Raw genomic sequence first — 51,414 nt, 5'->3', positions numbered from 1 at the left:
GCCATATTCAAGATGAGAGCTCGTACGAAAGTACGGGCTTTTTTCTTTTATATTCTCCAGCGGGGGATGAGAATCCCCGACCGGGGTTCGACAAAACCCGTAGGCCCGTGCAAGCGTAGCGCCGCCGGGCGAAACGTTGTCAGCAGTCTGGGCCCGTATTGCGATACGGGCTGTCACGATTAATTGTTCAGTTTCCCTGCGCTTTGCTCTCTCACGACAGAAGTCGTCTGCCCCGGATTCGCAGCCGGTTCATCCTTTCGCTCTCCCAGCCAGTAATCGGCATTTTTAATTCCCAGTCGAACCGGATCAAACTGTGGATCCAGTCCCTGTGCATTCTGGGTTTCATAATCCTTAAGGCTGACAAAGGCTTTTTTATGTAAAAGTACAATGGCAATAATGTTAAGCCATGCCATCATCCCAACCCCAATATCCCCCAGTCCCCATGCCAGATCCGCGGTGCGGACGGTCCCGTACACGGTGGAAGCCATCAGACATAATTTGAGCAGGAATGTCAGCCAGGGACGGTGAATTTTACGGTTGATGTAGGCGATATTGGTTTCGGCGATATAGTAGTACGCAATAATGGTGGTAAAGGCGAAGAAGAACAGCGCAATGGCAACAAAGTAATTACCAAAGCCCGGCATCATACTTTCCATCGCCGTCTGAACATAGCCAGGACCTGCGGCCACGCCTGCAATCCCCGTATAGAGTGCAGCGCCATCGACGCCCTGAACATTATACAGCCCGGTGATCAGCAGCATAAACCCGGTCGCGGAGCAGACAAACAGCGTATCGATATAAACTGAGAAGGCCTGCACCAGCCCCTGTTTCACCGGATGGCTCACCGCTGCCGCAGATGAAGCATGCGGTCCGGTCCCCTGTGCCGCTTCGTTGGAATAGACGCCGCGCTTAACGCCCCACATAATCGCCTGACCCAGAATCGCGCCAAAGCCCGCTTCAAAGCCAAAAGCACTTTTCCAGATCAGCAGAATAACACCAGGAAGCTCGGTAATATTAATCGCGATAATAACGCAAGCCACAATAATATAGCCGAGTGCCATAAACGGAACGACCATACTGCTAAAACTGGCGATCCTTTTCACACCACCGAAAATAATAAAGCTTAACAGTACGGCAAGTAATGCCGCCGTGACATTGGGATCAAGCCCAAAAGCTATCTCCAGGCTGGCGCCAATCGAGTTTGCTTGAACCCCTGGCATTAATAAACCGCAGGAGAAAATGGTGACGACTGCAAATAACCATGCATACCATTTGACCCCTAATCCTTTTTCGATATAAAAGGCAGGACCGCCACGATATTCACCGTTGATTTTTTCTTTATAAACCTGGCCCAACGTAGATTCCACAAACGCTGAGCTGGCACCCAAAAATGCCACCATCCACATCCAGAAAAGTGCGCCCGGTCCACCGAAGGTGATTGCGGTGGCGACACCAGCAATGTTTCCGGTCCCTACTCGCCCTGCCAGCGTCATCGTCAGTGCCTGGAAAGACGATACCCCTGCATCGGTAGGACGCCCCTGGAACATCAAGGTAATCATATGTTTTATATGACGTAACTGCAAAAAACGACTACGTAATGAGAAATAGAGACCGACACCCAGACATAAGAATATTAACGCCGGGCTCCAGATAACACCGTTAATTGCACCAACCAGTTCGTTCATGTATGACCCTCAACGTGATGTTCCAGGGAAACGGTTCCCCATGGGATTTTCTTGTTAGAATGTTATTTGAATCAGTACGAAACATAGATAATTACCCTCAATACACCAACTTAATTTTTACAACTTAGTAACATTATGTGACAACATTCACGTTTAAATTTGAACGAACAATTAGCGCGATCATGATATTCATGGGTATTTTGTGGATATTATAAATACGCATCACATTTCGCCAGGCGTGATAAAAACCCACCGCTGAAATGAATACCGAAATGATGAATTCCGCACGACAGGCGATCTATTAAAAGATAACCAGGCGCGAGTAGAGCACAGGAATAAAAGAAGCTTCCCGGCAGGATGCCGGGAAGGGATTACTGAAGAAGGGTAAAACGGTAATGTTTTACCTTCAGTCGGAATAGACTTGCAACGTCCGCTGACACAGTGCCGAACGCACGCAATCCTCTTTCGTGAAGCGTACCACCCCAATCATCTCATCTTCCTCAAAACGTGACATCGCGTCGCTCAGTCCGGATTTCACGCCGGATGGCAGGTCACACTGGGTAATGTCGCCGTTAACGATGACCGTCACGTTCTCCCCGAGGCGCGTTAAGAACATCTTCATTTGCGCAGCGGTCACGTTCTGAGCCTCGTCAAGAATGACGACCGCATTTTCAAATGTACGTCCGCGCATATAGGCGAACGGCGCGATTTCCACCTTGCCAATCTCTGGTCGCAGGCAGTACTGCATAAAGGATGCACCCAAACGCTTCACCAGCACGTCATAGACGGGTCTGAAGTACGGGGCAAACTTCTCCGAAATATCGCCGGGCAGGAAGCCGAGATCTTCATCCGCTTGCAGTACCGGACGGGTAACAATAATACGCTCCACGTCCTTATGGATCAGCGCTTCCGCCGCTTTGGCTGCACTGATCCAGGTTTTCCCGCATCCGGCTTCACCGGTTGCAAAGATGAGCTGTTTACTCTCGATAGCATTCAGGTAGTGCGCCTGAGCCTCATTGCGCGCCACAATTGGAGAATGATCACGGCTGTCTCGGGCCATGCCAATTGCTTCTACGCCACTCATCTGCACAAGCGAGGTGACCGATTCTTCTTCACGCTGTTTATGGCTACGTGAGTCCCGTCTCAGCACACGTTTTGCCTCGCGACGAGCTTTGATCACTGCTTTTTGTCTTCCCATGGATAGCACCTTGAGTTGTTGGTATTCATCACACGTGCCAGCGTCGGCACGATTATGCGCACGAACATCAGAGGGTTGGCTTCCTTGTAAGCCATTGCTTGCTTTATCAGATGACGATACAGAACGGCTACGCGCACCAGTCTGCACGTCGGTCGAATCAGATTCTTGAGGAGAGGGGGAGAATTTAGTGGTGAGGAAATCGCTGCCGGAGTCTGAGCCTCCGCGCCGGGTGCTGCGGTTGTTATGTTTACCTTGTCCAGTACAGGACGCAACCATTCGCGATCTCCATAGTGATTCAGCATCACTGCCGGGAACTACCGCTGTCTTATCTTAAGTACATCAGGAGTTATCATAAATGCAACATTTATTTTACCTGATTGCAACTTTTCAGACTGCTCCTGCAGCGGATTCAGTCTTATATAGAAATATTACAGAAATATAACAATATGTTTGTCATAGGAAAAAATAATGTCCCCGCGAACTCTCGCAGGGACAATTATCAGGCTTCAATCAGATCTTGCGCGAGATACGCGTTCCGGTCGCGCACGCCAGGCAGGGCAAAGAAGTAGCCGCCGCCGATGGGTTTTACATACTCTTCCAGCGCTTCGCCGTTTAAGCGCTTCTGCACGGTCAGGAAGCCCTTTTCAAGGTCATGCTGATAGCAGACGAACAGCAGCCCCATATCGAGCTGGCCTGCGTTGGTCACGCCGAGGGAGTAGCTGTAGCCACGACGCATCATCAGGCTGGACTGCGTCTCTTTTGTGCGCGGATTGGCGAGGCGAATATGGCTGTCCAGCGCAATCACATCGCCATTGGGATCGCGGGCATAGTCGGGCACATCATGCTCATGCGTCATACCGAGCGGCGCCCCGCTCTGCTTGTCGCGGCCGAAAATGGTCTGCTGCTCTTTCAGCGGCGTGCGGTCCCAGAACTCCACATGGAACTGGATAATGCGCACCGCCTGGTAGCTGCCGCCGACGGCCCACGCCGGTTCGCCCTGATCCGCCGTCACCCACACCACCTCTTTCATGAGCGCAGCATTGCTGCTGTCCGGGTTGGCCGTGCCGTCCTTAAAGCCCAGCAGGTTAACCGGCGTCTCTTTCCCTTTACTGCGCGCAGCGTGGTCAGAGATAAACCCTTCCCGCTTCCAGCGCACGCTGAGCAGATCCGGGGTGTGCTTGATGATATCGCGCAGGGCGTGGATCACCGTGTCCTGGGTATTGGCGCAAATCTGCAGGAGCAGGTCGCCATGACACAACCCCGCGTCGAGGGAATCGTTTGGAAAACGCGTCATTTTTTGCAGCGCTTTCGGCTTCTGCTTTGTCAGGCCGTAGCGGCCATCAAACAGCGACTCTCCGACCGACACGGTAATGGTCAGGTTATCGGGCGCGATAAACGCCCCGAGAATACCGGAGTCCATTGGCGGCAGGCGCGGATTAGGCGTGTCCGGCGCCGGTCCACCTGCGGTCAGAAACGCAATGCGTGCCGTCAGCAGGCGGAACAGACGTTCCAGATCGGCTTTATCGCTGGCCAGCGAATCAAAGGCCACCAGCATCATGGAGGCCTGCTGCGGCGTCAGAATGCCCGACTGATGATCGCCGTAAAAAGGCTGCGTCTCCATGCGGGCATTGGGGGACAGCGTGCCGGGTGCGCTTTGCGGTTTCGCCGCATGCGCCACCGGGCAGCCGCCTGCAAGGGCAAGCGCGCCACCCAGCGCCCCTACCCCTTTTAACAACCGACGACGGGAAGGTTCTACCTCGTCGAACTTACCATTCTTGTTCATCGTGCTTAGTCCAGACCCAGTACGCCGCGCAGCAGAGAGAGATCTTCCGCCAGGGCGGTAATCGGGCCTTTCAGCGCATTACGGTCGGCGTCGGTCAGCTTATCGTACGTTTCAAATCCGTCTTTGGTGCGGTATTTCGCCAGAATGGTGTCGACTTTTTTGAAGTTGGCATCCACTTTTGCCAGCAGTTCGCTGTTCTCTTTCTGCAGCTGAGGACGCAGCAGATCGACAATTTTCTGCGCACCGTCGACGTTGGCCTGGAAGTCCCAGAGGTCGGTGTGGCTGTAGCGATCTTCTTCACCGCTGATTTTGCTTGCGGCCACTTCTTCAATCAGACCCGCCGCGCCGCCCACCACTTTTGAAGGCGGGAAGGCCAGCTCGCTGATGCGCTTTTGCAGTTCCAGCACGTCGCCGTTCAGCTGTTCGGCGTATTTTTCCATCCCTTTGGTAGTGTTGTCGCCAAACAGGGCTTTCTCCAGACGGTGGAAGCCGGTGAATTTCGGATCGGCGGCCTTCTGCTCGAAATCATCTTCGCGGGCGTCAATGCTGCCATCAAGGTCTGAGAACAGCTCGGCAATCGGCTCGATGCGCTCGTAGTGCTGACGAGCTGGTGCATAAAGGGATTTGGCTTTTTCGATATCACCGGCTTTCACCGCATCGGTAAAGGCTTTCGTGCCCGCCACCAGATCTGCCGTCTCTTTGGTAACGTATGCTTTATAAGCGGTAATCGCGTCACCCAGGCTCAGCACTGCAGCGCCTTTCGCCGCATCCGCCGTCGCTTCACCTTTAACGATCAGCTTACCCTTAGGATTGGTCAGCAGACCGCAGGTCATTTCATACTCGCCCGGCTGCAGGTTGGCAGTCATCTTCTGGCTAAAGCCAGGGGCGATATTTTCACGCTCTTCGACGACCAGTACCCCTTTCAGGATCTCCCACTCCAGCGCCTTCTGGCTGTGGTTCTGAATAATGAACTGGGTTTTACCGCTGTTCACCGTGAGGGTCATCGGCTCGCACTGCTTGTCATTGACGGTCACTTTGACCTGAGGAACATCGGCTCCCCAGGCGGAAAATGCGGAAGCGAACAGCGCGGCAATGCCTGCGCATAACGCACTACGACGGAACTGAATTGCCATGACTCTTCCCTTTAAAAGTATGTTGTAACTAAATCAACTATTACGGCGCGACGCGCGTCGCCTGTGTGCCGGTACGCGGCGGCATCGCAAACAACACCAGCGCCGGCACCAGATAAATAAAGTACATCGCCACTTCGCTCACGCTCGGTGTCTCCTGGTAACCGAAGATACCTTCGAGCAGAGTGCCGGTCAGAGAGTGTGTGGAGAGGACATTGCTGAGATCAAACGCCACGTCCTGGAAGTGGTTCCACAGGCCCGCTTCATGAAAGGCGCGGATCGCCCCAGCCGCCAGCCCCGCGGCGACCAGCAGAATAAACAGGCTGGTCCATTTGAAGAACGCCCCCAGGTTAAGGCGAATACCGCCCCAGTAGAGCAGGAAACCCAGCACAACGGCCGTTGCCAGCCCCAGCACTGCCCCCAGCGGCGGCCAGATGCCTACGTCCTGCTGGAAGGCGGCCAGCAGGAAGAAGACCGATTCCAGCCCTTCACGCGCCACCGCAAAAAAGACCATCATGATCAGCGCCCAGCCGTGATGGTTGCCTTTTTGCAGGGCGTTATCCACCGCCTGCTCCAGCTGGACTTTCACATTGCGGGAGACCTTACGCATCCAGAACACCATCCAGGTCAGGATCACCACCGCAATGACGGCGACAATCCCCTCAAACAGCTCTTGCTCTTTCTGCGGGAACTCGCCGGTGGTTTCGTTGATCAGGATACCCAGGCCCAGACAGAGCGCCGCGGCGAGGAACACGCCAATCCACATGACGCCAATCCAGCGTCCGCGCTGGGTTCGCTTCAGATAACTGGCGATAAGGCTGACAATCAGAGCCGCTTCGAGCCCTTCACGTAACATAATGAGAAATGGAACAAACATGCCGACACCTTAAATGTTTATCGCGGTCAACTGATGCAAAGAAAGGTAAATTCTTGTGATAGTGATTATCATTACGTCGAGAAGAAAAACAAGCGAAATGTGGGATGTTTTGATGACGAGTTGTAAACGCGAAGCCTGATAATAGTTGTCAACGTAATCATTACGTTTATAAGTTATAACGAAAATGCCCGTTTACGGTTAATCAGCGCTGTGGCTAAATATCTGCCTCGAAAACCAAGTGAAAATAAACCATGTTTAAGATTATCCATTTCCTGCTGGCGCTGGTGATTATTCTTGCGCTCGCCTGGCTGGTGAGTTTCGACCGCCGAAAAATTCGCATTCGTTATGTTTTACAGCTGATTGTTATTGAAATTGCCCTGGCGTTCTTTTTCCTGCACGCCGAAAGTGGGTTATTCCTGATTAAATACGTTTCCGGCTTCTTTGAATCCCTGCTCAAATTTGCTGGCGAAGGCACCAATTTTGTCTTTGGCGGAATGGGTGAAAAAGGGCTGGCGTTCATTTTCCTTGGCGTGCTTTGCCCGATTATTTTTATTTCCGCATTGATTGGTATTCTCCAGCACTGGCGGATCCTGCCGATTTTTATTCGGGTTATCGGGACGCTGCTGTCAAAACTGAACGGTATGGGCAAGCTGGAATCGTTTAACGCGGTGAGCTCGCTGATCCTCGGCCAGTCGGAAAACTTCATTGCCTACAAAGGCGTGCTGGGGGATCTCTCCTCGCGCCGTCTGTTCACCATGGCTGCGACCGCCATGTCGACCGTTTCCCTGTCGATTGTCGGCGCATATATGACCATGCTTGACGCCAAATTTGTCGTTGCGGCGCTGATCCTGAACATGTTCAGCACCTTCATTATTCTCTCCGTCATTAATCCGGTGCGTCCGGAAGCGGAGCCGGATATCAAGCTGGAAAAACTGCATGAATCCCAGAGCTTCTTCGAAATGCTCGGGGAGTATATTCTGGCCGGTTTTAAGGTAGCGATGATTATTCTGGCGATGCTGATTGGCTTTATCGCGCTTATTAGCGCCGTTAACGCCCTCTTCTCCAGCGTATTCGGCATGAGCTTCCAGCAGATTTTGGGTTATGTGTTTTATCCGCTGGCGTGGCTCATCGGTATTCCGCTGAGTGATGCGCTCAACGCCGGCAGTATTATGGCAACCAAGCTGGTGGCAAATGAATTTGTGGCGATGATTGAGCTGCAAAAAATTGCCCATCAGATGTCACCGCGCGGGTTGGGCATTTTATCCGTCTTCCTGGTGTCGTTCGCTAACTTCGCGTCTATTGGTATCGTCGCAGGCGCCATCAAGGGCCTGAACGAGCGGCAGGGGAACGTGGTTTCGCGGTTTGGTCTGCGCCTGGTGTACGGCGCGACGCTGGTGAGCCTGCTGTCGGCGAGCTTTGCGGGATTAGTGTTGTAAGTTTTGTGCGGTTTGTGCCCGGTGGCGGCTACGCCTTACCGGGCCTACAAAACTATCCCGCCATTTTGCTTAAAACTGCACGCACACCGGCTGATCGACCCGCATCACCGACTCCTGCGCGAAGCGAGATTTATAAATCCCGCGCAACGCTTCGATATTCTTCTCGCTCTGCGCGTCTTTACCGTGGATCAGCATCAACGCTTTGCTCGGCTCGCGCGCCACTTTCCCGTCATTCCCCAGCCACTGGCCACGTGCATCAAACACCGTTAAGCCGTCCCGAAAGCGCGGCGTCACGTCCTGGTCAACAAACTGCTGCCACTCGTTGCCGGTGATCTGCGCTCCGGCCGGACGATTCAGTCCGAAATAAAGCGTGGTTTGCTGCATCTGGTTATCTGCTTTGCAGGTCTCCATTGCCGAGTGTTGCGCGGGTGCGTTGCAGCCTGCGAGCATCAATAATGCCGCCGCCATAAGCCCTGTTTTGATGGTCATTGTTCGCTATCCTCATTGTTATAAGTGCAGCGATATCAACGTAATTTACGCATTTTGGCAAGAAAAAAGCCGGGTCGCGCTAGCGCTTACCCGGCTTACAGGAGGGAATAGGTTTTTTTACTCAGCCTGAAGCTTCGTCGGTGGTGCAGTGTGGTAGTGCGCGTCCGCTTCCGCAAAGCGTTTCTGCATGGAGGCAGACGGTGCTTTACCCAGCAGGCTGAACACCACAATACCGATGCTGCCGAAGATGAAGCCCGGGATGATTTCGTACAGACCCAGCCACGCGAACTGCTTCCAGACGATAACGGTCACCGCTCCGATGATCATCCCCGCCAGCGCGCCGTTGCGGGTCATACGTGACCACAGAACGGAGAACAGAACCACCGGACCAAACGCCGCACCAAAGCCCGCCCACGCATAGCTCACAAGACCCAGAACGCGGTTATCAGGATTGGCCGCCAGCGCGATGGCAATCAGCGCCACTAATAGCACCATAAAGCGCCCGACCCATACCAGCTCTTTCTGGCTCGCACCTTTACGCAGGAAAGCTTTGTAGAGATCTTCGGTAATCGCACTGGAGCAGACCAGCAGCTGGCAGCTCAGAGTCGACATCACCGCCGCCAGAATTGCGGAGAGCAGAATACCGGCAATCCACGGGTTGAACAGAATGCCCGCCAGTTCGATGAACACACGCTCGGCATTCTGGTTTACTGCACCTGCCTGCGCCGGGTTATTGTTGAAGTAAGCGATGCCGAAGAAGCCAACCGCACAGGCACCCGCCAGACAGAGGATCATCCACGTCATACTGATACGACGGGCATGAACAATCGTGTGGTGAGAGTCAGCGGCCATAAAGCGCGCCAGAATGTGCGGCTGACCAAAGTAGCCCAGACCCCAGCCCATCAGAGAGACGATGGCCACGAAGTTCAGCCCTTTCAGCATGTCGACGTTTTCAATGCTCTTCTGCTTGATCACTTCCAGCGATTCACCGAAGCCGCCAACGGTGAAAATCACAATCACCGGGGTCAGGATCAGGGCGAAGATCATCAGGCTCGCCTGCACGGTGTCGGTCCAGCTTACCGCCAGGAATCCGCCCACGAAGGTATAGAGAATGGTCGCCGCGGCACCTGCCCACAGCGCGGTTTCATAGCTCATGCCGAAGGTGCTCTCAAACAGACGCGCGCCCGCCACGATGCCGGAAGCACAGTAGATGGTGAAGAACAGCAGAATCACCACCGCGGAGATAATGCGCAGAATGCGGCTGTTATCTTCAAAACGTCCGGTGAAGTAATCCGGCAGCGTCAGGGCATTGTTGTTCGCTTCGGTATGCACGCGCAGACGGCCTGCTACCAGCTTCCAGTTGATCCACGCCCCAAGGGTCAGGCCGATGGCAATCCAGCTTTCAGAGATACCGGAGATGAAAATCGCGCCCGGTAACCCCATCAGCAGCCAGCCGCTCATATCGGATGCGCCCGCAGACAGCGCGGTCACCATCGGGCCTAAACTGCGGCCGCCGAGAATGTAGTCGTCAAAGTTCTTTGTTGAACGCCATGCCAAAAACCCTATCAGGATCATGCCAAAAATATAAACGAGAAATGTCACCAGCATCGGTGTGCTAATAGCCATTCAAATTCTCCAAAATGTCGAGCGACAACCGTCCGGGTTGCCTTGTTATGTCATCACCGGAACGTAGTGATGTGTGTATGTGTTTCCATTGGGCGCGCTATCCTGCCGTATGCGCATCCCGCTGACAAACGATTTAACACTGCATTTACATCAAATTCATCCCCGGTTTGATACGAGTTTCCTATAGGTTGCACTCGCTCACACTTATACGGGTTGCACCTTTTAAAAGTGTTAAGTACCGCATAAAAACAGGCTTCTCATGCAGAAGCCAGCGCTTTTTTCCAGCTAACCAATCATTAACAATCCATTCATTTTCTGGGTTGCAAACCAGGTCACATTTAACACGGTTGCACAAAGTTGCAACATGGTGGATATTTCATGCCATCTACAAAACGCGATTACAGAACAACAGGAGTTTTGGCATGGGGATGACCACCATGGGGGTTAAGCTGGATGACGCTACCCGCGAACGGATTAAAACCGCAGCGACCCGCATTGACCGCACACCGCACTGGTTAATCAAGCAGGCGATTTTTAACTATCTGGAAAGACTGGAGAGCGACGAAGGCCTGCCAGAACTGCCTGCCCTGCTGGCGGGTGCCGCCAATGAAAGCGAGGATGCACCCGCCGCTGGTGACGAAAGCCACCAGCCGTTCCTCGAATTCGCCGAGCAGATCCTGCCGCAGTCCGTCAGCCGTGCCGCCATTACCGGCGCTTACCGTCGTGCCGAAACCGACGCCGTGCCGATGCTGCTGGAGCAGGCCCGCCTGCCGGAAGCCATTGCCGCCCAGGCGCACAGCCTGGCGTATCAGCTGGCCGACAAGCTGCGCAACCAAAAAACCGCCACCGGCCGCGCCGGGATGGTGCAGGGTCTGCTGCAGGAGTTTTCCCTCTCTTCACAGGAAGGCGTGGCGCTGATGTGTCTGGCGGAAGCGCTGCTGCGTATTCCGGATAAAGCCACCCGCGACGCGTTGATCCGCGACAAGATCAGCAACGGCAACTGGCATTCGCACATTGGCCGCAGCCCGTCCCTGTTCGTTAACGCCGCCACCTGGGGCCTGCTGTTTACCGGCAAACTGGTCTCAACCCATAACGAAGCCAACCTGTCACGCTCTTTGAACCGCATCATCGGTAAGAGCGGCGAGCCGCTGATCCGCAAAGGCGTGGACATGGCGATGCGCCTGATGGGCGAGCAGTTCGTGACCGGCGAAACCATTGCCGAAGCGCTGGCGAACGCCCGCAAGCTGGAAGACAAAGGTTTCCGCTACTCGTATGACATGCTCGGTGAAGCGGCCCTGACTGCCGCCGACGCGCAGGCCTACATGGTCTCTTATCAGCAGGCGATCCACGCCATCGGTAAAGCCTCTAACGGCCGCGGTATTTATGAAGGTCCGGGTATCTCTATCAAACTGTCCGCCCTGCACCCGCGCTACAGCCGCGCGCAGTACGACCGCGTGATGGAGGAGCTTTACCCGCGCCTGAAGTCCCTGACCCTGCTGGCGCGCCAGTATGACATCGGCATCAATATCGACGCCGAAGAGGCCGACCGTCTGGAGATCTCCCTCGATCTGCTGGAAAAACTGTGCTTCGAGCCAGAGCTGGCGGGCTGGAACGGCATTGGCTTCGTTATCCAGGCGTACCAGAAACGCTGCCCGTTCGTCATTGATTATCTGATTGACCTGGCAAGCCGCAGCCGTCGCCGCCTGATGATCCGCCTGGTGAAAGGCGCCTACTGGGACAGCGAAATCAAACGCGCCCAGATGGAAGGTCTGGAAGGCTATCCGGTCTATACCCGTAAGGTCTACACCGACGTCTCTTACCTCGCCTGTGCGAAAAAACTGCTCGGCGTGCCGAACCTGATCTACCCGCAGTTTGCTACTCATAACGCCCACACCCTGGCGGCAATCTACAGCCTGGCGGGTCAAAACTATTATCCTGGCCAGTACGAGTTCCAGTGCCTGCACGGCATGGGTGAACCGCTGTACGAGCAGGTGACCGGTAAGGTAGCGGATGGCAAGCTGAACCGCCCATGCCGCATTTATGCGCCGGTAGGTACGCACGAAACGCTGCTGGCGTACCTGGTGCGTCGTCTGCTGGAAAACGGCGCGAATACCTCCTTCGTAAACCGCATCGCCGACACCACGCTGCCGCTCGACGAGCTGGTGGCCGATCCGGTGCAGGCCGTTGAGAAGATGGCGGCCCAGGAAGGTCAGATTGGTCTGCCGCATCCGAAGATTGCCCTGCCGCGCGAGCTGTATGGCGCAGGCCGCGTCAACTCTGCGGGTCTGGACCTGGCGAACGAACATCGTCTGGCGTCCCTCTCCTCTGCCCTGCTCAACAGCGCGCTGCAGAAATGGCAGGCGAAACCGATCCTTGAGCAGTCCGTCGAGGACGGTGAGATGCAGCCGGTTATCAACCCGGCAGAGCCAAAAGATATCGTCGGCTATGTACGCGAAGCCACCGAAGCGGAAGTGGATCAGGCGCTGGACAGTGCGGTCAACAACGCGCCAATCTGGTTTGCCACCCCGCCGCAGGAGCGTGCCGCCATTCTGGAGCGTGCTGCCGTGCTGATGGAAGATCAGATGCAGTCGCTTATCGGCATTCTGGTGCGTGAAGCGGGTAAAACCTTCAGCAACGCTATCGCCGAAGTGCGTGAGGCCGTGGACTTCCTGCACTACTACGCGGGTCAGGTGCGCGATGATTTCGATAACGAAACCCACCGTCCGCTCGGACCGGTCGTGTGTATCAGCCCGTGGAACTTCCCGCTGGCTATTTTTACCGGCCAGATTGCCGCCGCCCTTGCCGCAGGTAACAGCGTGCTGGCCAAACCGGCAGAGCAGACCCCGCTGATTGCCGCGCAGGGCATCAACATTCTTCTGGAAGCCGGCGTACCTGCGGGCGTGGTCCAGCTGCTGCCAGGCCGCGGCGAAACGGTCGGCGCTAAACTGACCTCCGATAACCGCGTACGCGGCGTGATGTTTACCGGCTCGACCGAAGTTGCCTCTCTGCTACAGCGCAACATTGCTACCCGTCTGGATGCGCAGGGTCGTCCTACCCCGCTCATCGCGGAAACCGGCGGCATGAACGCCATGATCGTTGACTCCTCTGCCCTCACCGAACAGGTGGTGGTCGACGTGCTGGCCTCCGCGTTCGACAGCGCCGGTCAACGCTGCTCCGCCCTGCGCGTACTGTGCCTGCAGGATGACGTGGCCGACCACACGCTGAAGATGCTGCGCGGCGCGATGGCCGAATGCCGTATGGGCAACCCGGGGCGTCTCACCACCGACATCGGCCCGGTGATTGACGCGGAAGCTAAAGCCAATATCGAAAACCACATCCAGACCATGCGCGCCAAAGGCCGTCCGGTGTTCCAGGCGGTGCGTGAGAACAGCGAAGATGCCCGCGAGTGGCAGACCGGCACCTTCGTGCCGCCAACGCTGATTGAGCTGGCAAGCTTCGACGAGCTGAAAAAAGAGGTCTTCGGTCCGGTGCTGCACGTGGTGCGTTACAACCGTAACAACCTTAATGAACTGATCGATCAGATCAACGCCTCCGGCTATGGCCTGACGCTAGGCGTACACACCCGTATCGACGAAACCATCGCGCAGGTGACCGGCAGTGCCAAAGTGGGCAACCTGTACGTTAACCGCAACATGGTCGGCGCGGTCGTGGGCGTACAGCCGTTCGGCGGTGAAGGTTTGTCCGGCACCGGTCCGAAAGCGGGCGGTCCGCTTTACCTGTACCGTCTGCTGGCGAACCGTCCAGAGAACGCGCTGGGCGTGACGCTGGCACGTCAGGACGCAGACTATCCGGTCGACGCGCAGCTGAAAACCGTGCTGACGCAGCCGCTTGAAGCGCTGATCGCCTGGGCGGAAAAACGACCTGAACTGCGTGCCATTGCGCAGCAGTACGGCGAGCTGGCGCAGGCTGGCACGCAGCGTCTGCTTCCGGGTCCAACCGGCGAGCGCAACACCTGGACGCTGATGCCGCGCGAGCACGTACTCTGCGTAGCGGATAACGAGCAGGATGCGCTGGTACAGCTGGCTGCCGCGATGGCAACCGGATGTGGAGTGCTGTGGCCGGAAGATGCGCTGCATCGCGACCTGGCAAAACAGCTGCCAAAAGCCGTTTCAGCCCGCATTCGCTTTGCGAAGGCCGATGCGCTGCTGACGCAGCCGTTTGACGCCGTGATTTATCACGGTGATTCCGACCAGCTGCGCGAACTGTGCGAACAGGTGGCGGCCCGCAGCGGGGCGATTGTTTCGGTACAGGGCTTTGCGCGTGGGGAAACCAACCTGCTGCTGGAGCGTCTGTACGTGGAGCGTTCACTCAGCGTCAACACCGCGGCGGCGGGCGGTAACGCCAGCCTGATGACCATCGGTTAATCGTGTAAACTCTCCCCGGTGGCGCTACGCTTACCGGGGCTACTAAGAATCGTAGGCCGGATATGCATAGCGCATCCGGCTTTTTTTTACACGGAGGGGATGATGAAAAGAGTATTTCTCGCAGGTGCCGCACTGCTGTTGAGCACCAGCGCGCTGGCCAACGAGTGCGACAACGCCACCACCCAGCTTGAACTGAACACCTGTAGCGCGCAGCAGTACCAGGCGGCGGATAAGAAGCTCAACGCGACGTATCAGGCCACTATCAAACGTGCGGCAGCCCCCCAGCGTGACCTGCTAAAAAAAGCGCAGCAGGCGTGGATTACCCTGCGGGATGCAGACTGCACGTTTATAGGTTCGGGTACGGAAGGTGGAAGCATTCAGCCAATGATTGTCAATCAGTGTCTGGCAGAGAAAACCGCGGAGCGAGAAGCGTTTCTGGCCTCGCTGATGCAATGTGAAGAGGGCGATTTAAGCTGCCCTCTCCCGCCGGGAAACTAACGCACGCGGATCCCTTCGATAATCATCCGCTGTACGTTTTCCAGGGTGCTGTGGAAAAACGCTTCATCCTGGAGCGTTTTCCCGGTCACCGCCTCGACCTGGGCCGCAAAGTCAGCGTAATGCTGGGTGGCGGCCCAAATCATAAAGATCAAATGCTGCGGATCGACCGGCGCCAGCTTGCCGCTGGCGACCCAGCCGGCAATAATCGCCGACTTATCGTCCACCAGCTGCTTTAAATCCCCCGTCAGCTCAGCCTGCAATAGCGGCGCGCCCTGCAGCATCTCAAGACAAAACAGGCGCGACGCCTGCGGGTAATCGCGTGACACCTCCAGCTTCAGGCGGATGTACTCTTTGATCGCCACCAGCGGGGCCAACTCTGCGCGGAACGCTTTCAGGGGCGCCAGCCAGATATCGAGGATCTGCTGCATCACCGCCACATAGAGCGCCTCTTTCGACGGGTAGTAGTAGAGCAGATTGGTTTTGGAAACCCCGGACTGCTCCGCTACCTGCTCCAGCCGCGTGCCGTGAATGCCAAACTGTGAAAACGTCTCCAGCGCCGCGCTGAGAATAGCCTGCTTCTTGGCGCTGACTGCCTGTGACCGTTTACCTGGTGTTTTCACTGCGCCTTGTGTCATTCCCGCTCTCCTTATTCTGCGTTGCCCTCAGCATAGCAAAACCCCCGTCTCGCCACGACATTCTGCACTCCCATCGCGCATGAATGCCTGTTTTCTGTGCAATGTTTTTGACCAGTTAGTCCACTTTTGACCGCATCAATACGCCAACCTTCGATTAACACATTAATAACAAAGTCATTTTCAAAACTGGCACTCCCTTTGCAAAAACGCCAGTACCTGCAACGTAGTGAAGAGAGGTTCGTGATGAAAATTGGCGTATTTGTACCTATCGGCAACAACGGCTGGCTTATCTCGACCACTGCCCCGCAATACATGCCGACCTTTGAGCTGAATAAAGCCATCGTGCAAAAAGCGGAGCACTACCATTTCGACTTTGCACTTTCGATGATCAAGCTGCGCGGCTTTGGCGGCAAAACCGAATTCTGGGATCACAACCTGGAGTCCTTCACCCTGATGGCAGGACTGGCCGCGGTCACCTCGCGGATTCAGATCTACGCTACCGCCGCCACGCTCACCCTGCCACCGGCGATCGTCGCGCGCATGGCCTCAACCATCGACTCGATCTCCGGAGGACGCTTTGGCGTGAACCTGGTGACCGGCTGGCAAAAGCCGGAGTACGAGCAGATGGGGCTCTGGCCGGGTGACGATTACTTCTCGCGTCGCTACGACTACCTGACCGAATACGTGCAGGTCCTGCGCGATCTCTGGGGCACCGGCAAAAGCGATTTCAAAGGTGACTTCTTCACCATGAACGACTGCCGCGTCAGCCCGCAACCGTCGGTGCCGATGAAAGTGATCTGCGCCGGGCAGAGCGACGCGGGGATGGAATTCTCCGCCAAATACGCCGACTTTAACTTCTGCTTCGGGAAAGGCGTTAACACCCCTGCCGCTTTCGCCCCCACCGCGGCGCGCATGAAAGAGGCTGCCGACAAAACCGGGCGCGACGTGGGCTCCTACGTGCTGTTTATGGTGATTGCCGACGAAACCGACGAGGCCGCACGCGCGAAATGGGAGTGTTACAAGGACGGTGCTGACGAGGAGGCCCTGAGCTGGCTTACCGAGCAGAGCCAGAAAGATACCCGTTCCGGCGCAGACACCAACGTCCGCCAGATGGCTGACCCCACCTCCGCCGTCAATATCAATATGGGCACGCTGGTTGGATCCTATGCCAGCGTTGCCAGAATGCTCGACGAAGTCGCCGCCGTACCCGGCGCAGAGGGCGTTCTGCTGACCTTCGATGATTTCCTCACCGGTGTGGAAACCTTCGGCGAGCGCATCCAGCCGCTGATGCAATGCCGCGCCCACATTCCTGCCGTCACGAAGGAGGTTGCGTAATGACGACCTTAAACGCTCGCCCGGAAGCCATCACCTTTGCGCCGCAGCAGAGCGCGCTGATCGTGGTGGACATGCAAAACGCCTACGCCAGTAAAGGGGGTTATCTGGATCTGGCGGGGTTCGACGTCTCCGCCACGCAGCCGGTCATTGCGAACATCAACACCGCCGTCAGCGCCGCACGGGAAGCCGGCATGCTCATCGTCTGGTTCCAGAACGGCTGGGACGACCAGTACGTGGAGGCCGGTGGCCCCGGCTCGCCCAACTTCCACAAGTCCAACGCCCTGAAAACGATGCGCAAAAACCCTGAACTGCAGGGCAAGCTGCTGGCAAAAGGCGGCTGGGATTATCAGCTGGTGGACGAGCTGGTCCCGCAGGCAGGTGATATTGTCTTGCCCAAACCGCGCTACAGCGGCTTTTTCAACACCCCGCTCGACAGCCTGCTGCGCAGCCGGGGCATTCGTCACCTGGTCTTTACCGGCATCGCCACCAACGTTTGTGTGGAGTCGACCCTGCGCGACGGCTTTTTCCTTGAGTATTTTGGCGTGGTGCTGGAAGACGCGACCCATCAGGCCGGGCCGGAATTCGCGCAGAAAGCGGCCCTGTTCAATATCGAAACCTTTTTTGGCTGGGTGAGTAACGTCGCAGCGTTCTGCGATGCCCTGAATCCGCCGCTCGCCCGTATCGCCTGAGGAGAACGACGATGCCGAAATCCGTGATTATTCCGCCGGGCACCAGCACACCGATTGCCCCGTTTGTCCCCGGAACGCTCGCCGACGGCGTGGTGTATGTCTCCGGTACGCTGCCGTTTGATAAAGACAACAACGTGGTGTTTATCAACGACCCAAAGGCACAAACCCGCCACGTGCTGGAGACGATCAAAAGCGTGATCGAAACGGCGGGTGGCACGATGGAGGATGTGACCTTCAACAGCATCTTTATCACCGACTGGAAAAACTACGCCGCGATTAACGAGATCTACGCCGAGTTCTTCCCCGGCGATAAGCCGGCCCGGTTCTGTATACAGTGCGGGCTGGTGAAGCCTGACGCGCTGGTTGAAATTGCCACCGTTGCGCACATTGCGAAGTGAGGCAGCCATGAAACTCTCCGTCTCACCGCCCCCGTATGAGGGGGCACCCGTGGTAGTCCTCATTGCCGGTCTCGGCGGCAGCGGCAGCTACTGGCTGCCCCAGCTGGCCGCGCTGGAGCCGGAGTATCAGGTGGTGTGCTATGACCAGCGGGGGACGGGTAATAACCGCGATACCCTGCCGGAAGGCTATAGCCTGGCGCAAATGGCGGACGAACTGGCCATAGCGCTGGCTGAAGCCGGAATTGCCCGCTACTGCGTGGTAGGGCATGCGCTGGGCGCGCTGATCGGGCTACAGCTGGCCCTCGACAGACCTGATGCGCTCACCGCGCTGGTGTGCGTCAACGGCTGGCTAACCCTCAACGCCCATACCCGACGCTGTTTTCAGATCCGCGAGCGTTTGCTGCATTCCGGCGGCGCGCAGGCGTGGGTAGAGGCGCAGCCGCTGTTTCTCTACCCGGCAGACTGGATGGCTGCTCGTGCGCCCCGCCTGGAGGCCGAAGAAGCGCTGGCGCTGGCCCATTTCCAGGGCAAAAGCAACCTGCTGCACAGGCTCAGCGCCCTGAAGAAAGCGGATTTCAGCCGCCACGCCGCGCGTATTCATTGTCCGGTACACCTCATCTGTTCCGCCGACGACATGCTGGTACCCTCAGTCTGCTCGACTGAGCTACAGGCGGCTCTCCCACGCAGCCACAGCGTGGTCATGCGCCAGGGCGGGCATGCCTGCAACGTCACCGAACCGAACGCCTTTAACACCCTGCTGCTGAACGGGCTTGCCAGCCTGCTGCACAGTCCTGAACCCGCTTTATAAGGAGCTTTAATGAGCGAAGCCATTAATCCTGCGGCGCGCGAAACGCTATTCACCGGCGCCCGTACCCACAACGGCTGGCAGAATCTGCCCGTCAGCGACGAGACGCTGCGCGAAATCTACGACCTGATGAAATGGGGCCCAACCTCCGCCAACTGCTCCCCGGCGCGAATCGTGTTTGTGCGCAGCGCAGAGGGAAAAGAGAAGCTGCGCCTGGCGCTCTCCAGCGGCAATCTGGAAAAAACGCTCACCGCGCCGGTCACGGCGATTGTTGCCTGGGACAGCGAGTTTTATGAGCGCCTGCCGGAACTGTTCCCGCACGGCGATGCCAGAAGCTGGTTTACCACCAGCCCGGCGCTCGCCGAAGAGACGGCATTTCGCAACAGCTCAATGCAGGCTGCTTACCTGATTTTCGCCTGTCGCGCCCTCGGGCTGGACACCGGCCCGATGTCAGGCTTTGACCGACAAAAGGTCGACGAGGCCTTTTTCACCGGCACGCTGCTTAAAAGCAATCTGCTGATCAACATTGGCTATGGTGATACGAACAAACTTTACGGACGCCTGCCGCGTCTGGCGTTCGAAGATGCCTGCGGGCTGGCGTAAGGAGCAATCATGACGACACCGGATAAACAAACCTTTCGCGACGCCATGGCCTGCGTCGGCGCGGCAGTCAACATCATCACCACCGACGGCCCGGCGGGAATCGCGGGATTCACTGCCAGCGCGGTGTGCAGCGTCACGGATTCGCCTCCCACCCTGCTGGTATGCCTGAACCGCGGCGCGTCCGTCTGGCCGACGTTTAGCGAAAACCGCACGCTGTGCGTGAACACCCTGAGCGCCGGACAAGAGCCGCTATCCAACCTGTTTGGCGGCAAAACGCCAATGGAGACGCGCTTTGCCGCCGCCCGCTGGCAAACGGGCGATACGGGGTGTCCGCGTCTGGAGGATGCGCTGGCCTCGTTTGACTGCCGCATCAGCCAGGTGGTGAGCGTCGGTACGCACGACATTCTGTTTTGCGACATTGTTTCGATTGTTCGCCACCCCGCGCCGCAAGGGCTGGTGTGGTTTGACCGCGGCTACCACGCGCTTATGCGACCCGCCTGCTAAGGCGCTTTAAGGAGACAGACCATGTTCGGATTTCCCCACTGGCAGTTGAAATCGACCTCCACAGAAGCAGGCGTGGTCGCGCCGGATGAACGACTCCCGCTCGGACAAACGATGGTGATGGGCGTCCAGCATGCAGTCGCGATGTTTGGTGCGACCGTACTCATGCCGATGCTGATGGGGCTTGATCCCAACCTGTCGATTCTGATGTCGGGTATCGGCACCCTGCTGTTCTTTTTTGTCACCGGTGGGCGCGTGCCCAGCTATCTGGGCTCCAGCGCCGCGTTTGTCGGGGTGGTTATCGCCACAACCGGATTTAACGGCCAGGGGATCAACCCTAACCTGAGCGTGGCGCTCGGCGGCATCATCGCCTGCGGCCTGGTCTATACCCTGATTGGTCTGGTGGTGATGAAGATTGGCACGCGCTGGATCGAACGCATGATGCCTCCCGTGGTGACCGGTGCCGTCGTCATGGCGATTGGCCTGAACCTGGCGCCGATCGCGGTGAAAAGCGTCTCCGGCTCGCCGTTTGAAAGCTGGATGGCGGTGATCACCGTGCTGTGTATCGGCCTGGTGGCGGTGTTTACGCGCGGGATGATCCAGCGTCTGCTGATTCTGGTCGGGCTGATTGTCGCCTGCCTGGTTTACGCTCTGCTGGCGAACGTTTTCGGTCTCGGCAAGCCGGTCGATTTTACCCTGCTCCATCAGGCTGCCTGGTTTGGCCTGCCGCAGGTCACTTCCCCCACCTTTAACACCCAGGCAATGATGCTTATCGCACCGGTGGCGGTGATCCTGGTGGCGGAGAACTTAGGTCACCTGAAGGCGGTCGCGGGAATGACCGGCCGCAGTATGGACCCGTACATGGGCCGGGCATTTGTCGGTGACGGTCTGGCAACCATGATCTCAGGCTCCGTGGGCGGCAGCGGCGTCACCACCTATGCCGAAAATATTGGTGTGATGGCGGTGACCAAAGTCTACTCGACGCTGGTCTTCGTCGCGGCAGCGACGATGGCGATACTGCTTGGTTTCTCTCCGAAGTTCGGCGCGCTGATCCACACCATTCCGTCGCCGGTCATCGGCGGGGCATCGATTGTGGTATTTGGGCTGATCGCCGTGGCCGGGGCGCGTATCTGGGTGCAGCATCGGGTCGATCTGAGCCAGAACAGCAACCTGATTATGGTGGCGGTCACGCTGGTGCTGGGCGCGGGCGATTTCGCGCTAACGCTGGGCGGATTTACAATTGGTGGGATCGGCACGGCAACGTTCGGGGCAATTCTGCTTAACGCCCTGCTGAGCCGCCGGAAAGGGGATGAAGCGCAGGCTGAAGCCATCACCCCCTCAACCTGAAATGAGTGCTGCTTTCTTGCCGGGTGACGCTACGCTTACCCTGCCTACAATGAGCATGTAGGCCCGCGCAAGCGTAGCGCCGCCGGGCAAAACGGGCAGAGTGCACGTTGTTAGCTATCTGCCCCTTGTTCAGCCCCCACCCCGGTAATCGCCTTGCGTCGTTTTTTTAGCTTCAGCTCGCTCACCAGCACCCCGGCGACAATAAATGCCGCACCGACCAGGGCCAGCAGCGGCAAACGCTCTCCGGCGAGGCGACCAAAAATCCCCGCCCATACCGGTTCACCGGTGTAGATCACCGTTGCCCGCGTCGGGGAGACGCTGCGCTGCGCCCAGTTCATGGTGACCTGAATAATGGCGCTGAAGATGCCCAGCCCCAACGCGACCACGATCAGACCGGTAGACATCGGCGGCACGGACTCTCCGGCCGGTACCATCGTCGCAAACGCTACCAGCGAGGCCGTGGCAAGCTGGACCACCGTCACACGCTTGACGTCCACCTTGCCCGCCCAGGCGCTAATCAGAATAATTTCCGCCGCAATGGCAATCGCCCCGACGAGGGTAATGATCTCGCCCGGTCCCAGTGCCAGCAGGTTATTTTCCGGCCCGGCCAGCAAAATCAGGCCGATAAACGCCAGCACGATACCGATGCAGGACATCATCCCCGGCAGCCGTCCCAGGCAAAGCCACTGCAGGAGCGGTACCAGCGGTACATACATGGCGGTGATAAATGCCGATTTGCTGCTGGAGATAGTCTGTAATCCCCATGTCTGCAGGCTGTAACCCATTGCAATCGCCACCCCGATCGCCACCCCGGCCTTCAGCTCTTTAAGGGTTAATCCGCGCAGGGATTTTAGCGATACGAGCGCCACGGCTATCGCCGCCGTCGCAAAGCGCAAACCAACAAAAAAGAACGGATCGCTCAGCGTTACCGCGTACTGGACGGCCAGAAACGTCCCGCCCCAGAACATGGTGATGAGAATAAGGATGGCTTCCTGCGGTTTTACGGAGAATTTAAAGCGTGAGACAGACATGCGACACCAGCAAATGAGAACAATTCTGTAGTGTGCGTCGCCTTTGGTTACAGTTCAATGTTGCAGAAATAAAAAAACCGCCGGGAACGCCCGGCGGCAGGGTTCAGCCTGGCGCGTTACTTATTGCTGCCGTGGCTGTTTTTACCCCCTTTCTTGCCAGCCTCTGATGCGCGCTGAGGGTCATTTTTGAAGTTGCCCCCGCTATGCTGGCCACCTTTACGACCTGCTTCTGATGCTCTTTCACGGTCTTCAGCGAAATTACCTGAACCACCACGATGGTTTGCCATCTCTAACCTCCAGAGTGTGAAACATTAGACATCATATTGCATTCAGTAAAAGAGGATTCTTTCACCTCGCGGCATGAGGACAGTGCCTTTATCTGTGCCGCGTGAAACTAAGCTTAGTGGACTAAGGCTGTCCGGCAAGCCGCTGGTAATATCCTGCAACAGGATCTCAGTCTTTCGGGTGAGATAACGCGGCGGAGATTCATAACTCTTTCTTATCATTTCAAAAAACGGAGGCGAGAAAGTTGTTTCATTTTGCTACAGCACACTTCCCCAATCATATTGTTATAAATCAAAGAAATGGTGTTCATTTTTGCAGTCTGGCCATGATGGCATATCTTTAAATGAACGCAGCGATCCGCTGTCAGAAAACACAAACGAGGAGTGATGCAAAATGGCAAAAGTTCTGGTGCTCTATTATTCCATGTATGGACACATTGAAACCATGGCTCACGCAGTCGCAGAAGGTGCAAACAGGGTGGACGGCGTTGAGGTTGTGGTGAAGCGCGTACCGGAAACCATGCAGGCGGAAGCCTTCGCCAAAGCCGGGGGGAAAACACAGAATGCCCCGGTCGCCACGCCTCAGGAGCTGGCAGATTACGATGCGATTATTTTCGGGACGCCAACCCGTTTCGGCAATATGTCCGGCCAGATGCGCACCTTCCTCGATCAGACGGGCGGGCTATGGGCCTCAGGCGCTTTATACGGCAAACTCGCCAGCGTCTTCAGCTCTACCGGCACCGGTGGCGGTCAGGAGCAGACGATTACCTCAACCTGGACTACCCTTGCTCATCATGGGATGGTGATTGTGCCGATTGGCTACGGCGCGCAGGAACTCTTTGATGTTTCTCAGGTACGTGGCGGTACTCCCTACGGTGCAACCACCATTGCCGGCGGCGATGGTTCCCGACAGCCGAGCGACGAAGAGCTCGCCATCGCCCGTTATCAGGGTGAGCATGTCGCGGGCCTCGCCAAAAAACTGAACGGCTAACTCAACAGGAGGACAAGCATGCCAACTCAGGAATCAAAAGCCCACCGCGTGGGTGAATGGGCAAGTTTACGCAATACCTCTCCGGAGATTGCCGAAGCCATTTTTGAAGTCGCGAAATATGACGAGAAACTGGCAGAGCAGATTTGGGAAGAAGGTAGCGACGAAGTGCTGGTTCGCGCCTTCGAAAAGACGGACAAAGACTCGCTCTTCTGGGGCGAACAGACCATCGAACGTAAAAATGTCTAAGCGTTTCCCCCCCGCCTTTGCGGGGGGGGTATCCTCTATTTTGCCGCGCTGTTCATCACCGCATTAAACTTATCAACCGGGCAGAAGCCGTTAGCATCCACCGGGCAGCCTTTCAGCTCCAGCGTCACACGCTGCGCGGGGGATTCCAGCGACAGCACGCTGGCGTTTCGCAGTTGCTCTGAGCTCTGGTAGACATACTCAATTTTCATCAGTTCCTGGTTAGCGTTTTTGTCATGCCAGCGCTGGAAGACTATTTTGCCGCCAATTGGCGTGCGCTCGTGCTGATCGTGGAGTTGATACGGTTTGAAATCCAGCGCGGTCAGCAGCGACGCAATGTTCGAATCATGCCCCACCAGCAGGGTGATTTTAGGCGCTTTCGCCTGATCGGTGACCAGCGCGTTATCAATATATTTCACCAGGGGTTTGGCGACGTTTTGCGCCACCTCGGTGGAGGTAAACAGCGAGTCCTGATAGCCGTTTTTCAGCTTCGACAGCACACGCCACTGCTGGTCAGTCTTGATCTCACCCCAGGCCACCTGGTCAGCCGGGAAACCTTCGTAATATTGCAGCGTGAACGCATCCACCAGCGAGTTACCCACTTTCAGCGGACCGGACACGCCAGGCTCTTTTTCATAGTCGGCACTGAACGTATCTTTCGCGTCCGCCAGCGAGCAGACTTTTTTCTCTTTGCAGGACGGCGAATCGGCGTAGTTCGTCATCTGCTCCAGCAGCTTATAGCTTTCTGAAAGCTGCATTTTCTGCCGCTCGGTCTCCATCGCCTTCAGCGCTTTTTCGCGGAACTCAGGCGAGTTATCGGTAATGACCGGATTAAAGGTGGGATCCATCGTGCCCATTTTTTCCTGATGATGCACAGGCACATCGCACCCCGGGAACGCGCCGGTAATGAAGAATTGCGCAGTCGCAACGGTACGCTGCAGGCTATTGGCATATGCATAAACGGTCTCCGCTGGCGGGCACTCTCCGGTTTTTATCATCCCCTGCTGCGCCAGCCACTCGCGCATGTAATGACCCATATAGACTTCCAGCACGCCGCCTTTGGTGGTGAGCTGACCACCCGGTACCTCCCACTCTGGCCACTGTTTCGGCGTGGACTGCTCCAGCACGCTGCCGTTGTTGGCGAGCGGTGCGCGCAGGTTATGGCGACTCATGATTAAAACTTGCTCCAGCTGATACCCTTCCGGCGTCTCTTGTGCCTGCACGCCAAACGTTGCTGAAATGGAACCGGCGACTGCCAGCGCGAGTAGTGCTTTTCTCATCCCTAATTCCTCACTCGTTTTAAAATGTCGCATTCAGTGTGACAGATTCGTGACAATTTTCCGGGAAGCATTTCTCAATCTGATGAATACCTTACTCGCCGATTCAGACGCTGATGCCAGCGACGATGCCAACATACAGCGCCGCCCACGCGCAGGCAGAAAGCAGGCTGACGGCGTAGACCTTCACGGCGCTTAGCCTGAGCATTCCCGCTGCCAGCGGCACGATATAACGCAATACCGCCAGAAAGCGCGACGTAAACAGCGCAATTTCACCGTTCTTTTGCAGCTGATGCTGCACTCTCAAAAACCTGTCGGCATGCTTAGACGTGAAACGCGTGACCAGCCGGGTGTGTCCCATCAGCTGGCCAACATGGTAATTTAGCACCGACCCCACCGTTGCCCCCATTACCACGGCAAGCCATGCGAGCCCAGGATGCATGCTCCCCTGGCTGACGCCGATGCCCGCCAGCAGCATCACCGAGGCGGGTGGCAGCACGGAGGAGATCAGTACCGTCGATTTACCCAGCGCCATCACGAATAACAACGCAAACAGATGTGCCGGATAGAGCGCAAAATGAGTAAGCAGATGATCAAACCACGCCATTTACCCCATCCTCGTGATGATTTAATCTTTTATTTAAAATGAATAACCTTAAATAAACCCTCAACATCGTATTAATAAAATTCTTCTAAACCGTTCTTAAACATTATTTAAAATCCTGAGCGGTAAAATTAAATATGCGTATTATCCCTCACGTTTTACAACGATCTCGTTATGGCGAGGCTCCTGTACAAATACACGTTATCGCTCTGGTGGGTTCGAGAGAACCAACACAGGGTAAAACAGGCACTGTCGAATCAAGGCTTTGTCAGTATAACTTCCCTTGCGGGATACGGTGTACAGTGCTGAACCCAGGACGTGGGGATCTCCTCTTCGACATGCCCTGTCTTGCTCGCCCCTGAGAGATGTTATTATTCAAAGGGAATTCACTATGTCTTACGCTATTCACAATCAAAACCCGGCATTCAATGACAGCGCCATCGCGCAATATATGAATACCGATTTTATCGTCCTTGATATTGCATTATGCGTGGCGCTGGCGCGCGAGCAATTCTTCGCAAAATTAAAAGACGACGATATTCCATCGCATATTTTTATTGAAGACAATGGCCGCCTGGCGGGCATGATTGCGGTGCGTAAATTGCTGCAAACCGCCGATACGCTACAGCCGGTGAAATCGCTGATGATCTCGCAGTTTTTACAGGTCAAACCGGAGGATGAACGTGCCGATGTTGCCGGCCAGCTGGCGCACGGCGGCGCGGACGTTGTGCCGGTGGTCACCCACGGCAAGCTCGTCGGCTGCCTGACCGAGCGCGAAATCGCCCATCTGCTGGAAGATGACGTCACCGAAGACGCTCAGCTTCAGGGGGCGACGCTGCCGCTGGAGAAGCCCTATCTGGAAACCAGCGCCTTCAGCCTGTGGAAGAAACGCTCCGTCTGGCTCCTGCTGCTGTTTGTCGCAGAAGCCTATACCAGTTCGGTGATCCAGCACTTCGAAGAGGCGCTGGAGTCTGCCATTGCGCTGGCATTCTTTATTCCGCTGCTGATCGGCACGGGCGGCAACAGCGGAACGCAGATCACCTCCACGCTGGTGCGCGCCATGGCGCTGGGAGAGGTGCATCTTCGCGACGTCGGGCGCGTGCTGCGAAAAGAGATGACCACTTCGCTGATGATTGCCGTGACGCTCGGGATTGCCGGGTGTATCCGCGCGTGGATGATGGGGATTGGGCTGGAAATCACGCTTATCGTCAGCCTGACGCTGGTGTGCATAACGCTGTGGAGCGCGATTGTGTCGTCCGTGATTCCGATGGTGCTCAAACGCTGCGGCATTGACCCGGCGGTCGTCTCCGCGCCGTTTATCGCGACGCTTATCGACGGTACCGGGCTGATTATCTACTTCAAGATCGCGCAATATACGCTGGGGCTGGAGTAACACGGTCCGCCAGCTGGATCACCGCTCGCGAAAACGCCTCAATCGCCAGCGCGACATCCTCAGCCATCACCGACTCTGCCGGGTGGTGGCTGACGCCCCCCTTGCAGCGCACAAACAGCATCCCTACCGGCCAGCGTTCCGCGATGGCAATCGCATCATGGCCCGCGCCGCTGGGCAGCGACAGTGAACGCCCCTGCACCGATTCGACGGCCTCCCCTAACACGTTTTGCAGGTGGATATCGCACGGCGTGGCGGCGATGCGGTAAAACTCCTCGGCGCTGAACTGCAGTCCGCGTCGCGACGCGATTGCCTGCGCATTTTCCAGCAATTCGGCCAGCAACCGATCCAGCGGCGCATCCTGCGGACCGCGGATATCCAGCGAGAGATGCACCTCACCGGGGATCACGTTTACCGCACCGGGCAGGCAGCGCAGCTCCCCGACCGTCGCCACCCGATTACCGCCCTGCTGCCGGGTGGTATTTTCGATGAGAACCATCCATTCGGCAGCGGCGGCCAGCGCGTCCTTACGATGGTTCATCGGCACGGTTCCCGCGTGCCCGGCTTCGCCGGTGAAACGGCAATTCAGGCGACGCGCGCCGTTGATGGCTTCCACCACGCCGAGCGCGAGACCGTCCTGCTCAAGGCACGGCCCCTGTTCAATGTGCAGCTCCAGGTAGGCGCTGAAATCCTCGGGACGGCGTGCGGCATGCGACACGCGGCCGGGATCGAGCCCCACCTGCACCATTGCCTGCGCCACGCTGATGCCGCTGGCGTCGGTTTTTTCCAGCCAGTCCTGCGGCCAGGTGCCCGTCAGCCCCCGGCTGCCTAACAGCGTAATGCCGAAACGGGTGCCCTCTTCATCGCAAAAACCCACAATCTCAATGGCCTGCGCCAGGTGCAGGCCCTGCTGGTGCAGGCTGTCCACCACTTCAATCGCGGTGAGCACCCCGAGCATACCGTCGTAGCGCCCCGCATTGCGCACGGTATCCAGATGCGAACCGAGCAGCACCGCCTGCGCCCCTTCCTGAGCACCTTCATAGCGTCCACAGATATTGCCCACGCTGTCCTGCCAGACGGTCATCCCCGCCTGGCTCATCCACTGCCCAACCAGCTGGTTGGCCTGCAGATGCTGCGCCGAGAGGTAGACCCGGGTCAGCGCATCCGGCGTTTCGCTGATGGCGGCCAGCGCATCGGCGCGCGCCATCACCCGTTCTGCCGCCGGGCTCATTGCGGCGTCTCGCGGCGATAGTGGTCCCACGCGGCCTGCATGGCGGCCCCCTGCGTGGTGGTGAATTTCAGGTAGTTCAGAACCGACTCCAGCGCGCTCAGGGTGGTCATCACGCAATCCTTACGTGCGTTGTAGCCCATGGTGCCAATGCGCCACACTTTACCGTGCAGCGGGCCAAACGAGGTGCCGATTTCAATCCCGAAATCCTCCAGCATCAGCTTACGCACCTCGTCGCCGTTGACGCCCTGTGGAATCACCACGCCCAGCACGTTATTCATCTTGTGCTTCAGGTCGCCGAAGGTCTCCAGCCCCATCGCCTGAATGCCCTTCAGGAGCGCATCGCCGTGCAGCTTGTGGCGGGCAATGCCGTTATCCAGCCCTTCCTGCAGGATCAGCCGCGCGCATTCGCGGGCACCAAACAGCGCGGTGGTGGCTTCGGTATGGTGATTCAGCCGTTCCGGCCCCCAGTAGTCCATCACCATGCCAAGATCGAAGTAGTTGGAGTAGATCATCTCCTCGTCGCCGTCGCGGTGGGCGTCGGTGCGAATGCCCGCCTCAACGCACTTGCGGCGGCGGATCGCCTCCTCCATCCGCGTACTCAGGGTGACTGGCGAAGTACCCGATGGCCCGCCGAGACACTTCTGCATCCCGGCCGAAACGGCATCCAGCCCCCAGGCGTCGGTCTCCAGCGCGTTGCCGCCGAGCGACGCGGTGGCGTCGGTGTAAAACAGCACGTCGTAGCGGCGGCAGATAGCGCCAAGCTCCGCGAGTGGCTGCAGCATGGTGGTGGAGGTGTCGCCCTGTACGGTGAGCAGCAGGCGAGGACGAATACGCTTAATCGCATCCTCCACCTGGTCCGGGGTGAACACCTCGCCCCACGGCACCTCGATGGTATGCACCTCCGCCCGACAGCGGCGGGCAATTTCGCAGAGCAGGTGACCAAAGCGGCCAAAGACCGGAACCAGCACTTTATCCCCCGGGCGAATGGCGGAAACCAGTATCGCTTCAATCCCCGCCCGGGAGGTACCGTCGACCAGCATCGTCCAGCGATTTTCAGTGCGGAATACGCCGCGATAGAGCGCCATCACCTCGTTCATGTAGTGGGTCATGGCCGGATCGTACTGGCCAATCAGCTGGCTCGACATAGCGCGCAGCACGCGCGGGTCGGCGTTGATCGGCCCCGGCCCCATCAGCAGACGCTGCGGCGGGTTAATTTGCGGAAAATGTGCAATATCCATGAGTCAGTCCTTATCAGTTGAGGCCGCGCACGGAGGAGATGAACTGCTTCAGTTCCGTGGTCTGCGGGTTGGCGAACAGCGTTTTGCTGTCGCCCTGCTCCCAGCCTTTCCCCTGGTGCATAAACACCACGCGGTCGCCCACTTCGCGGGCAAAATTCATTTCGTGCGTCACGAGAATCAGGGTCATCCCCTCGGCGGCCAGCTGCTCCAGTACCTTGAGCACTTCGCCCACCAGCTCCGGGTCAAGCGCGGAGGTGATCTCGTCACAGAGTAAAACTTTAGGCGACATCGCCAGCGCGCGGGCAATCGCCACGCGCTGCTGCTGGCCGCCGGAGAGGCTCGACGGGTAGTAATCCAGACGATCGCCTAAGCCCACTTTCTCCAGCATGCGCTGCGCCAGCTCCCGGCATTCGGCAGCACTTTTCTTCAGCACCCGACGCGGGGCGAGCATGACGTTTTCCAGCGCCGTCATGTGCGGGAACAGGTTGAAGCTCTGGAACACCATCCCCACCGAGCGGCTGATTTCACGCGCCTGGGAATCCCGGTCGGTAATGGTCATGCCGCCCAGCTTAATGCTCCCGTCCTGATAGCCCTCCAGGCCGTTGATACAGCGCAGCAGCGTGCTTTTTCCCGATCCGCTGCGCCCGATAATGGAGATCACCTGGCCCATGTCGATATCCAGATCGACACCCTTGAGCACGTGGTTATCACCGTAGTACTTCTGCACCTGATTAATGGTGATGAGAGGCATTGAATTTCGTCTCCAGATAGCGGCTGTAGCGCGACAGCGGATAACACAGAATGAAGTAGCCCAGCGCCACCAGCGCAAAGACTTTGAACGGCTGATAGGTCACGTTGGTCAGCATGGTCCCGGCCTTGGTCAGCTCGATAAAGCCGATAATCGACGCCAGCGCGGTGCCTTTGATTACCTGCACCACAAAGCCCACCGTCGGGGCGATGCCGATGCGCAGCGCCTGAGGGGCGACCACGCGAAACAGGGTCTGGCCGAAGGTCAGTCCCAGACAGCGCGAGGCTTCCCACTGCCCTTTCGGCAGCGCACGGATGCTACCGAACCAAATATCGAGCAGAAACGCGCTGGTGTAGAAGGTTAACGCCAGCGAGGCGGCGGTCCACGGCGAAACGTCGATGCCGAACAGCGCCACGCCAAAGAAGGCCAGGAACAGCTGCATCAGCAGGGGCGTCCCCTGAAACAGCTCGATATAGCCGCGGATGATGCGCTTCACCGTGCGCCCGCCGGTCAGGCGCAGCAGCAGGAGCGGTAGCGTCACCACCGCCCCGCCGACAAACGCCACCAGCGACAGCAGCACCGTCCAGCGTCCGGCCAGCAGCAGGTTGCGAATAATGTCCCAGTCGGTAAAGGTGGTCATCATGCCTGCACCCCCAGCCATTTCCGTCCAGCCGCCATCATCAGCTGGCGCAGGGTAATCGACAGCGCTAAGTAAATACCGGTTGTCACCAGATAGACCTCAAAGCTCAAAAACGTTCTGGACTGGATCAGGTTGGCGGCGAAGGTCAGCTCTTCATACGAGACCTGCGACACCACCGACGAGCCGAGCATCACGATGATGCACTGGCTCACCAGTGCCGGATAAATGCGCTGCAGCGCGGGCGGCAGCACCACGCGAATAAAGGTCTGCAGGCGGGTCAGCCCCAGCACGCGTCCGGCCTCCCACTGCCCTCTCGGCGTTACCTGAATGCCCGCGCGGATAATCTCAGTGCTATATGCGCCAAGGTTCACCACCATCGCCAGCAGCGCCGCTTCCCCCGCCGTCATCTTCAGGCCCAGATTCGGCAGGCCGAAGACGATGAAAAATAGCTGCACCACAAACGGCGTGTTGCGGATAATCTCCACGTAACCGCCCCAGATCCGGCTGTACCACGTTGGGCGTCCGCTGCGGATCGCCGCCCCGAAAATCCCTATCGCCAGCCCGCCGACGGTCGCCATCACCGTCAGTTGGATGGTGACCCACAATCCCGCCAGCAGCGCCGGCCAGTGCGGCCACAGTTCAGAGAAATGAAGTTGCTCAGTCATCGGCTCAGGCGCCAAGGTTTGCCGGCAGTGGGGCCTTCAGCCATTGCTCAGACAGACCGTTCAGTGTGCCGTCCTTAATGCCCTGCTCAATCAGCGCATCCACTTTTGCCTTCAGAGCCGGTTCGTTTTTCTTCAGGCCGATAAAGCACGGTGAATCTTTCAGCATAAAGCTCGGCACCGGGGCCTTATCGGCGTTCTGGCGGGAAATCGCCGCCACCACGAGGTTGCCGGTCGCCACGTACTGCACCTGTCCGGAAAGGTATGCAGAGAGCGTGGTGTTATTGTCTTCGTAACGTTTCACGTTGGCATCTTTCGGCGCCAGGCTGGTGAGTACCATGTCCTCCACCGCCCCGCGCGTCACGCCGATAGTTTTTCCGCTCAGCCCGGCGGCATCTTTCAGCTCGGCCCCTTTCGGGCCAAACACGCCAAGGAAGAACGGCGCGTAGGCGCGGCTAAAATCAATCACCTTCTCGCGCTCCGGGTTTTTCCCGAGGCTGGAGATGACCAGATCCACCTTATCGGTTTGCAGATACGGCACACGGTTGGCGCTGGTCACCGGCACGAGCTGCAGCTTGAGCTTCATCTGTTTCGCCAGATAGCGTGCCATGTCAATGTCGTAGCCCTGCGGCTGCAGGTCGGTCCCCACCGAGCCAAACGGCGGGAAGTCCTGCGGCACGGCAATGCGGAGGGTGCCGCGCTTCTCGATATCCTGAAGCTGGTCAGCCTTTGCAGGCAGTTGTGTGAAGAGGCATGCGGCCCCGGCCAGTGCAATCAACAGTTTTTTCATGGTGCTTCCCCGTAACGTTAACATGAAACAAAAGATTCTTTGAATGTGATTTTGCAACTAATGTGCCAGGTGAGGCGAAACGGGGGATATTCTTATAAAGCCTGATAAAACGCGGACGGAGCGAAAAATTGAGGATGTTCACGCCCCGCCACGTTGCACCATTTCAATGCAAAGCACCAGTCTGACGCCCCATTATCGTTGTTCGAGTTCGTCCAGCTGCTGATAAAGGGAAGCAATCTCGTGAATGCGCGGACGGCCTTTATCGAGACTGTCATGCAGGAAGGCATTCGCCAGCAGGTTGATCAGGCTGTTGACCGAGGAATAGCTGTCATAGGCCGAAACGCTGTCCAGCGGGGCGCAGAGCTGCCAGCTCGCCAGCGGAAACAGGCTGTGCGCCTGCGGCTCGCACATCAGCAGCACCGGAATACCGCTACTCTGAAGCTGCTGCATCAGCGGGCGGATAATGCGCGGACGGCGGCGAAAGGCCATCATCACCACCAGATCGTCAGGCGTTAAATCCACCAGCTCCTCGCTCAGGCTTTGCCCTGGCTGAGGAAGCACCAGCACCTGACCGCGCGCCTGCAGCAGCTGCTGGCGCAGGTGGAGCGCCGCGGGATAGGCGTTACGCATGCCAATAATGACAATGCGCCGCGCCTTCACCATGCAGGCCATGGCGTCGGCAAACTGCTGAGCATCGAGAGCATTGACCCACTGGGTCAGGTTCGCCATCTCCTGCTTATAATGGCGCGCCAGTAGCGTATTGCCCTGCACCGCGTCGCGGTTATCGGTAAGCGGCATCCCGCTCTGACGCAGGGTGCGCAGCTCGTCACGCATCTCTTTATACTTCTCATAGCCCAGACGCTTGAACAGACGGCTCACCGTGGCTTTCGATACCCCGCTCAGCTGCGCCAGCTCGGCACTGTTATAGCTAATAAGGTCGTCAAAATGATCGAAAATAAAATCCGCCACCCGCTGCTCCTGCGGCGACAGTGACGGGTATTGCGCTTTCAGTCGTTCATCAAGCTGTTCCATAACGCCTCTGTAACGTTTGTTTCATCTCATACTCACTATTCATTAAGCATGCCAGCTTCTGCGGCAACTGGCATGAAACTTTTTATTCAGAACTGGAACAGCTTTTGCAGCACCTTGTGACTTTCAGGGTTATGAGGACGCTTCATGCAAAGTAATGTCTCCACACACGGGATGGCTGTTGCCCCCCACCACCTTGCCAGCCAGAGTGCGCTGGCCGTCCTGCGCGAAGGCGGCAGCGCGATAGAAGCCATGGTCGCGGCGGCGGCCACCATTGCCGTAGTTTACCCGCACATGAACGGGCTGGGTGGCGATGGCTTCTGGCTTATCGTGCCGCCGGAAGGGGATCCGATCGCCATTGATGCCAGCGGTGCGGCGGGATCGCGCGCGACGCTCGCGGCCTACGACGGGCTCCCGCATATCCCCCATCGCGGCCCTCAGGCGGCGTTGACCATTGCCGGCACGGTGAGCGGCTGGGACGAGGCGCTGAAGGTCTCGCGCGAGATGACGGGCAAGGCGCTGCCGCTGTCCCGCCTGCTGGCCGACGCCATTGAGTACGCGCAAAACGGTACCCCGGTCACGGCGTCACAGGCGCATGCCACCGCCAGTAAATTTGACGAGCTAAAGGACGTTCCCGGCTTTGCCGAAACCTGGCTGGTGGACGGCAAGCCACCGCCGGTCGGGAGCCGTTTTTACCAGCCCGCCATGGCCACGACCCTTTCGCGCCTGGTGGAAGACGGTCTGGACAGTTTTTATCGCGGCCCGCTGGCGGAGGTGCTGGCGCAGGGTATGGAGACGCTGGGCCTGCCGGTCACGCTGGCCGATCTACACGCCCACGTCGCCCGGCGCACCACGCCGCTGAAGTTGCAGCATCAGCAGGGAGAAATTTATAACCACGCCCCTCCGACGCAGGGGCTGGTGTCGCTGGCGATACTCGGCATCACAGACCGCCTGAATATGGCGGAGGCTGACGATGCGGGGACGATTCACCGTATTGTTGAAGCCACCAAGCTGGCCTTTGGCCTGCGCGATGCGCACATTACCGATCCGCGCGAGCTGAAAACGGATATTCAGGCACTGCTGGCACCCACCGCCCTTCAGGCGCTTGCCGACAGGGTTGACGACAGCCGTGCCGCGCCGTGGGGCACCGGCAAAGGTCCCGGCGATACGGTGTGGATGGGCGTGATGGATAACAGCGGGCTTGCCGTGTCGTTTATCCAGAGTATTTATCACGAATTTGGCAGCGGCGTGGTACTGCCCGATACCGGCATCGTCTGGCAGAACCGGGGCGCATCGTTCAGTCTCGACCCCAGTCATCTTCTGGCCCTCGCGCCGGGCAAACAGCCTTTCCACACCCTGAACCCGGCGGCGGCGCGCCTCAAGGACGGGCGCATGATGGTCTATGGCTCGATGGGCGGCGATGGACAGCCGCAAACCCAGGCCACGCTGTTTACCCGCTATGTGGTCCAGGGTGCGCCCCTGCAGGAGAGCATCGCTCGCCCGCGCTGGCTGCTGGGGCGTACCTGGGGACAAACGTCGGACACGTTAAAACTGGAAGGACGCTTTTCGGGTGAGACCGTGTCACAGCTCAGGGCGCGTGGACACGACGTGGAGATCTTCCCGGACTTCAGTGAAGCCATGGGACACGCGGGGGCGATTGTTCGCCACCCCAACGGGCTGTTTGAAGGAGCGTTTGATCCGCGCAGCAACGGCGCGGCCGCCGGATTTTGAGGAGAGAATAATGACGACACAACAACCCGACTGGCATGCCTATCTCGCGCAAATGGAGACCGTTCTTGGCGTGACGCTGGATGATGCCCGCCGCGCCGAGCTGCAGGTACAGTTCAGCCGCATTGCCAGCATGGCCGCTCCATTGATGGCGCTGCCGCTCGATGACCGTCTGGAGATCGCAGGAGTTTATAAAGCATGACGCTACACGAGATGAGTATCAGCGCAATCCAGCAGGCGCTGAGTGCGGGCGAGCTGAGCGCCCATGAGATTGCCCGTCAGACGCTGGAGGCGATTGCGCGCGTGAATCCGCAGATCAACGCCTGGACCGCCGTGACGGAAGCGCGCATGCTCGCCGAGGCCGCGAATATCGACACCCTGCGCCGCGAAAAGCGCCCCCTGCCACCGCTGGCGGGCGTGCCCTATGCGGTGAAAAACCTGTTTGACGTTGCCGGGCATACTACCCTCGCCGGGGCCGAGCTGTTCAGCCAGCGCCCTCCCGCGGCCACTGACAGTTTTGCCGTACGTCAGCTGCGTAGCGCGGGCGGGTTACTGACCGGGATGGTGAATATGGATGCCTATGCCTACGGCTTTACCACCGAAAACAGCCACTACGGCGCGACGCATAACCCGCACGACCTGACGCGCATCGCGGGCGGTTCGTCCGGCGGTTCAGCCGCCGCCGTGGCCGCCGGGCTGGTGCATTTTTCGCTCGGCACCGACACCAACGGCTCCATTCGCGTTCCGGCATCCCTGTGCGGGATTTATGGCCTGAAACCCACCTTTGGCCGCCTGTCGCGATCCGGTAGCCATCCGTTTGTCGCGAGTCTGGATCATATCGGGCCCTTTGCGCGCCGCGTGTGCGATCTGGCGTCGGTGTACGACGCGCTGCAGGGGCGCGATACCCGCGACGGTTTTCAGGCAGAACGCTCGCGCGAGGAGACGCGTCCCCTGCTCGAACGCGGTCTGGACGGCCTGCGCTGTGCGGTGCTTGGCGGCTACTTCACCACCTGGTGCGACACGGAGGCCCGGGACGCCGTGGCGCGGGTGGCGAAGGCCCTCGACGTGCAGGAGGAGCTGCGGTTCCCCGACGCCGGGCTGGCGCGCTCCGCGGCGTTTATCACCAGCGCCTCGGAAGGGGGTAACCAGTACCTGCCCGCGCTTCGCCGCGAGCCTGAGCGTTTTGAACCCCATTCCCGCGAACGGCTTCTGGCAGGCGCGATGATCCCTTCCGCCTGGTATATTCAGGCCCAGCGGTTTCGCGCTCAGGCGCGTCAGGCGTTCAACGCCTTGTTTGAACAAGCCGATGTCCTGATCGCCCCCGCAACGCCGCGTAGCGCCACGCGGATCGGTGAGCAAACCATGGAGATTAACGGTCAGCCGCTGCCCATTCGCGCCAGCATGGGCATGCTCACTCAACCGATTTCGTTCCTGGGTTTGCCGGTGACCACCGTTCCGCTACGCACCGCCAGGGGTATGCCGATTGGCCTGCAGCTGATTGCCGCGCCGTTTAACGAGCAGGCCTGCCTGCGCGTCGCGCGCGTGCTGGAAGAGAGTGGCATCACCGATGCCCGCCCGGCGGAGGTGGTCGCATGATCAATCACGATGACATTAACCTGCCGTGGGTGGTAGCCGAAGTGACGGCGGTGTTTTACCGCTATGAAGATGCGCTAGTGAGCAACAACATTGCCGTGCTGGACGAGCTGTTCTGGCACGACAAAAACACGGTGCGTCTGGGGGCAGGTGAAAACCTGTACGGCATTGATGAAATCCGCGCCTTTCGTGCGGCGCGCCCGTCAGCCGGGCTGGCGCGAACGTTGCGTCACACCGTCATCACCACCTTCGGGGAGAATTATGCCGTGTGCAGCACCGAGTTTACCCGTGAAGGTAGCGAACGCATCGGCCGCCAGCAGCAGACATGGGTGCGGTTTGCCTGTGGGTGGCGGATCGTGGCGGCGCAGGTGAGTTTGATGTCGTAGTCGTAGGCCGGGTAAGGCGCAGCCGCCACCCGGCAAAACATCGCACAATTATTTCAGAAACGGATGCACCTCCCGCCAGTGGTCGGCAATCTGCTGGCGGGTACAGACCCACACCTGCTCATGCTGCTGCACGTAATCCAGGAACCGCTGTAGCGCGCGAAAACGCCCCGGCCGCCCCAGCAGGCGGCAGTGCATGCCGATAGACATCATTTTCGGCGCGCGTTCCCCCTCCTCGTACAGCACGTCAAAACTGTCCTTCAGATACGTATAAAACTGCTCGGCGGTGTTAAACCCCTGCGCGGTGGCAAAGCGCATATCGTTAGCATCCAGCGTATAGGGCACAATCAGGTGCGGTTTACGGGTCCCGTCGCTACAGGCCACTTCCGTCCAGAAGGGTAAGTCATCGCCATAATAGTCGCTGTCGTAGTCGAAGCCGCCATGCTCCACGACCAGCTGGCGCGTGTTGGGGCTATCGCGCCCGGTGTACCAGCCTGTGGGCGGTTTGCCAAACAGATCGGTCAGCACGTGCACCGCTTTATGCAGATGCTCACGCTCCTGGGCGATGCCCATGTGCTGATAGTGGATCCAGCGCCAGCCGTGGCTGACCACGTCATAATCCGCCGCTTTAATCGCTTCGACGATTTCCTGATGACGCGCCAGCGCCATCGCTACGCCAAAGACCGTCAGCGGCAGACCGCGTTTTTGAAATTCAGTGTGGATGCGCCAGAACCCGGCGCGGCTGCCGTATTCGTAGAGCGAGTCCATCGACATGTGCCTGTCCGGGTAGCTTGCGGCACCGATGATGTCCGACAGGAACTGCTCGGATCCGGCATCGCCGTGCAGAACGTGGTTTTCCGCTCCTTCCTCGTAATTGAGTACAAACTGCACGGCGATGCGCGCCTGATTCGGCCACCGCGCGTGCGGTGGGTTGCCTGCGTAACCGCGCAGATCGCGCGGGTAATCCTGTTCAAAAGTCCCCATTGCCACCCCCAAAAATTAAAATGGATTCAGTGCCTGAAATTGTCCGCTTAATGCTTTATTTTCCGGGAAGGCCAGATCCCCGTGCTTGCTGGTCGACAGCCCCAGCGCCACCAGCGATTCCACCATCTTCACCGCCGCGCTGACGCCGTCGATAACCGGCACGCACAGTTCGCGCGTCAGCTCCTGCGCCAGCGTCGCCATGCCGCCGCAGCCCAGCACGATGGCCCCGCAGCCATCCTCTTTCAGCGCCTGTATACAGCGCGCGCGCACCTTTTCCTGCGCCAGACCGCTGCCGTCTTCCAGCGCCAGCACCGGGAGATCGATGGCATGCAGCGCCGCGCAGTGGTCCTGAAAGCCATACTGATGCAGCAGATGGCGGGCGATAATCAACGTGCGCGGCAGCGTGGTGACCACCGAAAAGCGCGTCGCCACCAGCGTCGCCATATGCATGGCGGCTTCAGCAATCCCTACCACCGGCCCCTGGGCCAGCTCGCGCGCCGCCAGCAGACCCGGGTCGCCAAAGCAGGCAATAACGTGACCATCCACGCCCTGCTGTCTGCCGAGTTTGACCTGTTCGAGAACGCCCACGGCAGCAATGGCCTCGTCAAAGTGGCCTTCGATGGACGGCACGCCTGCGGTCGGGCAGACCGCGAGGATTTCCGTTCCCGGTGCAGCCACCGCACGGGCTGCCGCACCGATGGTTTCCGTCATGGCGTGGCTAGTGTTGGGGTTGATCACTTGTATACAGACAGACGACATTACGACTCCTTGTGGCCGGCAAACAGCCGGGCAAAATCAGGCAGACACTCGCCCGCCCGCTCGAAGCAGAGGCTGGCGACGATATGTTCAAAATGGTGCATTAAGGCCTCGCTGAGCGGCTGGAGCGCCTTCTGGCGCAGCAGATCCACCAGCTGTTCGTGATCGTTGCAGCGACAGCCCTGCCGCCACGGCGCGCCCCAGGTGGCAATCACCAGCGATGAACGCTGGCTCAGGCCGGTCACCATCTCCGTCAGCACCTGGTTGCCGGAGATGGCCTGTAGCTGAATGTGAAAATTGGCGGAGTGGCGGATCGCCGCCGGGCCGTCATAGGCCTCGTGCGCCTGCTGCTCCTGACGAATAATGGCCTCCAGTGCTGCCAGATGCGGCGGCTGGCAGTGGGCCAGCACGTCCGGCAGATTAGCGACCTCCAGCAGCGCGCGGGTGCGGAAGATGTGCCGCGCCTCTTCTACCGTCGGGCTGGCGACGTGTGCACCACGTTTGGGCGTTAAGGTGACCATTTGCACAGCGGCGAGTCGTTGCAGCACCTTTCGGATGCCGGTACGGCTCACGCCAAACACCTCGGCCAGCGCCTCTTCCGGCAATTTGCTCCCCGGCAGCAACTGATGTTCGACAATTGCGGTCATCAGCGCCTGAAAGATGGATTCGTCTTTGTCATGCAGGTCTGGCGCGGTCTGCAGGCCATTTACGTTGTTCATTCACCACTCCGTGCTTTACCTTTCGTTATCGAATCGTATACATAAAAATAAAATATTGCATACAAGATTTATTATTTTGGCCTGGATCCTGCAACACCGTTTGCACTCCCACTCAACGGGTTTTCATTCACAGGAGCAGGTTTCATGCCAAACAGTCAAAATGCGCAGCAGGGTACGGCCGCTGATTCCGGTGCGGTTTACAGCCCACGTCTTTGCAATGAGGATCTGGCACCCACGCGTGACCAGAACTGGAGCTGGTACAACATCTTTTCATTCTGGATGTCGGATGTTCACAGCATGGGGGGATATGTGGTCGCCGCGAGCTTCTTTACGCTCGGGCTGGCAAGCTGGCAGGTGTTACTCTGCCTGCTGGTGGGGATTTGTATTGTGCAACTGTGCGCCAACCTGGTCGCAAAACCGAGCCAGATGGCGGGCGTGCCCTATGCCGTGATCAGCCGTCAGGCGTTCGGCGTCTTTGGGGCGAACATTCCGGCGGTGATCCGCGGGCTTATCGCCTTTGCGTGGTATGGCATCCAGACCTACCTGGCCGCCAACGCCCTGATGCTGGTGGCACTGAAGTTCTGGCCGTCGCTCTCTTCACTCACCACCGGCGCGTTCCTCGGCCTGTCACATCTGGGCTGGATCTGCTTCGCCATCATGTGGGTATTGCAGGCGATGGTTTTCTGGCACGGGATGAGCGCCATCAAGCGCTTCATTGATATCGCCGGTCCGGCGGTCTACGTAGTGATGCTGGCCCTTGCGGGCTGGATTGTATACAAGACCGGTTTTGACGGAATCTCCTTTACCCTCGCCAGCAAATCCCTGACCGCGGGCGAGCAAACCTGGCAGATGATCACCGCGACCGCGCTGGTGGTCTCCTACTTCTCCGGCCCGCTGCTCAACTTTGGTGACTTCTCCCGCTACGGGAAAAGCATGGGGGAGATCCGCCGCGGTAACCGCTGGGGTCTGCCGTTTAACTTCCTGCTGTTCTCCATCGTCACCGTGGTGATTGTCTCCGGTACCCAGTCGCTGTTTGGCCGCATGATCACCGACCCGATTGAAACCGTCAGCCGCGTGGGTAACGATCTGGCCGTGGCGATTGGCCTGCTGACGATGATCACCGCCACCATCGGGATTAACATTGTGGCGAACTTTGTCTCGCCAGCCTTTGATTTCTCTAACTGCTCGCCGCAGAAGATCAGCTTCCGCACCGGGGGAATGATTGCTGCCGTCGGCTCGATCCTGCTCACCCCGTGGAACCTGTTCAACTCACCGGAGTTAATCCACTACACCCTGGACGTGCTCGGGGCGTTTATCGGCCCGCTGTTCGGCATACTGATTGCCGATTTCTACCTGATTAAACGCGGCAAGGTGTCGGTTGACGACCTGTTCGATGACACGCCAAAGGGCAAATACTGGTATCGCAACGGCTTTAACCCGAAAGCCATCGGCGCGCTGATCCCGTCCGTTGCCGTGGGCCTGGTGATTAGCTTTATCCCGGCCCTGCATGAGGTGGCGAACTTCAGCTGGTTTATCGGCGTCTTCCTCGGCGGCGTGACCTACCGCTGGCTGGCGCGGGAAGATCGCGAGACGGCAGGCGCGACGACGTTCAGCTCCCGCGTGGCAACGCAAAAAGAGTAACCCTTCCCTCCTCCTCTGGCCGCAGCGTAACTGCGGCCCGTTCATTCTGGCACTGTTCTTGCTGCGCTTTCTCACCCCGCTACGCAAACACGAAGGCAGGAACCATGATGGAATACCAGACTGCGATACGCGGTACATTTTTTGACATTGCCCAGGTCTGCGACAGCGCAGACACCATTGCCGAACACGCGCGCTACCTTGAGGACGGGCTGCTGTTTATTCAGAATGGCCACATTCTGGCGCACATGGCGTGGCAGGAGGGCGAGCAGTATCTTGACCCGCACAAAGGCTACACTGACCTGCGCGGCAAGCTGCTGCTGCCCGGTTTTATCGATACCCATGTGCATTATCCGCAAACGGAGATGATCGGCGCCTTTGGCGAGCAGCTGCTGGAGTGGCTGACCACCTATACCTTCCCGGTGGAGAGCCAGTTTGCCGATGAAGCCTACGCGAAAGAGATCGCCGAATTTTTCATTAACCAGCTGGTGAGCAATGGCACCACCACCGCGCTGGTGTTCTGCACGCTGCATCCGGAATCGGTCGAGGCGCTGTTTACTGAGGCGCTGCGCCTCAACATGCGCCTTATCGCCGGGAAGGTGATGATGGACAGACACGCGCCGGACTACCTGAGCGAGGACGCGAAACAGAGCTACCGGCAGACGCGTGAGCTGATCCAGCGCTGGCATCACCGGGGGCGGCTGGGCTATGCCATTACGCCACGCTTTGCCCCGACGTCATCCCCCGAGTTGCTCGCCGCGGTCAGCCTGCTGAGAGAGGAGTTTCCGGATACCTGGCTGCAAACCCATCTGAGCGAAAACCCAAACGAAGTGGCCTGGGTGAACGACCTCTGGCCGGAGCATGAACGCTATCTGGACGTGTATCACCACTACGGCCTGACCGGCGAGCGCAGCGTGTTTGCCCACGCCATCCACCTGCACCACAGCGAGTGGCAATGCCTGCATGACACCGGTTCGGCGGTGGCGTTTTGCCCCACCTCGAACCTGTTTCTCGGTAGCGGGCTGTTTCGCCTGCCCGCCTGCTGGCAGCACAGAGTGAGGATGGGCATCGGCACTGACGTGGGTGCGGGCACCACCTTCAGCATGCTGCTTACCCTGGGGGAAGCGTACAAGGTGGGTCAGCTCCAGAGCTACCGTCTCCGCGCCAGCGAGGCGTTTTACCACGCCACGCTGGGCGGCGCGCACGCCCTCCGGCTTGACGAGAAGATTGGCAACTTCACGCCCGGCAAAGAGGCGGATTTCGTCGTCATCGACCCGGACGTAACGCCGCTGCAGCGCCTGCGCAATCGCCGCTGCCAGGACATTTACGAGCAGCTCTTTGTGCTGATGACCCTGGGCGATGAGCGCAACATCAGCGAAACCTGGGTCAACGGCGTGCAGGTGTGGTCAGCTGCCCCGGTAGGTTGACCAGCCGCCGGGCGCAATCACAAACGGCAGATGGAAATGCTCGTCTGCCGATTCTCCCGTCACAAACTCAATCTGCGCGCAGGGATAGATCGTCTCGCGGCCTGTGTCGCTAAACCACTTACCGATTTCGGCCACCAGCCGGTAGCGGCCTTTTGCCAGGTTCGGGACGAATTCTGTGATGCGCCCACTGGCGTTCGTGACGCCAGTCGCCATGATCTCCCCGTCCCGCTCAAGATGAACCGTCACGCCCTCGGCGGGTTTCCCCGTTGAAATATCGAGAATATGGGTGCTGAGTGTGCTCATTCGCTAATGACTCCTTCCAGCCGCAGCAGCGTAATTTCCCGCAGCTCTTCCAGCGCGGTCAATACTTCCTGCGTATCGTTGTTTTCCAGCCGCGCGTTCAGCGCCTGTAAGATCTCTTCTCCGCTGCGGCCCTTCGCGCGGATAAGAAAGACCCGTCCGAAACGGGCTTCATAGCGGGCGTTACCCTCCCGTAACGCCTGCGTCAGGGCAGCATCGCGGTCATTCACCGCGCCCTGTTCCTGCCGCGACAGTGCTGCCTCCGCCTGGGAACCCGCTGGCTTTTCCCCAATACGCGGATGGGCGCTCAGGGCTTGCGTTAACGCCGTCTCATCCCAGCGTTGCGCCAGCGCCAGTGCCGTACTGAACACGTCTTCCCGGCGGGAATAGGGCCGCCCGCGCACCAGGGCTTCAGCCCAGCCGGGGATCGCCACGCAGGGGTGGATCCGCGCGAGAGCCTCTTTCTCAGGAAGCCGATTAAAGTCGTGCAGTGCGATCATAGTATCTCCTTGATTATCCTCTTTCAGGTCATTGCACAAACCACGCCACTCCTTTGCCTGAGCGTGAAACAGTTGATTCCGTATAGCTCAACTGGAAATTTTTGATTCAAAAAAAGGCAAGCTCACCACGTCTGCGCACCTTAGCAGTGCAAACCTGCCCTTCACAACGCCGTTTTCACCCCGTTGCAGCCTGGTACGCAAATTGCTGAATGGCTTTACACCCTGCAAAAGGAGAGAAGCATGAAAGCAATCGTTATTGGTGCGGGAATTGGCGGCCTGAGCGCCGCTGTTGCGCTGAAGAAAGCGGGCATCGACTGTACCGTGTTTGAAGCCGTCAAAGCGATCAAGCCCGTCGGGGCGGCCATCTCCATCTGGCCTAACGGCGTGAAATGCATGCAGCACCTCGGCATGGGCGACATCATCGAGACGTACGGCGGGCCGATGCGTTTTATGGCCTACAAAGATTACCGGCGCGGCGATACCCTGACCCGCTTTAGCCTCGCGCCGCTGGTCGAGCGCACCGGCGGGCGTCCCTGCCCCGTCTCGCGCGCGGAACTTCAGCGCGAAATGCTGGACTTCTGGGGGCGCGATAACGTGCAGTTTGGCAAGCGCGTCGAACGTGTCCGGGAAGATGACGCGGGCGTGAGCGTCACCTTCACCGATGGCACCGCGGCAACCGGGGATTTTCTGATTGCCGCCGACGGCAGCCACTCGGCGGTTCGTCCGTATGTGCTGGGTTATACGCCGGAGCGCCGCTACGCCGGTTACGTGAACTGGAACGGGCTGGTGAAGATTGATGAAGAGATTGCCCCGGCGCACCAGTGGACCACCTTCGTTGGTGAGGGCAAACGCGTATCGCTGATTCCCGTCTCCGGCGGACGCTTCTACTTCTTCTTTGACGTGCCGCTCCCTGCGGGTCTGGCAGAAGATCGCACCACCCTGCGTGCCGATCTCACGGGCTACTTCCGCGGCTGGGCGCCGCCGGTGCAAAAGCTTATCGCCGCGCTCGATCCTGACACCACTAACCGGATTGAAATCCACGACATCGAACCGTTCGATACCCTGGTGCGCGGCAACGTCGCGCTGCTTGGCGATGCCGGGCACAGCACCACGCCGGATATCGGCCAGGGCGGCTGTGCGGCGATGGAAGATGCCGTGGTGCTGGGCGAATGCCTGCGAGAGAACCACAACATTACGCTGGCGCTGCGACAGTACGAAGCGCTGCGCTGCGACCGGGTGCGTGACCTGGTGCTGAAGGCGCGCAAACGCTGCGACGTCACCCACGGCAAAGACATGACGTTGACGCAGGCCTGGTATCAGGAGCTGAAAGAGGAGACCGGGGAGCGCATCATCAACGGTCTGTGCGAGACCATTCAGGGCGGCCCGTTAGGCTGAACAAGAGGGACAACGATGAAAAGAGAACCGACTCCACCCGCCCACTGCACCTTTGAGCCAGAGGACTGGCTGCGCCTGGCGAAATGCTGGCATCCCGTTGCACGCGCCTGCGACATCGGCCCGGCACCGGTTAAAGCAACCCTGCTGGATGAACATCTGGTCATTTACCGGATTAACGACCAGGTCGTGGTCGGCCGGGATGTCTGTCCGCACCGCGGCGTGCCGCTGACGCTGGGCTTTCACGATGAGCACGGCATTATTTGTCCGTACCACGGCTTACGCTTCGGAGAGGACGGGCGCTGCAACCGTATCCCGTCCAGCCCCGACCAGCCCGTTCCGGCGAAGCTGAACCTGATTAACTACGCCGTGGAGGAGCGCTTTGGCCTGATCTGGACCTGTCTGGCCTTTGACCCGGACAATCCGGTACCGCTGCCCGCCATGCCGCACTGGGATGACGACGGATTCCAGCAGATTAACTGCCCGGCGTTCGAGGTGAATGGCTTCGCCGGTCGCCAGGTGGAAGGATTTCTGGACGTGGCGCACTTTGCCTGGATCCACACCGATACCTTTGCCGATCCCAATAATCAGCTGGTTCCCACCTATCAGCCGCAGGAGACGCCGTTCGGTTTCGTGGCCGATTACTGGAGTTCCGTGAGCAACTATCCCGCCAGTTCAGACGTCCAGGCTCCGGAGGGCTTCCAGTGGCTGCGTCATTTTGAAATGCATCTGCCGTTTACCGCCACGCTGACGATCCATTTCCCGGGGGAATCCCGACTGGTGATTATGAACGCCGCGTCGCCGGTATCATCGCGGGTGACCCGGATGTTCGCCCCTATCGCGCGCAACTTCGATCTGCATATTCCGGTGGAAGATGTGCATGCCTTCAATCTGCGCATTTTTGAAGAAGACCGTCTGATGGTCGAAACCCAGCGCCCGGAAAGCCTGCCGCTGGATCTGACGCTCGAAGCCCATATCCCGGCGGATAAAAGCTCGATTGCCTACCGTCGGGGACTGAAAAAGATGGGATTCGGCGAATTTTTCCTGGTATGACGGAGGCCAATATGTTGAGCGTTATCGTTGATGGGCTGTGGCGTGAGGGGGATAAAAGCCTCGCCGTCAGGCTGGTGGCGGAAAACGGCGCCGCGCTACCGGCGTGGCAGCCCGGCGCGCATATTGATGTACACCTGCCCTGCGGCCTGGTGCGCCAGTATTCCCTGACCGGAGCCTGTGAGGACGAAGGGTATCTTATCTGCGTGGGGCGCGAAACCGCCTCGCGCGGCGGGTCGCGCTACGTTCACGAGACGCTGCGGCCTGGACAGAAACTCACGATCTCCACCCCACGCAATCTGTTCCCGCTCGTTCAGGCAGAGCGGGTTTTACTCCTGGCTGCGGGCATTGGCATTACGCCGCTGTTTGCGATGGCCCTGCAGCTGAAGGCGGCCGGAACGCCGTTTACGCTGCATTATTACGTTAAAAATCGCGAAAGCGCGGCGTTTGTTCAGGAACTCTCAAAGTACGGTGAGTGCATCATTCATACCCTCAGCCCCCGCTCAGCGCTGGCAGAACATCTCCCCATACCGGAAGCGGGACTGCATGCCTGGGTGTGCGGACCTGCGGGTTTTATGGAGAAAGTCCGCAATGTGGCAAAGACGAAGGGATGGGATAACGCCCACATTCACAGCGAGGCGTTTCAGCCTGCTGCGCCTGCCGCTGGTCATGAAACCGGCGAGATCTTTACCGTTAAACTGGCCTCCACCGGGGAGCGCTGGCCGGTGCCTGCGGATAAGACCATTGCCCAGGTCTTACAGGCAAACGGCGTAGACGTACCGCTGTCCTGTGAAATGGGGATCTGCGGCGCCTGCCTGACGCCGGTGATTGACGGCGTGGTGGATCACCGGGACAGCGTGCAGTCGGAGGCGGAAAAAGGCGCAACAAACCAGCAGGTGGCGCTCTGCTGCTCGCGGAGCCATTCGGGGGAGCTGGTGATTGGGCTGTAAAACGACATCAACATTTTAGCGGCCCTTCTTGCCGGGTGGCGCTGTGCTTACCCGGCCTACAATCCGTAACAATATCAATATATTGCACTATTCATTGTAGGTCCGTGCAAGCGTAGCGCCGCCGGGCGAAACTCACACATCGCTTTTTGCCAGCCCGTAAACGGGATCGCTATCCTGCCACGCGTACTCAATATGGCTGGCCTGCTCGCGCGCCAGGGCATCATCGCCCTGTAATCGCGCCGCCAGGGTAAAGGCGAAATCAAATACGTTACCCAGGCCGCGACCGCTCAGCAGATTGCCGTCTTCCACCACCTCGGCATCGACGTACCTGCCCTCGCTGACTGTTTTCCACAGATCGCCGGAACAGACGTAGCGGCGCCCCTTCAGCAGCCCGTTACCGCCCAGCACACGGGCGGCGGCGGAACAAATCGGGCAGATATATTTGCCCATTTCATCGTGGCGGCGGACGAAGGCGATGACCTCCGCGCTTTTCGCCAGGTTAACGCTGCCCTCCGGGCCGCCCGGTAACACCACGGCGTCAAAGGTGCAATCGAAACTGGCTTTGAGGGTGCTGTCCGCCACCATTGAGATGGCGTGATAGCTCACCACTTCGCGGCTCTCGCCGCAGGCAATCGTCTGCACCGTAATATTCAGGCGACGCAGGATATCGATGGTGACGATCGCTTCCCCCTCTTCAAAACCGGGGGCCAATAGCACGGCTACGCTTTTCATTTTGCTCTCCATGGCTTCAGGGTTACCAGTACGGGTGCCAAATCTGTCGCAGCCGCGCCAGCAGCTCGAGATAGAAATAGTCTCCCCAGCTACAGCACTGATCGACCCCCTTGCCGCTGCCCATATGATAAACCGAGTGTTGCAGCAGCCCTTCGGTCGGATCGTCGTCGTGGGCAAGGTAGTTATCGGTCAGCGACAGCGCAATACGCAGCGCCATCTCTTCGTAATACGCACGGTTTGCGTCGAGCGTCGGCAGCGCCTTGACCAGCTCCAGCAGACCGCAAGCGGCAATCGCCGCCGCTGAACTGTCGCGCACGGCGTCAGTACCGAGCAGCGCCAGATCCCAGTGGCACACATCATCTTCCGGCAAACGGTTGAGGAAGTAATGTGCCAGGCTGCGTGACAGCTCAACCATCTGCTTATCGCCGGTGTGCTGATAGCTGAGCAGGAAGCCGTAAATGCCCCATGCCTGCCCGCGCGACCAGCACGAGGTGTCGCTGTAGCCCTGATGGGTATTACCAAAGCGCGGCTCACCCGTCTGGACATCCATATAGTATGTGTGATACGTCGAGGCATCTTCCCGCACGATATAGTTTGCAGCCTGTCCGGCGTGAGCCGTCGCCGCTTGTGCATAGCGCGGATCCCCGGTCTGTTCGCTGGCCCAGTACAGCAGCGGCAGGTTCATGTTGCAGTCGATGATCATTCGCCCCTGCTGCTCCGGGTCGTTTAAATCACCCCATGCCTGGATAATCCTGGCCGTTGGGTTAAAACGCTCCATCAGGCGCTCGGCTGCCAGCAGCGCCGACCGGCGAGCGGCTTCGTTGCCGGTGAGGCGCCAGGCGCTGATGCAGGAGAGCGAATAGAGAAAACCAAGATCGTGCGTTGCCGTGTCGATACGCTGCTCAATACGCCGGGCGAACGACGGTAAATAGCGCTCGGCGGCGTCGCGATAATGCGCTTTGCCCGTCATCTCCCACGCCAGCCACAGCTGGCCTGGCCAAAAACTGGTGGTCCATTCCACGTTATCGGTGCGCGGCCAGACGCCCTTCTCACAGGCTTCGCCGGGGAATTTATCGCCGAAGGCAACAATATTTTTGTCGAGCTTGCGCGTTACGCGGGTTAACGCCGCTTCCAGCTTCTGGCTCAGGGCCAGGCGATCGACCTGATGCAGTTCGATCGGCCGCAGCGCTTCGGTGATAACAGATTTGGTCATAACAACTCCTGAATTAATGTTTGGCCGGTTCAACCGGGGCGGAATCTAATGCCGGAGCAAAGGGGCGTGAGACATCGCACTTCGACTGGCAGCGCGACAGCGTAAAGGCGGAAATCAGCGTAAATATCAGGGCGCAGCAGCCCATCAGCAGATAGGTATGCTCAAAGCCTATCCTGTCGTACAGATAGCCAGCAGGTGGGGCGACCACAATCGACCCCACGTAAATCATCGCCTGGTAGCCCAGCAGGTACATCGTGGCGTTAACCCGACGATGGAAATGTTCGGCGATGTATTTGAAGACCGAGATCAGCAGCAGCGCGATCTCGACGCCATAAAACGGTTTGATGATAGAGATCACTATCGGGTCACTGGTGAGTCCGGAGGCGATCAGCCGAGCCCCGACCACGCAGCCGCAGAACACCAGGCCGCGCTTGGCGCCGTAGTGATTCACCAGCCACGGGATACACATCATCATCAGGAATTCCATACCCGACTGGACGGTGCTCAGGTAGCCGTACCAGGCATTTCCCTGCTCTTTGGTGGCGAAGAATGATACGAAGTAGCGCGGGAATTGCTGTTCGGCGATAAACATCATCCACGCCACCCCGGCGACGTAGAGGCTGAACATCCAGAATTTGCGGTTTTTCAGGAGCATCAGCACATCGGCAAAGACAATCTTATTGGCGGAAATAACGCTGTTATTACGCAGCTGCTCATCGCCGATTTTGAGGCTAATCAGCACCAACAGCATTAGTACCGAGGTACCGCTGCTGAGCAGAAAGTTGGCCAGCGGCGTGACGTTAAACAACAGCCCGGAGACCGAAGCCGCCATCGCCCAGCCCAGCGAACCCCACATTCTGATGCGGCCAAACTCCAGCCCGTACAGGCGGCTAAAGCGGTCAGCGTAAGATTCAGACGCCGCCACGCCAGCGTACCAGCCCAGGCTCAGATATAGCGCGCCGATGATAATCCCGGCCATCGCATGGCTTTCCAGCAGCGGCTGGTACACCAGCGCAAAAAACGGCGCCATCAGCGCAGAAATGGCGCAGACAAAATAGAGCAGCCACTTGCTCATGCCGATTTTGTCCATGATGTAGCCATACACCGGCTTCAGGACCACCGCGAAGACGCCATTGATGGCGAACACGCTGCCGATAGTGATGCTATCGAGGCCCACTTTCTGGCTCAGCCACAGGGCGTACAGGCCAAAGCTGGATGACCAGGTGAAGAAGTAGAGAAAAATAAAGGTACTCATTTTGTACTGTGCGGCGCGTACGGACGATGATGTGCTCATAGCGATGTCTCCGGGGCCAGAACGAGCGTCGTTTCTTGTCGTGCCATCACGAAGCGTACCGCGTCATCGCTAATGAAGGCCTGCGGGCAGTGTTGCGGATCGAAGCCTGCGGCATTTCCCGCCCACACCGCGCTTATCAGCAAATGCGTGCCGGGATCGAGTTCGCCGCGCAGCAGCGGCACTGCAGCGCGCTCGGCAAACAACAGATTACTGTTTGGCGGCGTCACCACCGTTTCGCCGCGGCGGGCGTGCGGATGTAAACAGAAAATGGCTGAGGCATCCTGGGCATTGCGTAACCAGCAGGCGCTTTCCATCTCCTGCGCCTGCGGCTGTGGGCGGTTCGCGAGGCTAAAGCCCCCTTCCGCGCAATCCAGCTCGCGTTGAGTATTGATACGATGGACGCGCAGTTGCCAGTCGCCCAGCGCCAGCAGCCAGCTCTCAATCACCACATCGCGCCACGGCAGCCAGCGGCTGTAAATGGTGCCGTCAGCGGTGACCACGTGCTGGCATTCACGGCGGCCACGCCAGTAGTTATCTTTTTCGGCCAGCAGCAGCATCGAATCGGGTGCGGCATGGTTCAGGCCGTAGCGCCCGCGTTCGAGGGTGAAGCCAAAGCGGGTGGAATAGGCAAATTTGCAGTATTTCGCTTCGGTATTCACGAAGTTGTTTAGCTCCAGCTGGCCGGACGTCAGCATCCACAGGTGATCGGCCTGATGCACCACCACCTGATCCGCGTGGGCTATCGTGTGCTGCGCGGGCAATGGCGGCAGCGGCAGCTCGGCCGCCTGCCAGAAGGCGTCGCCCTCATCTAATGCCAGTACCAGCAGGGTCTTCAGGCCCCAGTACGGTGAACCCGGCGCGTTGTAGTCTTCCGCCATCGCCAGATTCGGGTAGCTGTAGCCGACGCTCAGTATGCCGTCACGGTCGAATATCGGCTGCTTCAGCCACCAGCGCAGATGGCGCAGCACGATGCCCTTAATCACGCCCGGCGAAAAGACCTCCAGCCCGGCGAAAGCCGCCGCACTCCAGAACGCCGCCTCGGCAAAGCGGTAGGTCAGGCTACGGCCAAACGGGATCGCCGCGCCGTCTTCGGCAAAGAAATGAATGAAGTCAGAGGAGAAACGCGCGGCGCGATCGCGCAGGGTTGCGCACCGCGTTGGATCAACATCGGCCATTA

General features: G+C 58.5%; 49 protein-coding genes, 1 pseudogene and 1 riboswitch (1 of these 51 cut by a window edge). Of the genes and pseudogenes, 22 read left to right on the top strand and 28 right to left on the bottom strand.

Annotated elements, in window-relative coordinates; genetic code table 11:
- Positions 1-179 precede the first annotated feature (179 nt).
- The 5 genes from ACOTYN_RS16795 to efeU all read right to left on the bottom strand — a co-directional run bounded on the left by ACOTYN_RS16795 (position 180) and on the right by efeU (position 6,673).
- Positions 180-1,685 (bottom strand): alanine/glycine:cation symporter family protein, encoded by a 1,506-nt coding sequence (locus ACOTYN_RS16795; protein ID WP_023332665.1) that lies wholly within the window; start codon positions 1,683-1,685, stop codon positions 180-182.
- A gap of 406 nt (positions 1,686-2,091) precedes the next feature.
- The gene (phoH, locus tag ACOTYN_RS16790) at positions 2,092-2,883 is read right to left on the bottom strand and encodes a phosphate starvation-inducible protein PhoH (RefSeq protein ID WP_014883322.1); all 792 of its coding nucleotides are present in this window, start codon (positions 2,881-2,883) and stop codon (positions 2,092-2,094) included.
- Between the two features lie 499 nt (positions 2,884-3,382).
- On the bottom strand, positions 3,383-4,666 hold the full coding sequence (gene efeB, locus ACOTYN_RS16785) for an iron uptake transporter deferrochelatase/peroxidase subunit (protein ID WP_014883320.1): 1,284 nt from the start codon (positions 4,664-4,666) through the stop codon (positions 3,383-3,385).
- Positions 4,667-4,671: 5 nt separating this feature from the next.
- Positions 4,672-5,799 (bottom strand): iron uptake system protein EfeO, encoded by a 1,128-nt coding sequence (efeO, locus tag ACOTYN_RS16780; protein WP_023337074.1) that lies wholly within the window; start codon positions 5,797-5,799, stop codon positions 4,672-4,674.
- A gap of 40 nt (positions 5,800-5,839) precedes the next feature.
- Positions 5,840-6,673, bottom strand: a complete 834-nt coding sequence (gene efeU / locus ACOTYN_RS16775; protein WP_014883318.1) for an iron uptake transporter permease EfeU — start codon at positions 6,671-6,673, stop codon at positions 5,840-5,842.
- A gap of 251 nt (positions 6,674-6,924) precedes the next feature.
- Between efeU and ACOTYN_RS16770 the strand changes: the two genes are divergently transcribed.
- Positions 6,925-8,109 (top strand): NupC/NupG family nucleoside CNT transporter, encoded by a 1,185-nt coding sequence (locus ACOTYN_RS16770; RefSeq protein ID WP_014883317.1) that lies wholly within the window; start codon positions 6,925-6,927, stop codon positions 8,107-8,109.
- Between the two features lie 69 nt (positions 8,110-8,178).
- Here the strand turns inward: ACOTYN_RS16770 and ACOTYN_RS16765 are convergent, their stop codons facing one another.
- On the bottom strand, positions 8,179-8,598 hold the full coding sequence (locus tag ACOTYN_RS16765) for a DUF3574 domain-containing protein (RefSeq protein ID WP_071922395.1): 420 nt from the start codon (positions 8,596-8,598) through the stop codon (positions 8,179-8,181).
- A 117-nt stretch (positions 8,599-8,715) separates the two neighbouring features.
- Positions 8,716-10,224 (bottom strand): sodium/proline symporter PutP, encoded by a 1,509-nt coding sequence (gene putP, locus ACOTYN_RS16760; protein WP_014883315.1) that lies wholly within the window; start codon positions 10,222-10,224, stop codon positions 8,716-8,718.
- A gap of 422 nt (positions 10,225-10,646) precedes the next feature.
- Here putP and putA point away from each other — a divergent pair, with 422 nt between their 5' ends.
- Both putA and ACOTYN_RS16750 read left to right on the top strand, forming a co-directional pair.
- Positions 10,647-14,609: a trifunctional transcriptional regulator/proline dehydrogenase/L-glutamate gamma-semialdehyde dehydrogenase gene (gene putA, locus ACOTYN_RS16755; RefSeq protein WP_332957185.1), complete on the top strand. Its 3,963-nt coding sequence runs from the start codon at positions 10,647-10,649 to the stop codon at positions 14,607-14,609.
- Positions 14,610-14,711: 102 nt separating this feature from the next.
- Positions 14,712-15,107, top strand: a complete 396-nt coding sequence (locus ACOTYN_RS16750) for a lysozyme inhibitor LprI family protein (protein ID WP_071922396.1) — start codon at positions 14,712-14,714, stop codon at positions 15,105-15,107.
- Here ACOTYN_RS16750 and rutR read toward each other — a convergent pair.
- Entirely contained in the window at positions 15,104-15,742 is a 639-nt protein-coding gene (gene rutR / locus ACOTYN_RS16745; RefSeq protein WP_014883312.1) for an HTH-type transcriptional regulator RutR, read from the bottom strand. The genes ACOTYN_RS16750 and rutR overlap by 4 nt on opposite strands.
- A gap of 243 nt (positions 15,743-15,985) precedes the next feature.
- Here rutR and rutA point away from each other — a divergent pair, with 243 nt between their 5' ends.
- From rutA to rutG, 7 genes are read left to right on the top strand one after another with little or no spacing between them, the layout of a single operon-like run.
- Positions 15,986-17,077 (top strand): pyrimidine utilization protein A, encoded by a 1,092-nt coding sequence (gene rutA / locus ACOTYN_RS16740; RefSeq protein WP_014883311.1) that lies wholly within the window; start codon positions 15,986-15,988, stop codon positions 17,075-17,077.
- Positions 17,077-17,766: a pyrimidine utilization protein B gene (gene rutB / locus ACOTYN_RS16735; protein ID WP_014883310.1), complete on the top strand. Its 690-nt coding sequence runs from the start codon at positions 17,077-17,079 to the stop codon at positions 17,764-17,766. The genes rutA and rutB overlap by 1 nt, the downstream gene beginning before the upstream one ends.
- 11 nt (positions 17,767-17,777) lie before the next feature.
- On the top strand, positions 17,778-18,164 hold the full coding sequence (gene rutC, locus ACOTYN_RS16730) for a pyrimidine utilization protein C (RefSeq protein WP_014883309.1): 387 nt from the start codon (positions 17,778-17,780) through the stop codon (positions 18,162-18,164).
- Between the two features lie 7 nt (positions 18,165-18,171).
- Complete coding sequence (rutD, locus tag ACOTYN_RS16725) at positions 18,172-18,972, top strand: pyrimidine utilization protein D (protein WP_332957183.1); 801 nt, start codon at positions 18,172-18,174, stop codon at positions 18,970-18,972.
- A gap of 9 nt (positions 18,973-18,981) precedes the next feature.
- A complete protein-coding gene (locus ACOTYN_RS16720) occupies positions 18,982-19,572 on the top strand; it encodes a malonic semialdehyde reductase (RefSeq protein WP_071922399.1) in 591 nt (196 codons plus the stop codon).
- A 9-nt stretch (positions 19,573-19,581) separates the two neighbouring features.
- Positions 19,582-20,076 carry an NADH-dependent FMN reductase RutF gene (gene rutF, locus ACOTYN_RS16715; RefSeq protein WP_071922400.1) on the top strand — a complete coding sequence of 165 codons (495 nt, stop codon included), beginning with the start codon at positions 19,582-19,584 and terminating at the stop codon, positions 20,074-20,076.
- A 21-nt stretch (positions 20,077-20,097) separates the two neighbouring features.
- Positions 20,098-21,420: a pyrimidine utilization transport protein G gene (gene rutG, locus ACOTYN_RS16710; RefSeq protein ID WP_048996912.1), complete on the top strand. Its 1,323-nt coding sequence runs from the start codon at positions 20,098-20,100 to the stop codon at positions 21,418-21,420.
- Positions 21,421-21,530: 110 nt separating this feature from the next.
- On the opposite strand, the gene ACOTYN_RS16705 is transcribed toward rutG, so the two are convergent.
- Together ACOTYN_RS16705 and ACOTYN_RS16700 are read right to left on the bottom strand one after the other, a co-directional pair.
- Positions 21,531-22,451, bottom strand: coding sequence for a DMT family transporter (locus ACOTYN_RS16705; protein WP_023337067.1), 921 nt, complete (start codon positions 22,449-22,451; stop codon positions 21,531-21,533).
- A gap of 116 nt (positions 22,452-22,567) precedes the next feature.
- Positions 22,568-22,738: a general stress protein gene (locus tag ACOTYN_RS16700; protein WP_023332656.1), complete on the bottom strand. Its 171-nt coding sequence runs from the start codon at positions 22,736-22,738 to the stop codon at positions 22,568-22,570.
- A 391-nt stretch (positions 22,739-23,129) separates the two neighbouring features.
- Here ACOTYN_RS16700 and wrbA point away from each other — a divergent pair, with 391 nt between their 5' ends.
- Together wrbA and ACOTYN_RS16690 are read left to right on the top strand one after the other, a co-directional pair.
- Positions 23,130-23,726 carry an NAD(P)H:quinone oxidoreductase gene (gene wrbA, locus ACOTYN_RS16695; protein ID WP_014883301.1) on the top strand — a complete coding sequence of 199 codons (597 nt, stop codon included), beginning with the start codon at positions 23,130-23,132 and terminating at the stop codon, positions 23,724-23,726.
- Between the two features lie 18 nt (positions 23,727-23,744).
- Positions 23,745-23,972: a YccJ family protein gene (locus tag ACOTYN_RS16690; RefSeq protein ID WP_014883300.1), complete on the top strand. Its 228-nt coding sequence runs from the start codon at positions 23,745-23,747 to the stop codon at positions 23,970-23,972.
- 35 nt (positions 23,973-24,007) lie between these two features.
- Here ACOTYN_RS16690 and agp read toward each other — a convergent pair whose 3' ends face one another.
- A complete protein-coding gene (gene agp, locus ACOTYN_RS16685) occupies positions 24,008-25,249 on the bottom strand; it encodes a bifunctional glucose-1-phosphatase/inositol phosphatase (protein ID WP_023332655.1) in 1,242 nt (413 codons plus the stop codon).
- Between the two features lie 103 nt (positions 25,250-25,352).
- A complete protein-coding gene (locus ACOTYN_RS16680; RefSeq protein WP_014883299.1) occupies positions 25,353-25,853 on the bottom strand; it encodes a DedA family protein in 501 nt (166 codons plus the stop codon).
- 158 nt (positions 25,854-26,011) lie between these two features.
- Positions 26,012-26,181, top strand: a riboswitch (M-box (ykoK) riboswitch).
- Between the two features lie 60 nt (positions 26,182-26,241).
- Between ACOTYN_RS16680 and ACOTYN_RS16675 the strand changes: the two genes are divergently transcribed.
- A complete protein-coding gene (locus tag ACOTYN_RS16675; RefSeq protein ID WP_014883298.1) occupies positions 26,242-27,243 on the top strand; it encodes a magnesium transporter in 1,002 nt (333 codons plus the stop codon).
- On the opposite strand, the gene hpxK is transcribed toward ACOTYN_RS16675, so the two are convergent.
- The 7 genes from hpxK to hpxU form a co-directional block, all read right to left on the bottom strand.
- A complete protein-coding gene (hpxK, locus tag ACOTYN_RS16670) occupies positions 27,209-28,471 on the bottom strand; it encodes an allantoate amidohydrolase (protein ID WP_045134623.1) in 1,263 nt (420 codons plus the stop codon). The two genes, ACOTYN_RS16675 and hpxK, sit on opposite strands and share 35 nt — an antisense overlap.
- Complete coding sequence (locus ACOTYN_RS16665) at positions 28,468-29,709, bottom strand: pyridoxal-phosphate-dependent aminotransferase family protein (protein ID WP_032637023.1); 1,242 nt, start codon at positions 29,707-29,709, stop codon at positions 28,468-28,470. Before ACOTYN_RS16665 ends, hpxK begins: the two co-directional genes overlap by 4 nt.
- Before the next feature lie 13 nt (positions 29,710-29,722).
- A complete protein-coding gene (locus tag ACOTYN_RS16660; protein ID WP_332957177.1) occupies positions 29,723-30,460 on the bottom strand; it encodes an amino acid ABC transporter ATP-binding protein in 738 nt (245 codons plus the stop codon).
- Positions 30,441-31,097, bottom strand: a complete 657-nt coding sequence (locus ACOTYN_RS16655; protein WP_332957257.1) for an amino acid ABC transporter permease — start codon at positions 31,095-31,097, stop codon at positions 30,441-30,443. The genes ACOTYN_RS16660 and ACOTYN_RS16655 overlap by 20 nt, the downstream gene beginning before the upstream one ends.
- Positions 31,097-31,762, bottom strand: a complete 666-nt coding sequence (locus tag ACOTYN_RS16650) for an amino acid ABC transporter permease (RefSeq protein WP_023332651.1) — start codon at positions 31,760-31,762, stop codon at positions 31,097-31,099. Before ACOTYN_RS16650 ends, ACOTYN_RS16655 begins: the two co-directional genes overlap by 1 nt.
- Before the next feature lie 4 nt (positions 31,763-31,766).
- On the bottom strand, positions 31,767-32,549 hold the full coding sequence (locus tag ACOTYN_RS16645) for a transporter substrate-binding domain-containing protein (RefSeq protein ID WP_014883294.1): 783 nt from the start codon (positions 32,547-32,549) through the stop codon (positions 31,767-31,769).
- A gap of 192 nt (positions 32,550-32,741) precedes the next feature.
- Positions 32,742-33,581, bottom strand: a complete 840-nt coding sequence (hpxU, locus tag ACOTYN_RS16640; protein WP_014883293.1) for a MurR/RpiR family transcriptional regulator HpxU — start codon at positions 33,579-33,581, stop codon at positions 32,742-32,744.
- Between the two features lie 144 nt (positions 33,582-33,725).
- On the opposite strand from hpxU, the gene hpxW reads away from it, so the two are divergent.
- Genes hpxW through hpxZ form a run of 4 tightly spaced genes read left to right on the top strand, consistent with a single transcriptional unit; the run spans position 33,726 to position 37,285 of the window.
- Positions 33,726-35,309 carry an oxamate amidohydrolase gene (gene hpxW / locus ACOTYN_RS16635; protein WP_332957175.1) on the top strand — a complete coding sequence of 528 codons (1,584 nt, stop codon included), beginning with the start codon at positions 33,726-33,728 and terminating at the stop codon, positions 35,307-35,309.
- Positions 35,310-35,319: 10 nt separating this feature from the next.
- Positions 35,320-35,508: an oxalurate catabolism protein HpxX gene (gene hpxX / locus ACOTYN_RS16630; protein ID WP_023332649.1), complete on the top strand. Its 189-nt coding sequence runs from the start codon at positions 35,320-35,322 to the stop codon at positions 35,506-35,508.
- Positions 35,505-36,902, top strand: a complete 1,398-nt coding sequence (locus ACOTYN_RS16625) for an AtzE family amidohydrolase (protein ID WP_332957172.1) — start codon at positions 35,505-35,507, stop codon at positions 36,900-36,902. Before hpxX ends, ACOTYN_RS16625 begins: the two co-directional genes overlap by 4 nt.
- On the top strand, positions 36,899-37,285 hold the full coding sequence (gene hpxZ, locus ACOTYN_RS16620; RefSeq protein WP_045281270.1) for an oxalurate catabolism protein HpxZ: 387 nt from the start codon (positions 36,899-36,901) through the stop codon (positions 37,283-37,285). Before ACOTYN_RS16625 ends, hpxZ begins: the two co-directional genes overlap by 4 nt.
- A 48-nt stretch (positions 37,286-37,333) precedes the next feature.
- Here the strand turns inward: hpxZ and puuE are convergent, their stop codons facing one another.
- From puuE to ACOTYN_RS16605, 3 genes and pseudogenes are all read right to left on the bottom strand, one after another.
- Complete coding sequence (gene puuE / locus ACOTYN_RS16615; protein ID WP_240498832.1) at positions 37,334-38,233, bottom strand: allantoinase PuuE; 900 nt, start codon at positions 38,231-38,233, stop codon at positions 37,334-37,336.
- Positions 38,154-39,025 (bottom strand): annotated as a pseudogene (locus tag ACOTYN_RS16610) (aspartate/glutamate racemase family protein); the annotation flags it as partial. The pseudogene ACOTYN_RS16610 and the gene puuE, both read right to left, overlap by 80 nt.
- Positions 39,025-39,741: a GntR family transcriptional regulator gene (locus ACOTYN_RS16605; protein ID WP_014883286.1), complete on the bottom strand. Its 717-nt coding sequence runs from the start codon at positions 39,739-39,741 to the stop codon at positions 39,025-39,027. The gene ACOTYN_RS16605 and the pseudogene ACOTYN_RS16610, both read right to left, overlap by 1 nt.
- Positions 39,742-39,885: 144 nt before the next feature.
- Here ACOTYN_RS16605 and ACOTYN_RS16600 point away from each other — a divergent pair, with 144 nt between their 5' ends.
- Together ACOTYN_RS16600 and guaD are read left to right on the top strand one after the other, a co-directional pair.
- Positions 39,886-41,382 carry an NCS1 family nucleobase:cation symporter-1 gene (locus ACOTYN_RS16600; protein WP_023332644.1) on the top strand — a complete coding sequence of 499 codons (1,497 nt, stop codon included), beginning with the start codon at positions 39,886-39,888 and terminating at the stop codon, positions 41,380-41,382.
- 107 nt (positions 41,383-41,489) lie between these two features.
- Entirely contained in the window at positions 41,490-42,806 is a 1,317-nt protein-coding gene (gene guaD / locus ACOTYN_RS16595; protein ID WP_332957169.1) for a guanine deaminase, read from the top strand.
- On the opposite strand, the gene uraH is transcribed toward guaD, so the two are convergent.
- Positions 42,786-43,109 (bottom strand): hydroxyisourate hydrolase, encoded by a 324-nt coding sequence (uraH, locus tag ACOTYN_RS16590; protein ID WP_023332642.1) that lies wholly within the window; start codon positions 43,107-43,109, stop codon positions 42,786-42,788. The genes guaD and uraH overlap by 21 nt on opposite strands.
- Positions 43,106-43,606, bottom strand: a complete 501-nt coding sequence (gene uraD, locus ACOTYN_RS16585) for a 2-oxo-4-hydroxy-4-carboxy-5-ureidoimidazoline decarboxylase (protein ID WP_332957166.1) — start codon at positions 43,604-43,606, stop codon at positions 43,106-43,108. Before uraD ends, uraH begins: the two co-directional genes overlap by 4 nt.
- A 240-nt stretch (positions 43,607-43,846) precedes the next feature.
- On the opposite strand from uraD, the gene hpxO reads away from it, so the two are divergent.
- The 3 genes from hpxO to ACOTYN_RS16570 are packed head-to-tail and all read left to right on the top strand — an operon-like array spanning position 43,847 to position 46,998.
- Entirely contained in the window at positions 43,847-45,001 is a 1,155-nt protein-coding gene (hpxO, locus tag ACOTYN_RS16580; RefSeq protein ID WP_332957164.1) for an FAD-dependent urate hydroxylase HpxO, read from the top strand.
- Between the two features lie 15 nt (positions 45,002-45,016).
- Positions 45,017-46,051 carry a molybdenum cofactor-independent xanthine hydroxylase subunit HpxD gene (gene hpxD, locus ACOTYN_RS16575; RefSeq protein WP_332957162.1) on the top strand — a complete coding sequence of 345 codons (1,035 nt, stop codon included), beginning with the start codon at positions 45,017-45,019 and terminating at the stop codon, positions 46,049-46,051.
- Positions 46,052-46,062: 11 nt separating this feature from the next.
- Positions 46,063-46,998 (top strand): PDR/VanB family oxidoreductase, encoded by a 936-nt coding sequence (locus tag ACOTYN_RS16570; RefSeq protein WP_014883279.1) that lies wholly within the window; start codon positions 46,063-46,065, stop codon positions 46,996-46,998.
- Positions 46,999-47,130: 132 nt separating this feature from the next.
- On the opposite strand, the gene ACOTYN_RS16565 is transcribed toward ACOTYN_RS16570, so the two are convergent.
- The 4 genes in view from ACOTYN_RS16565 to ACOTYN_RS16550 are tightly spaced (at most 22 nt apart) and all read right to left on the bottom strand, a layout consistent with a single transcriptional unit that may run on beyond the window.
- Positions 47,131-47,730 carry a DJ-1/PfpI family protein gene (locus tag ACOTYN_RS16565; RefSeq protein ID WP_014883278.1) on the bottom strand — a complete coding sequence of 200 codons (600 nt, stop codon included), beginning with the start codon at positions 47,728-47,730 and terminating at the stop codon, positions 47,131-47,133.
- A 22-nt stretch (positions 47,731-47,752) separates the two neighbouring features.
- Positions 47,753-48,943: a glycoside hydrolase family 88 protein gene (locus tag ACOTYN_RS16560; RefSeq protein ID WP_023332637.1), complete on the bottom strand. Its 1,191-nt coding sequence runs from the start codon at positions 48,941-48,943 to the stop codon at positions 47,753-47,755.
- Positions 48,944-48,956: 13 nt separating this feature from the next.
- Complete coding sequence (locus ACOTYN_RS16555) at positions 48,957-50,237, bottom strand: oligosaccharide MFS transporter (protein WP_014883276.1); 1,281 nt, start codon at positions 50,235-50,237, stop codon at positions 48,957-48,959.
- Positions 50,234-51,414, bottom strand: the 3' portion of a protein-coding gene (locus ACOTYN_RS16550; protein ID WP_332957157.1) for a DUF2264 domain-containing protein. 658 nt of this gene lie beyond the right edge of the window; 1,181 of the gene's 1,839 nt are visible here — the last part of the coding sequence; the start codon falls outside the window, past its right edge; its stop codon occupies positions 50,234-50,236. The genes ACOTYN_RS16555 and ACOTYN_RS16550 overlap by 4 nt, the downstream gene beginning before the upstream one ends.

The sequence above is a fragment of the Enterobacter cloacae complex sp. IR5458 genome, from assembly GCF_049238025.1.
In the GTDB taxonomy this organism is placed as follows: Bacteria; Pseudomonadota; Gammaproteobacteria; order Enterobacterales; family Enterobacteriaceae; genus Enterobacter; species Enterobacter kobei.
This window is presented reverse-complemented; position numbering and strand designations above follow the sequence as displayed.

Coding starts and splice junctions, on each gene's coding strand:
- ACOTYN_RS16650 (WP_023332651.1), bottom strand. CDS start 31,762: ATGACTGAGCAACTTCATTTCTCTGAACTGTGGCCGCACTGGCCGGCG.
- hpxU (WP_014883293.1), bottom strand. CDS start 33,581: ATGGAACAGCTTGATGAACGACTGAAAGCGCAATACCCGTCACTGTCG.
- ACOTYN_RS16720 (WP_071922399.1), top strand. CDS start 18,982: ATGAGCGAAGCCATTAATCCTGCGGCGCGCGAAACGCTATTCACCGGC.
- ACOTYN_RS16795 (WP_023332665.1), bottom strand. CDS start 1,685: ATGAACGAACTGGTTGGTGCAATTAACGGTGTTATCTGGAGCCCGGCG.
- ACOTYN_RS16700 (WP_023332656.1), bottom strand. CDS start 22,738: ATGGCAAACCATCGTGGTGGTTCAGGTAATTTCGCTGAAGACCGTGAA.
- phoH (WP_014883322.1), bottom strand. CDS start 2,883: ATGGGAAGACAAAAAGCAGTGATCAAAGCTCGTCGCGAGGCAAAACGT.
- ACOTYN_RS16605 (WP_014883286.1), bottom strand. CDS start 39,741: ATGAACAACGTAAATGGCCTGCAGACCGCGCCAGACCTGCATGACAAA.
- wrbA (WP_014883301.1), top strand. CDS start 23,130: ATGGCAAAAGTTCTGGTGCTCTATTATTCCATGTATGGACACATTGAA.
- rutC (WP_014883309.1), top strand. CDS start 17,778: ATGCCGAAATCCGTGATTATTCCGCCGGGCACCAGCACACCGATTGCC.
- ACOTYN_RS16690 (WP_014883300.1), top strand. CDS start 23,745: ATGCCAACTCAGGAATCAAAAGCCCACCGCGTGGGTGAATGGGCAAGT.
- rutG (WP_048996912.1), top strand. CDS start 20,098: ATGTTCGGATTTCCCCACTGGCAGTTGAAATCGACCTCCACAGAAGCA.
- ACOTYN_RS16565 (WP_014883278.1), bottom strand. CDS start 47,730: ATGAAAAGCGTAGCCGTGCTATTGGCCCCCGGTTTTGAAGAGGGGGAA.
- guaD (WP_332957169.1), top strand. CDS start 41,490: ATGGAATACCAGACTGCGATACGCGGTACATTTTTTGACATTGCCCAG.
- ACOTYN_RS16675 (WP_014883298.1), top strand. CDS start 26,242: ATGTCTTACGCTATTCACAATCAAAACCCGGCATTCAATGACAGCGCC.
- rutA (WP_014883311.1), top strand. CDS start 15,986: ATGAAAATTGGCGTATTTGTACCTATCGGCAACAACGGCTGGCTTATC.
- hpxK (WP_045134623.1), bottom strand. CDS start 28,471: ATGAGCCCGGCGGCAGAACGGGTGATGGCGCGCGCCGATGCGCTGGCC.
- putA (WP_332957185.1), top strand. CDS start 10,647: ATGGGGATGACCACCATGGGGGTTAAGCTGGATGACGCTACCCGCGAA.
- ACOTYN_RS16765 (WP_071922395.1), bottom strand. CDS start 8,598: ATGACCATCAAAACAGGGCTTATGGCGGCGGCATTATTGATGCTCGCA.
- efeB (WP_014883320.1), bottom strand. CDS start 4,666: ATGAACAAGAATGGTAAGTTCGACGAGGTAGAACCTTCCCGTCGTCGG.
- ACOTYN_RS16560 (WP_023332637.1), bottom strand. CDS start 48,943: ATGACCAAATCTGTTATCACCGAAGCGCTGCGGCCGATCGAACTGCAT.
- ACOTYN_RS16770 (WP_014883317.1), top strand. CDS start 6,925: ATGTTTAAGATTATCCATTTCCTGCTGGCGCTGGTGATTATTCTTGCG.
- rutB (WP_014883310.1), top strand. CDS start 17,077: ATGACGACCTTAAACGCTCGCCCGGAAGCCATCACCTTTGCGCCGCAG.
- agp (WP_023332655.1), bottom strand. CDS start 25,249: ATGAGAAAAGCACTACTCGCGCTGGCAGTCGCCGGTTCCATTTCAGCA.
- ACOTYN_RS16625 (WP_332957172.1), top strand. CDS start 35,505: ATGACGCTACACGAGATGAGTATCAGCGCAATCCAGCAGGCGCTGAGT.
- hpxO (WP_332957164.1), top strand. CDS start 43,847: ATGAAAGCAATCGTTATTGGTGCGGGAATTGGCGGCCTGAGCGCCGCT.
- putP (WP_014883315.1), bottom strand. CDS start 10,224: ATGGCTATTAGCACACCGATGCTGGTGACATTTCTCGTTTATATTTTT.
- ACOTYN_RS16570 (WP_014883279.1), top strand. CDS start 46,063: ATGTTGAGCGTTATCGTTGATGGGCTGTGGCGTGAGGGGGATAAAAGC.
- rutR (WP_014883312.1), bottom strand. CDS start 15,742: ATGACACAAGGCGCAGTGAAAACACCAGGTAAACGGTCACAGGCAGTC.
- hpxZ (WP_045281270.1), top strand. CDS start 36,899: ATGATCAATCACGATGACATTAACCTGCCGTGGGTGGTAGCCGAAGTG.
- rutF (WP_071922400.1), top strand. CDS start 19,582: ATGACGACACCGGATAAACAAACCTTTCGCGACGCCATGGCCTGCGTC.
- ACOTYN_RS16660 (WP_332957177.1), bottom strand. CDS start 30,460: ATGCCTCTCATCACCATTAATCAGGTGCAGAAGTACTACGGTGATAAC.
- uraH (WP_023332642.1), bottom strand. CDS start 43,109: ATGAGCACACTCAGCACCCATATTCTCGATATTTCAACGGGGAAACCC.
- efeU (WP_014883318.1), bottom strand. CDS start 6,673: ATGTTTGTTCCATTTCTCATTATGTTACGTGAAGGGCTCGAAGCGGCT.
- uraD (WP_332957166.1), bottom strand. CDS start 43,606: ATGATCGCACTGCACGACTTTAATCGGCTTCCTGAGAAAGAGGCTCTC.
- efeO (WP_023337074.1), bottom strand. CDS start 5,799: ATGGCAATTCAGTTCCGTCGTAGTGCGTTATGCGCAGGCATTGCCGCG.
- hpxW (WP_332957175.1), top strand. CDS start 33,726: ATGCAAAGTAATGTCTCCACACACGGGATGGCTGTTGCCCCCCACCAC.
- ACOTYN_RS16600 (WP_023332644.1), top strand. CDS start 39,886: ATGCCAAACAGTCAAAATGCGCAGCAGGGTACGGCCGCTGATTCCGGT.
- rutD (WP_332957183.1), top strand. CDS start 18,172: ATGAAACTCTCCGTCTCACCGCCCCCGTATGAGGGGGCACCCGTGGTA.
- ACOTYN_RS16750 (WP_071922396.1), top strand. CDS start 14,712: ATGAAAAGAGTATTTCTCGCAGGTGCCGCACTGCTGTTGAGCACCAGC.
- ACOTYN_RS16645 (WP_014883294.1), bottom strand. CDS start 32,549: ATGAAAAAACTGTTGATTGCACTGGCCGGGGCCGCATGCCTCTTCACA.
- ACOTYN_RS16665 (WP_032637023.1), bottom strand. CDS start 29,709: ATGGATATTGCACATTTTCCGCAAATTAACCCGCCGCAGCGTCTGCTG.
- ACOTYN_RS16655 (WP_332957257.1), bottom strand. CDS start 31,097: ATGACCACCTTTACCGACTGGGACATTATTCGCAACCTGCTGCTGGCC.
- ACOTYN_RS16705 (WP_023337067.1), bottom strand. CDS start 22,451: ATGTCTGTCTCACGCTTTAAATTCTCCGTAAAACCGCAGGAAGCCATC.
- ACOTYN_RS16555 (WP_014883276.1), bottom strand. CDS start 50,237: ATGAGCACATCATCGTCCGTACGCGCCGCACAGTACAAAATGAGTACC.
- ACOTYN_RS16680 (WP_014883299.1), bottom strand. CDS start 25,853: ATGGCGTGGTTTGATCATCTGCTTACTCATTTTGCGCTCTATCCGGCA.
- hpxX (WP_023332649.1), top strand. CDS start 35,320: ATGACGACACAACAACCCGACTGGCATGCCTATCTCGCGCAAATGGAG.
- hpxD (WP_332957162.1), top strand. CDS start 45,017: ATGAAAAGAGAACCGACTCCACCCGCCCACTGCACCTTTGAGCCAGAG.